Below are 57,671 nucleotides of genomic sequence, written 5' to 3'. Positions count from 1 at the left end.
GCCGGCGCGCCGGACGCCACCGCCTCGCGGACCGCGGACCGCGGCAGCGACGACGGCGGCAGCGACGACAAGGTCAGGATTCCGGCCGACATCGCGGACAAGCTCAAGGAGCACGGCATCGATGTGGGCACATGGCAGCGCGGCGGCTGGAAGGACTGGGACAAGGACAAGTGGCTCAGTGAGGCCAAGGACTTCGTCAACCCGGTGATCAAGGGCCTGTGGAAGCCCGAGCGGATGCAGTCCGCCCAGGAGGCGAACAAGACGGTCTCCACCCAGGACGCCGTCGCCGGCCAGGGCGTCAGCGACCCGGCGCCGCGTCCCGTCCGTGCGCAGGCGGAGAAGACGCCCTACCACGACAACGCGGCCCCGGTCGGCAAGGTCTTCTTCGACTCGCCCCAGGGTTCGATGGTCTGTTCGGGCACGGTCGTCAAGGACGTCAACCACCCGGGCAGGTCCAACCTGGTGTGGACGGCCGGCCACTGCGTGCACGCGGGCAAGAAGGGCGGCTGGTACCGCAACATCGCCTTCGTCCCGTCGTACAACGACCTCGGCAAGTCCGCGGCGCGGCTGAGCAGCGCGCGCGCCTCCGAGGTCGCACCGTACGGCGCCTGGTGGGCGGACTGGGCATCCACCTCCGGCCAGTGGATCCAGGGCGGTGCGGAGACGGGCGGCGCGGGCGCGGCGTACGACTACGCCGTGCTGCACGTGAAGCCGGAGTCCGGTTCCCGGTCGCTGGAGGAGACCGTCGGTGCGGCCCTGGACGTGGACTTCTCCGCGCCCCCGGCGACCCGGGTCGCCACGATGGGTGCCTGGGGCTACCCGGCCGCGCCTCCGTACAGCGGTCTGAAGATGTTCCGCTGTGTCGACCGGCCGGGCCGGCTCTCGCTGAGCCCGTCGCTCCCGACGATGTACCGCATCGGCTGCACCATGACCGGCGGCTCCTCCGGCGGCGGCTGGTTCCGTGTGGTGGGCGGAAGGACCAAGCTGGTGTCCAACACCTCGATCGGCCCGGCGGACCACACCTGGCTGGCGGGTCCGCAGCTGGGGCGGGGCGCGGAGGCGCTGTACCAGAACATGAGCAGGACGTACGGCGGCCGTTGATCGGACCCGCTGGTATGCCGAGGGCCCGCCCCCCTGTGACAGGAGGCGGGCCCTCGGGCCGTGCGGCTGGGGATCAGAGCGCCGGGGCCGGCGTGTACGGCGCCAGTTCCGCGGCGAGCTCCTCGTGCACCCGGGCCTTGAGCAGGGTGCCCTCCGCGGTGTGCTCCTCGGAGATCACCTCGCCCTCGGTGTGGGCGCGGGCGATCAGCTTGCCGTGGGTGTACGGCACCAGCGCCTCGATCTCGACGGACGGCCGCGGCAGCTCGCTGTCGATCAGCGCGAGCAGCTCGGTGATGCCCTGCCCGGTGCGGGCCGAGACGGCGATCGAGCGCTTCTCGATCCGCAGCAGCCGCTGGAGCACCAGCGGGTCGGCCGCGTCCGCCTTGTTGACCACGACGATCTCGGGTACGTCGGTGGCGCCGACGTCCCTGATCACCTCGCGCACCGCGGCGAGCTGCTCCTCCGGGTCGGGATGGGACCCGTCCACCACGTGCAGGATGAGGTCGGAGTCGCCGACCTCCTCCATGGTGGAGCGGAACGCCTCGACCAGGTGGTGCGGCAGGTGCCGGACGAAGCCGACGGTGTCCGCCAGCGTGTAGAGCCGCCCGGTCGGGGTCTCGGCCCGGCGCACGGTCGGGTCCAGGGTCGCGAACAGGGCGTTCTCGACCAGGACACCCGCGCCGGTGAGCCGGTTGAGCAGGGAGGACTTGCCGGCGTTGGTGTAGCCGGCGATGGCGACGGAGGGCACCTTGTTGCGCCGCCGCTCCTGGCGTTTGATCTCGCGGCCGGTCTTCATCTCCGCGATCTCCCGGCGCATCTTCGCCATCTTCTCGCGGATCCGCCGACGGTCCGTCTCGATCTTGGTCTCACCGGGACCACGCGTGGCGAGGCCGCCGCCGCTGCCGCCGCCCATCTGCCGGGACAGCGACTGACCCCAGCCACGCAGCCTCGGCAGCATGTACTGCATCTGGGCGAGCGCGACCTGCGCCTTGCCCTCTCGGGACTTGGCGTGCTGGGCGAAGATGTCCAGGATCAGGGCCGTACGGTCGATGACCTTGACCTTGACGACGTCCTCGAGGTGGATGAGCTGGCCCGGGCTGAGCTCACCGTCGCAGATGACGGTGTCCGCGCCCGACTCCAGGACGATGTCCCGCAGCTCGTTCGCCTTGCCGGAACCGATGTAGGTGGCCGCGTCGGGCTTGTCGCGGCGCTGGATCACGCCGTCGAGCACGACCGCGCCCGCGGTCTCCGCGAGGGCGGCGAGTTCGGCCAGGGAGTTGTCCGCGTCCCGCGCGGTCCCCGAGGTCCATACGCCGACGAGCACGACCCGCTCCAGGCGGAGCTGGCGGTACTCGACCTCGGTGACGTCCTCGAGCTCGGTGGACAGTCCCGCGACACGGCGCAGCGCCGCCCGCTCGGAACGGTCGAACTGATCGCCGTCCCGCTCTCCGTCGAACTCGTGGCTCCAGGTGACGTCCTCTTCCATCAGGGCATCGGCCCGGAGACCTTCGGGGTATGAGTGCGCGAGGCGCTTGCTGTCCTGGGACGCCTCGGACGACTGGGAAGAGGAAGAAGAGGAGGTCATTTGGTCCTTACGTGGTGGGAGAGTCCGTCACATGTCACAACGTACGGGTACCCCGGGAGATTCCCGTGGCCCGTGCCCGCGCCGGTCCGAAGATGGTCGCACGGTACGGCCCGTCTCGTCACGGCGTTATTCCTCCGCTCACTTCTTCGCCGTCTCCGGCGGCGGGGCCTGCTTCCAGTCGGGGTGACCGGGCATGGGTGGGGTCCTCTCGCCGTGGAGCCAGGCCTGGAAGAAGCCGCTCAGGTCGCGTCCGGCGATGCCCGAGGCCAGGCGCTCGAAGTCGGCGGTGGTGGCCGTGCCGTCCCGGTGGGCCTGCACCCAGGCGCGCTCCAGGCTCTCGAAGGCCGGCTTGCCGATCTCCTGGCGCAGCGCGTACAGGACGAGCGCGGAGCCGTCGTAGACGTTCGCCCGGAAGATGCCGATCTTCTGGCCGGCCTTCGGCGGCTTGGGCCGCGCGGGCGGTCCGCCGATCTCGCGCCAGCGGTCGGAGGCACCGTAGGCGGCCTTCATCCGGGTCTCCAGCGGCTTCTCCGCCTTCTCGTCGGCGTACAGGGCCTCGTACCAGGTGGCGTGGCCCTCGCTGAGCCACAGGTCGGACCAGCTGCGCGGGCTCACACTGTCGCCGAACCACTGGTGGGACAGCTCGTGCACCATGACCGACTCGACGTACCACCGGGGGTAGGCGGGCTCGGTGAACAGCTTCTTCTCGAAGAGCGACAGGGTCTGCGTCTCCAGTTCGAAGCCGGTGGCGGCGGAGGCCATGAGCAGGCCGTACGTCTCGAAGGGGTATGTCCCGACCTTGCTCTCCATCCAGGCGATCTGGTCGGGGGTCCTGGCCAGCCACGGTTCGAGGGCCTCGCGGTCCTCGGTGGGAACGACGTCGCGCAGGGGCAGGCTGTGCGGGCCGGTGCGGTGCACCACGGTGGAGCGGCCGATGGACACCTGAGCCAGCTCGGTCGCCATCGGGTGCCCGGTGCGGTACGACCACGTCGTCGTCCCGCCGGTCCGTGTGACGCCGGCCGGAAGGCCGTTGGCGACGGCCGTGTACCCCTCGGGCGCGGTGATGCGGAAGGTGAACATCGCCTTGTCGGAGGGATGGTCGTTGCACGGGAACACCAGGTGGGCGGCGTCGGCCTGGTTGGCCATCGCCAGGCCGTCCGAGGTGCGCACCCAGCCGCCGTCGCGGTCCTTCACGGGCATGGGGTCGCTGGTGTGGCGCACGGTGATGCGCATCCAGCTTCCCCGGGGCAGCTGGATCCTGGGGGTGACCACGAGATCCTCGCCCGCGATGGCGAACTCGGCCGGCAGGCCGTCGACCTCCACGGAGTTCACCGTGCCGTGCGCGAAGTCGAGGTTCACGCGCTCCAGATCCTCGGTGGTCCATGCGTCGATCGTGGTGACGGCCTGGAGCGGCTTGCCGTTGTCACCGCCATAGGTGAACGACAGGTCGTACGACAACACGTCGTAGCCGGGGTTGCCCAGGTGCGGGAAGAGCCGGTCGCCGATGCCCAGCGGCTCGGGCGGAGCACCCGCGGCGACGAGACAGACGGAGACGGCGGACGCGAGGAGAGTCGCCTTCAGGCGACGCGGAACACGTGATCCAAGGCTGAGCGGCATGCACCACCGCTACCAGCGCCCACCCACCCGACCGCGCCGACGCGCGCCCAACCCACCCGAAAGGGCCCGACGGGAGCACGCCGAGAGCCACGGAAGCGCGGGGGCGCGCCGGGGCACGGGGGTGTACCTGAAGCGCGGTGGTGCGGGGCGGCGCGCGCTTACCGAGGGCGGACGCCCCGGACACGCGGGCGGCGAGCCGGCGTGCGGGCGGCGGGCTCGACGCGCGGACGGCGGGCCGGACACATGGTCAGCAGCCCGGCGCCACGCGCGAAGAAGGACGCGCGCGGCTCACAGCCCCGGCGGTTGAGGCTGCGTCCGGCTCACGTCGTAGACGCCCGGGACGCTGCGCATGGCGCGCATCAGGGCCGGGAGCCCGGCCGCGTCGGGGAGTTGGAGGGTGTACGTGTGGCGGACGCGCTGCTGTGCCGGCGGGGCCACGGTGGCGGAGATGATCTCGACGCCCTCGAGGGCGATGGCCTCGGTGAGGTCGGCCAGCAGATGGGGGCGGCCGAACGATTCAGCGAGCAGCGTCACACGGCACGCCGTCGTCTCCCCCCAGTGCACGCCGAACTCGGCGCGCCCCGCGCTCCTCATCCGCGCGACCGCCGCGCACTCCAGGCGGTGCACCGTCACCACTCCCCCGCGCACGGCGAAGCCGGTGATCCCGTCGGGCGGCACAGGTGTGCAGCAGCCCGCGAGCCGTGCGGCCGTGTCGGGCCTGCCGGCGACCACGACACTCGCCGTGCGGGGCCCGAAGGCGGTCCTCACGGCCGGCCCGGCCGCCGGGACCGTCGCGGCGGAACTGGCGTGCGCGGAGTCGCCCGCGGCAGGTGCGGCGTCCGCGTCGGCGTCCCCGACGGCGTCCTGGGCCCGGTCCACCGCGGACTGGCGGGTGGCCAGCCTGCGCTGGATGGCGATGCGGGCGGCCGGGGTGTGGGCGTGGTCCAGCCATTCCCGGGAGGGCTCGGAGGCCGGGTCCTGGCCCATCAGGAGCTGGACGCTGTCGCCGTCCTTCAGGACGGTGCTCAGGGTCGCCAGGCGGCCGTTGACTCGGGCGCCGATGCACGCGTGCGCGTCCTCGCCGTACTGGGCGTACGCGGCGTCCACGCATGTGGCGCCCTCGGGCAGGCCCAGGGTTCCCCCGTCGGGCCGGAACACGGTGATTTCGCGGTCCTGGGCGAGGTCCTCGCGCAGGGTGGACCAGAAGGTGTCGGAGTCCGGCGCGGCCCGCTGCCATTCGAGGAGGCGGGAGAGCCAGCCGGGCCGGGTGGGGTCGGCACGCTCGCCGTCGCTCGTGGTGTGCTCCTCGGCGGGAGGGGCGTAGGGGTTGCCGAGCGCGACGACCCCGGCCTCGGCGGCCTTGTGCATCTGGTGGGTGCGGATGAGGACTTCGATGACCTGTCCGTCCTCGCGGGCGACGGCGGTGTGCAGCGACTGGTACAGGTTGAACTTGGGTACCGCGATGAAGTCCTTGAACTCCGAGACGACGGGCGTCATACAGGTGTGGAGTTCGCCGAGGACGGCGTAGCAGTCGGCGTCCTCGTTCACGAGGACCAGCAGCCGGCCGAAGTCGCAGCCGCGCAGCCGGCCGCGCTTGCGGGAGACCCGGTGCACGGAGACGAAGTGCCTCGGTCTGATGAGCACTTCGGCGGGCACGTCGGCCTCGCGCAGCACTCCGCGCACCTGCTCGGCGACCTCGGTGAGCGGGTCGCCCGGCCGGCCCGCGTTCTCCGCGATCAACTCGCGCGTGTGCGCGTACTCCTCGGGGTGCAGGATCGCGAAGACGAGGTCCTCCAGCTCGGTCTTGAGCGCCTGCACGCCGAGCCGTTCGGCGAGGGGGATGAGGACGTCCCGGGTCACCTTGGCGATGCGGGCCTGTTTGTCCGGGCGCATCACGCCGAGGGTGCGCATGTTGTGCAGCCGGTCGGCGAGTTTGATCGACATCACGCGGACGTCGCTGCCGGTGGCGACGAGCATCTTGCGGAAGGTCTCGGGCTCGGCGGCCGCGCCGTAGTCGACCTTCTCCAGCTTGGTGACGCCGTCGACGATGTAGCGGACCTCCTCGCCGAACTGCTCGCGGACCTGGTCCAGCGTCACGTCGGTGTCCTCGACGGTGTCGTGCAGCAGGGACGCGGTCAACGTCGTCGTCTCGGCGCCGAGTTCGGCGAGGATGAGGGTGACGGCGAGCGGATGCGTGATGTAGGGCTCGCCGCTCTTGCGCATCTGGCCGCGGTGCGAGGACTCGGCCAGGACGTAGGCGCGGCGCAGCGGTTCGAGGTCGGCTTCGGGGAAGTGCGCGCGGTGGGCCTCGGCCACGTGACCGATGGCGTCGGGCAGCCGGTCGCGGGCGGTGGGGCCGAGCACCGCGGCACGGCCGAGCCGGCGCAGGTCGATCCGCGGGCGGGCCCTGCGCCGGGGCCCGGCGGGAGCCACCGGGCCCGGGGCCGCAGGATTCGTGGCATCCGCACTCATGGGCACCTCCGGCTGCGTGGACCGGCGGACGGGGCGCCCCAGGGCGTACTCGGCACAGGGGTTGGCGACGGATCCCCCGTCCGGGCCGGTGATTGATGCTACCGAGCCCAGCACGCTCGACCGGCCGTCTCCCGGCGAGCGTGAAACGGATCACCCAATCGAGCGATGGCCAGGATGTTTACGGTTTTCAGTCACCGGACAGGGGACGCGCCGTGGATTCGCTGCCCGTTTCCGCCTCCGGGCATACGTATGACCTTCCCATGGGCCGCCAGGGCTACGATGCCCAGCCGACCGGCCGTCAGCCGACCGCTGTTTCCAGCCACTTCGCGTCGATCACGCCCTCCGCGACGATCACCGCGGGACCGGTCATCTCGATCTCGCCGTCCGGCCGCTCGGTGATCACCAGCGTTCCGCCGGGCAGGTCCACCGTGTACGTCGCCGGGGCCCCGGTGGCCGCCGGGTCAGCACCGTCGCGCCGGGCGGCCGCCACGGCGACGGCGCACGCGCCCGTACCGCACGAGCGGGTCTCGCCCGAGCCGCGCTCGTGCACGCGCAGGGCGACGTGGCGGGGACCGCGGTCGACGACGAACTCGACGTTCACGCCGTCCGGGTAGGCGGAGGCCGGGCTGAAGGGCGGCGGCGCGAGCAGTTCGCCGGCGTCGGCGAGGTCGTCGACGAAGGCGACCGCGTGCGGGTTGCCCATGTTCACGTTGCGCGCGGGCCAGCTGCGCTCGCCGACGGTCACGGTGACGTCGCCTTCGGGGAGGGCCGCCCTGCCCATGCCGACGGTGATGTCCCCGTCCTTGGCGATGTGCGCCGTCTTGACGCCCCCGCGCGTGGCGATGGCGAGGTCGCCCCCCGTCGTGTGTCCGGCGTGCTGGAGGTAGCGCGCGAACACCCGCACGCCGTTGCCGCACATCTCCGCTACGGAGCCGTCGGCGTTGCGGTAGTCCATGAACCACTCGGCCTCGGCCGCCATCGCGCGGGCCTCGGGATGCGCGGCGGAACGTACGACGTGCAGCACCCCGTCCCCGCCGATGCCGGCGCGGCGGTCGCACAGGGCGGCGACGGCCGCCGGGGACAGCTCGACGGCGTTCTCCGGGTCAGGGACGATCACGAAGTCGTTCTCCGTGCCGTGGCCCTTGAGGAAGGGGATGCGCGTGCTCATGGCTCGATCGTACGGGGTCGCTGAGACAGCCCCGTGATCACGTTCGTCGGCCGGCAGCCGGCGATCACGCGCGTCGGGGGCCGCGGTACGAGAGGGACCGGAGGACCAGGCCCGAACGAGAGGCTTCAGCGCAGGCGCGCGACCCGCCAGACGGCGAGCACCACGACCACGGCGACGACGACGACGTACGCGCCGATCACCCGCCAGTCCAGGCGCCGCCCGGAGCCGCGGGGCGGCAGGCCCGGCCAGGTGTAACCCACACGGCGGGCGGCCATCATGCCCCAGCCCGCCGAGCAGGAGCAGATCAGCAGCCCCAGCATGGCGATCACGGCGCCGTTGTCGCCGTCGAAGGCGAGCGGGAAGGCGAACATCAGCGAGCCGACGACGGCCAGGCCCACGATCGGGGCCAGCTGCCAGATGCGCAGCCGCCGCTGCGGGCGCAGTTCGACCTCCACCTCGGGCCCGGGGAACATCTCCTCGGGGCCGGGGCCGTCCGCGGTCACACCGCCCTGCGTCTCGTCGGGCCCGTCGGGGCTCAACGAGCCCTCCTCCGGTTCCGCGCCGCCGCGCTCCACGGTGATGCGGTCGATGTCTTGTGCGGTGTCGCGAGGGCCGGCCTCCATCGCCACGCGCCCTCCCAACTAGGACTTCACTCGGTCGATCCGAGCTTGATGATGGCACGGCGCCGGAGGCCTGGATGACGGCCTGGGCGTCCCGATGCCATGACGTGATCAGGCTGTAACCGGTCGTTCGACCAACGCCAGGGCGAGATGCGGAAGTTCCGTGAGATCCGCCGCGGCCCCGCTCAGCCAGTGCACCCGGGGGTCGCGCCGGAACCAGGAGTCCTGACGGCGCGCGAAGCGTTTCGTGGCGCGTACGGTCTCCGCGCGCGCCTCGTCGAGGGTGCACTCCCCCGCGAGCGCCGCGAGCACCTGCTGGTAGCCGAGCGCACGCGCCGCGGTACGCCCCTCGCGCAGGCCCCGCGCCTCCAGCGCGCGCACCTCGTCCACGAGCCCCGTCTCCCACATGCGGTCGACCCGGCGCGCGATGCGCTCGTCGAGTTCGGGGCGGGCCACGTCGACGCCGATCTGGACGGTGTCGTAGACCGAGTCGTGGCCCGGGAGGTTCGCGGTGAAGGGGCGGCCGGTGATCTCGATCACCTCCAGGGCCCGGACGATCCGGCGGCCGTTGCTGGGCAGGATCGCCCGCGCGGCCTCCGGGTCGGCGGCGGCGAGGCGGGCGTGCAGCGCCCCGGAGCCGCGCAGCGTGAGTTCGTCCTCCAGGCGCGCGCGCACCTCGGGGTCGGTGCCGGGGAACTCCAGGTTGTCGACGGCTCCGCGGACGTACAGGCCGGAGCCACCGACCAGGACCGGCCAGCGTCCCTCGGCGAGCAGCGCGTCGATCCGCTCCCGGGCGAGCCGCTGGTACTCGGCCACGGAGGCCGTGACCGTCACGTCCCAGATGTCGAGCAGGTGGTGGGGTACGCCTCCGCGCTCCTCGGGCGTCAGCTTCGCGGTGCCGATGTCCATCCCTCGGTAGAGCTGCATGGAGTCGGCGTTGACGACCTCCCCGCCGAGGCGCTGGGCCAGAAAGACGCCGAGATCGGACTTTCCGGCCGCGGTGGGGCCGACGACGGCGATGACGCGGGGGGCGGGGGGTGCGCTGCTCACCGCACCAGTCTCCCAAACCCCGCGGGCGGTCCCTCGCACGAGTCGTGTGACGGCAGGTGAGGGGGTAGGACGAGTAGGGTACCGAGTGAGTATGGACGCTTTTGCGCGACTCCTTCGGAGGTCGAAGGAGCGGAGGGGCCTCGACCGCCGGGGAGCAGGAATCCGCCCCGTCAGGGAAGGTGAACCATGGGTCTGCTGGACAACATGAAGGCCAGGATCGGCCCGGCGAAGGAGAAGGTGTCGGACCTCGCCCAGCGCCACGGGGGAACGATCGGGCAGAACCTCGACAAGGCCGCGAAGGTGGTCGACGAGAAGACCAAGGGCAAGTACAGCGACAGGATCCACGCGGGTACGGGCAAGGCCAAGCACGCGATGGACCGGCTCGCCCACAAGGGCGGGACGGGCCCGGAGACCCGCACCGCCCCTGAGCCGGGCACGAGCCCGGACCCGGGCACCGGCACGGCGCCGGGCGGCGCCGCCGCGCCGACGCCGCCGGAGGGACCGCCGCCCACGTCCTGAGGGGCGACGGCGGACGGCCGGGAGGCCCTGGGCCTCCCGGCCGTCCGCCGTGTGCGCCGTGTCCCGGTCATGACCAGGACGTGCGCCGCGTCCCGCTCGGAAGCAGGCTCACGACCAGGCTGCGACCAGGTACCCCACTCCGTACGGTGCGTCGTCGTGGAGCAGGGTGCCCAAGAGGCCGGCGTCCTCGGCCGCGCCGGCCAGTACCTGCCAGGTGGCCCGGCCCGACACCTTTAGTTCGTGCGCCAGAACAACGTCCAGCGCCATGAGAGCCGACGTGTCGGCCTCCCCCAGCGCTCGGGCGACGCCCGCGTCGAAGGGTTCGGCCCGTTCGTCGAGATAGCCCGGCGCCTTGAGCGTGCGCCGCGCGCTGCCGTCGCCCATCACCAGCAGCGCCACGCGGTCGGCCCGCGCGGCGAGATCCCGGCCGGCCGCCGCACACCGCTCGGGCGTCAGTGACTCCTCCACGCCCAGTCCCTCGACCGGGGCGTCGGACCAGCCGGTGCGCTCAAGGAGCCAGGAGGCGACGGCGAGCGAGGGCGGCAGCTCGCCCCCGGACCCGGTACCCGTGTCCCGGCCGAGCCGTACCTCCAGGTCCACGCCGAAGCCGCGGAACGAGCCCCTGGCGCCCTCCGGTTGGGGGCCGCTCCCGGAGGCCTCCACGGGTCCGACGACGACCAGCAGGTCGGGCCGGGCGGCGGCGAGCACGCCCAGCGCGTGCGTGCAGGCGGCCCGGGTGGAGTCCAGCTCGGGTGCGGCTCCCGCGGCCACCTCGGGCACGAGGAGGGGCGGGCAGGGGCAGACAGCGGCGGCGACAAGCATGATCCGCAGCGTAACGCCGCCGGCCGGCCGGACGTCGGCCGGCCGACCCCGGCCGGGGTCAGTCGCAGCCGCAGCCGCTGCCCGCGGCGACCGGAAGCGGCTCCGGCGCGCCCACCTTCGGGAGGCCGAGCATGACACCGGCCGGCTTGGCGGCCTCGGCGGCGTTGCGCTTCTCCCAGGCGTCGCCCGAGCGCGTACGGCGCACGTCGAGCACCGGGCCCTCGGCGAGAAGGTGGTGCGGGGCGGCGTAGGTGACCTCGACGGTGACGACGTCGCCGGGGCGTACGTCCTGCTCGGGCTTGGTGAAGTGGACCAGGCGGTTGTCGGGGGCGCGGCCGGAGAGGCGGTGGGTGGCGCCGTCCTTGCGGCCCTCGCCCTCGGCGACCATCAGCTCCAGCGTGCGGCCGACCTGCCTCTTGTTCTCCTCCCAGGAGATCTCCTCCTGAAGCGCGACCAGCCGCTCGTAGCGCGCCTGGACGACCTCCTTGGGGATCTGGTCCGCCATCTCGGCGGCCGGGGTGCCCGGGCGCTTGGAGTACTGGAAGGTGAACGCCTGCGCGAAGCGCGCCTCGCGCACCACGTGCAGCGTCTGCTCGAAGTCCTCCTCGGTCTCGCCGGGGAAGCCCACGATGATGTCGGTGGTGATCGCGGCGTGCGGGATGGCGGCGCGGACCTTCTCGATGATCCCGAGGTAGCGCTCCTGCCGGTAGGAGCGGCGCATCGCCTTCAGCACCGTGTCGGATCCGGACTGCAGCGGCATATGCAGCTGCGGCATGGCGTTCGGGGTCTCGGCCATCGCGGCGATCACGTCGTCGGTGAAGTCGCGCGGGTGCGGCGAGGTGAAGCGGACCCGCTCCAGGCCGTCGATGTTCCCGCAGGCCCGCAGCAGCTTGCTGAACGCCTCGCGGTCGCCGATGTCGGAGCCGTAGGCGTTGACGTTCTGGCCGAGCAGGGTGATCTCGGAGACGCCCTCGGCGACCAGGGCCTCCACCTCGGCGAGGATGTCGCCGGGGCGGCGGTCCTTCTCCTTGCCGCGCAGCGCCGGGACGATGCAGAAGGTGCACGTGTTGTTGCAGCCGACGGAGATCGAGACCCAGGCCGCGTACGCGCTCTCGCGCCGCGTCGGCAGCGTGGAGGGGAACGCCTCCAGGGACTCGGCGATCTCCACCTGCGCCTCCTGCTGCACGCGGGCGCGCTCCAGCAGGACGGGCAGCTTGCCGATGTTGTGCGTGCCGAAGACGACGTCCACCCAGGGCGCCCTCTTCACGATGGTGTCCCGGTCCTTCTGCGCCAGGCAGCCGCCGACCGCGATCTGCATCCCGGGCCGCTTCGCCTTCTGCGGCGCGAGGTGCCCGAGGTTGCCGTACAGCCGGTTGTCGGCGTTCTCCCGGACGGCGCAGGTGTTGAAGACGACGACGTCGGCGTCGCCGTCCGCTCCCTCCGGCGCCCGCACGTAGCCGGCATCCTCGAGCAGGCCGGCCAGCCGCTCGGAGTCGTGGACGTTCATCTGGCACCCGTAGGTGCGGATCTCGTAGCTCTTGGGTCCTTGAACGTCCACTGCGGGGCTCCGGTCGCTGCTGCTGGTCATGCAACAAGGGTAGGTGGTCCCGGACAGCCCCGGGACGGCCACCGGCCGGAGGGCTTTGCGTCCGCGTGACGGCGACACGACCGGCCACTTCCTCCCACAGGTGCACAACTCACCCAGAATGACACGCGTGACGGAGCTTCGTGACGCCCTGCGGGCACCCGTGCCGGACGTGCCCCCGACCGCGGTGCTGCGTGCGTGGCTGCTGCGGCCTGCCGGTCCCGTCCCGGTCGCCCTCCTCGCCGTCGTCCTGTTCGCCCGTGCCGCGCGCGTGGCCGTCGCGTTCACCGGGGGAGGCATGGACAACGCCTTCGTCGTCCATGCCGGGCAGGTCTGGCTGGCCGGTGGCGCCCCGTACGCCGACCGGCGTTTCCTCTACCTGCCCAGTGCCGTGCTGTTCGCCGCCGGACAGGCCGCACTGCCGGCGCCGGTGGTGCGCGTCGCCGCGCCGATCGCCTGCGTGGCGCTGATCGCGGGCGGGTGGTGGTGTGCGGTACGCCTGTTCCGGGTGCCGGCGCGCAGCCGGTTCGCGGTCCTGGGGCTGCTGGCGCTGGTGCTGTGCTGGGCGCCGGTGGGCCATCTGGTGAACCTGGGGAACTGGACGGCGGTCGGCGCGCTGGCGCTGCCGCTGGCGCTGCTGCTGGCCGACCGGGACCGCTGGGACCTGGCCGGAGTGGTCCTGGGTCTCTCGGTGGCGGTGAAGCCGCTGCTGCTGCCCGTGGCCGTCCTGCTGGTGCTGGCCCGGCGGTGGCGGGCACTGGCCTGGATGGTGGCGGTGCCGCTGGCCCTCTCCGCGGGCGCGGCCCTGATCATGCCGGACCCGGGCGGCTTCTTCACCCGCACCCTGCCCTTCCTGCTCAGGGGCGGGGACGGTCTGATGCGGCCGTTCGACGCCTCCCTGCCGGCGGTGCTGCCGCGGCTGGGACTGCCGTCCGTACCGGCCGCGGCGGTGGCCCTGGCCGCGGCGGCGGCCGGGGTGCTCTGTGCCCGGCTGCGCTGGCGGCGCGGCGTTCCCGGTCCCGCGCGGCTCGCGGACACGGCCGCGCTGCTGATGCTGGCCTCCTACCTGGTGTCCCGGCCGTCCTACGACCACTATCTGGTCGTCGTGGTGCCGCTGCTGGTCGCCGGCGCGCTGGAGGCGGACTCGGTGACGCGTTCGCCGTGGTTCTGGGTCGCGCTCGTCCCGCAGGTGCCCCAGTTCACCTTCCCGCACCTGGACGCCTCGACCCGCAGGGCCTTCAAGGACGCGGCCACCCTGTCCATGCTGGCGCTGGTACTCGCGGTGCGGTGCGCCCGCCCCTCACCGCGGCTGCCCGCCGAGTCCGGGCTTCCGTAGGGCGGTCGCGCGCTGCGGGCGCCGCTCGGCACCCCGGCACTGCCGCGGAGCGGTCACACGCCGTCGGACGCCGCCGGGCCCCAGCCCCCACCCCGCCCACCCCGCCCACTCGGCCGGCTCGGGACCGCCGTGGAACGCCGCGTGCCCTCAGGCGCCGCCGGGAATCAGCCTCGCCGGCGCAGCACGGCCGGCTCGGGGCCGCCGCAGGACGGCCGCAGGTCCTCAGCCCCCCTCGGGGGCCCAGCCCTGCCGGCGCAGTACGGCCGAGACGTCCGGGGCCACGTAGTGCTCACCCTTGAGCACCTTGCCGTCGGCGCGGCGGGCGATCCGGCCGTCCGGGCCGAGCTTGGTCATGTTGGCGCGGTGGATCTCGGCGATCACCTCGTCGAGGTCGATGCCGTGCACGAGGGCGGTGCCGTACGCCACGTACACGACGTCCGCCAGTTCGTGCGCGAGCCGGTCGAGCGGGCCGCCGACCGAGACCTCCGCGACCTCGGCCGCCTCCTCGGCGAGCAGTTCCCCGCGCTGCGCGGCCAGCTCCGGCGGCACCCGGGTCGGCGTGGGACGGGCGTCGAGCCCGAAGGCACGGTGGAACTCACGGACCAGATCGGCGGGCGAGGAACTCATACCGCGAGGGTAGCCGCCGGCCCGGACGCCACCGTCCGTCCGCCTGACCGGCCGCCAGGCCACCCGCCCCTGGTCAGCACGGCGTACCACTGGCAGGATCGCGCGCATGCCTACGCTGTTCCGCCGCATCGGACGACGCCGCGGCCTCCAGGGCACGGCCGCCGGGGTCGTGGTCCTCGGGCTGCTGCTGTGGTGGGTGCTGCCCCTGGGCGAGGCACCGCCGAGCGGGACGATCACCTTCAGCACGGGAACCCTGCGCGGGGTCTACCAGGAGTACGGCGTGCGGCTGCGCACCGCGTTCGCCAAGGACATGCCGGATCTGAAGGTGCGGCTGCTGACCAGCGACGGCTCCCAGGAGAACGTCGCGCGCGTGGCGACCGGCCGGTCCGACTTCACCATCGCCGCGGCGGACGCGGTGGAGACGTACGAGGTGAACCACGGCCCGGGTGCCTCGCGGCTGCGCGGTGTGGCCCGCCTCTACGACGACTACGTGCAGCTCGTCGTCCCGCGCGACTCGCGCATCCGCTCCGTGGCCGACCTGCGCGGCAAGCGGGTGTCGGTCGGGCCGCCGGAGTCCGGGGTCCGGCTGATCGCCGAGCGGGTGCTCAGGACGGCCGGGATCGACCCGGAGACGGACATCCGCCCGATGGGTGACGGCATCGGCACCGCCCCGGACCGGCTGCGGCAGGGCGATCTCGACGCGTTCTTCTGGTCGGGCGGGCTCCCGACGGATGGTCTGCGGCGGCTGGCCGAGCAGTTCCCGTTCCGTTTCGTGCCGATCGAGGCCGATCTGGTGGCCAGGCTGCACGCCGAGGGCGGCGCCACTCGCTACTACCGCGCAACCAACATGCCGGAGTCGGCGTACCCCTCGGTCCAGAACGGCGCGACCGTGCCGACGATCGCCGTGTCCAACGTGCTGATGACGCGCGAGGACATGGACCCGAGGCTGACGGAGTGGGTGACCCGCACCGTCATCAAGAGCCGCGACGGCATCGGTGCCCACGTCCACTCCGCCCAGCTCGTCGACCTGCGCACCGCGATCTACACCGACCCCCTGACGCTGCACGAGGGCGCGCGGCGCTACTACCGCTCGGTCAAGCCGTAGGCGCCGACCTCGGCACGGTCACGGTCACCCGCAGTCCGCGCGGCTCCTCCACCCGGTGCCGGGCGTAGGAGATCGAGCCGCCGCCCGCCGCGAGCAGGGCGCGGGAGATGGACAGACCGAGGCCGGAGCCCTGGATGTTCTGGTGGCGTCCACTGCGCCAGAAGCGGTCGCCGACGCGCGCGATTTCCTCGTCGGTGAGGCCGGGGCCATGGTCGGCCACGACGACCGTCGACGTGTCGCGGTTGAAGGAGACCGTCACCTCGACGCTCTCGCCGTCCGGCGTGAACTTCACCGCGTTGTCGATCACCGCGTCCAGCGCGGACGACAGGGCCACGGGGTCGGCCCAGGCCGTGGTGGCCGGGCAGTCGCCGGCCAGCCGCACCCCCTTGGCCTCGGCGGCCGGTGCCCAGGCCGCCACCCGCTCGGCGGTCAGCTCCCCGATGTCGATGAGCCGCAGATCCGGCTCCGCGTGCTCGGCGAGAGCCAGGTCGAGCAGGTCGTCCAGGACCTGGGCGAGGCGCTTGCCCTCGGTGCGCACCGAGGCGATCTCCTCGTTGCCCTGGGGCAGTTCGAGCGCGAGCAGCTCGATGCGCAGCAGCAGCGCGGAGAGCGGATTGCGCAACTGGTGCGAGGCGTCGGCGACGAAGGCGCGCTGCTGCTCAAGGACGTCCTCGACGTTGTCCGCCATCTCGTTGAACGACCGGGCGAGCCGCCGCAGTTCGGGCGGCCCGCCGGCGGCCGCCACCCGGGACTTCAGCCGCCCGGTGGCGATGTCGTGGGTGGTGGCGTCGAGGATCCGAACGGGCCTGAGCACCCAGCCGGTCAGCCGCAGCGCCGCGCCGACGGCGAGCAGCATCGCGGCGATCTCGCCGGTGCCGACGAGCAGCCAGCCGTGCAGGGTCCGCGAACGCATCTGCCCGGTCGGCGAGTCGGTGACGACGACCGCGACGACGTCACCGTCCCGGATGACGGGGGAGGCGACGACGAGCCGGTGGCGCTGCCAGGGCCAGACCTGCTCCGGATCGTGGCTGCGCCGGCTCAGCAGCGCCTCGTCGAAGGCGTCGCGCACCTCCCCGCGCGCGGGCAGCGACCAGTCGTCCGGTGCGTTGGCCATCGGGACCCCGGTCCGGTAGAAGACGCCCGCCCGGATCCCGTAGACCCCGTGGTAGCTGCCGAGTTCGCGACGGAGGGTCTCCAGCCGCTCGTCCGGGACCGTGCGCCGGGGGCCGCTGGTCCCGTCCGTGACGAACTGGGCCAGGGCGGCGAAGCGCGCGGAGTCGTCGATGCGGTCCACGACCGCCTTCTGCTGCTCGGCGCCCGCGACGCTGACGGCGAGCGGAACGCCCAGCGCGAGCAGGACGGCCGCCATCAGGACGATGAGCAGCGGCAGCAGACGTGAGCTCACCCGTCCCCGCTAGGCGGCCGGGGCGACGAGGCGGTAACCGACGCCGCGCACGGTCTCGATGAGCGCCGGCGTGCGCAGCTTGGAGCGCAGGGAGGCGACGTGCACCTCCAGGGTCCGCCCGGTGCCCTCCCAACTGGTCTGCCACACCTCGCTGATGATCTGCTCCCGACGGAACACGACGCCGGGGCGCTGGGCGAGCAGCGCGAGCAGGTCGAACTCCTTGCGGGTGAGCTGGACGACCGCGCCGTCCACGCTGACCTGCCGGGTGGGCAGTTCGACGAGCACCGCGCCCAGGCGCAGGATGGTCTCCCCGGCGGCGTTCGCGTCCTCGTGAGCGGTGCGGCGGCTGACGGCATGGATACGGGCGAGCAGTTCGCCGGTGTCGTAGGGCTTCACCACGTAGTCGTCGGCGCCGAGGTTGAGGCCGTGGATGCGGGAGCGGACGTCGGAGCGGGCGGTCACCATGATCACGGGGGTGCTGGTGCGCTTGCGGATCCTGGCGCAGACCTCGTAGCCGTCCTGGTCGGGCAGGCCCAGGTCGAGCAGGACCACGCCGAAGCAGGCGCTCTCGGGGACGAGGGCCTGGAGGGCCTCCTCGCCGCTGCGGGCGTGGGTGACGTCGAACCCGTGCCGCGCCAGGACCGCGGACAGGGCGGCGGCGACGTGGTTGTCGTCCTCGACGAGGAGCAGTCGCATTCCGGCCCCCTCCGGTTCATGAGTCGTACGGTCACAGCCTGTACACGTCGTGCATGCGCGCGTGTGCACCATGGCAGTGACGCTGATGGACGAGGACGGCGTCAAGAGGCTTCCGGTTGCGCACCCTGTGTCGTTATCCAGCCGGTACGCGCCCCACCCGCCGCGCTACGACATGTACACGGCCGCTACCGGATCGTGATGCTCAGATCTCCCTCAGATGTAATGACGCTGGTCGCATCGGTCATTACTGTCCCCCGAAACCGAGGAGGACGGAGCCTGAAAGCGATGACCGAAGTATCGATGGCCAAGGAAGACGTGGCCTCGACCGCCGATCTGGTCGTCCTGAAGAGCGTCAACAAGCACTTCGGCGCGTTGCACGTGCTCCAGGACATCGAGCTGACGATCGCCCGCGGCGAGGTCGTCGTGGTCATCGGGCCCTCCGGGTCCGGGAAGTCCACTCTGTGCCGCACCATCAACCGTCTGGAAACCATCGATTCGGGCAGCATCACGATCGACGGCAAGCCGCTGCCGCAGGAGGGCAAGGAGCTGGCCCGGCTGCGCGCCGACGTCGGCATGGTCTTCCAGTCCTTCAACCTCTTCGCACACAAGACTGTGCTCGAGAACGTGATGCTCGGCCAGGTCAAGGTCCGCCGCACGGAGAAGGCCAAGGCCGAGGGGCGGGCCCGCGAGCTACTCGACCGGGTCGGAGTGGGCGCGCAGGCCGACAAGTACCCCGCGCAGCTCTCCGGCGGCCAGCAGCAGCGCGTGGCGATCGCGCGGGCGCTGGCCATGGACCCGAAGGTCATGCTGTTCGACGAGCCGACCTCCGCGCTCGACCCGGAGATGATCAACGAGGTGCTGGAGGTCATGCAGCAACTCGCCCGGGACGGAATGACGATGGTCGTCGTCACCCACGAGATGGGCTTCGCCCGATCGGCCGCGAACCGGGTGGTCTTCATGGCCGACGGCCGGATCGTCGAAGAGGCCACGCCCGACCAGTTCTTCAGCAACCCGCGCAGCGACCGGGCCAGGGACTTCCTTTCGAAGATCCTGCACCACTGACGCGGCGGCCCGCCGGTGGCGCCGTGGGCCACCGGCCCCGCGATCGCGCCGTCGCCGTCCCGACCGCTTCTCACCTCCTCAACACCGAAGGAAGTTCACATGAAGCTCCGCAAGGTCACCGCCGCCTCGGCCGTCGTACTCGCCCTCGCCCTCTCGGCGACGGCGTGCGGCTCGAACGACAAGAAGGACGAGGGGTCCTCGGGCGGTGGCGGCAAGATCAAGGTCGGCATCAAGTTCGACCAGCCCGGCCTGGGCCTGAAGCAGCCCGACGGCTCCTACGCCGGATTCGACGTGGACGTGGCCACCTACGTGGCCAAGGAGCTCGGCTACAAGGCCGACCAGATCGAGTGGGTCGAGACCAAGAGCGCCGACCGTGAGAACGCGCTGGCCCGCGGCGACGTGAAGTTCATCGTGGCCACGTACTCGATCAACGACGAGCGCAAGCAGAAGGTCGACTTCGCCGGGCCGTACCTGCTGGCCCACCAGGACCTGCTGGTCAAGGCGGACTCGGACATCTCCAAGGGCACGGACCTCAACGACAAGAAGCGGAAGCTGTGTTCCGTGGTCGGCTCCACCTCGGCGCAGAACGTGCAGAAGTCGATCGCCCCGGACGCCCAACTGCGTGAGTACGGCGGCTACTCGGAGTGCGTCGCCGGCCTGCAGAGCGGCGCCGTCGACGCGCTGACCACCGACGACTCGATCCTCGCGGGCTTCGCCTCCCAGGACAAGTACAAGGGCCAGTTCAAGCTCGCCGGGCTCAAGCTGAGCAACGAGAACTACGGCATCGGTGTCAAGAAGGGCGACACCGCGACCGTGGACAAGATCAACTCCGCGCTGGAGAAGATGGTCGGCGACGGTTCGTGGGATTCCGCGATCAAGAAGAACCTCGGCCCGGCGAACTACAAGAACGAGCCCGCCCCGAAGATCGGCGACATCGTCAAGTGACCCGGTTCGTCCGGTAAGCAGGGATCCGCAGGCCTCGCAGGGTTCCACGGGCGCGCCGCCGCCCGCCGCGCTCACGGCGGCGGCGCGCCATGCCCTCCTCGTACGCCACACACCCGGAAGCGCGGGAGATCGTGTTCGACTTTCTTCAAGATTACGACGTCCTAGGGGCGTTCTGGATGACGGTGAAACTCACCGCCCTCTCCGCCCTGGGCTCGCTGGTCTGGGGCACCCTGCTGGCCGCGATGCGGGTCAGCCCGGTTCCGGTGATGCGCGGCTTCGGCACCGCATACGTCAACATCTTCCGGAACACCCCCCTGACGGTGCTCATCGTCTTCACCTCCATCGGCCTCGCCGACACCTTCGGGGTGACGATGGGCGCATCCGACGACTTCAAGGTTCAGGGCTTCCGGCTGGCGGTGCTCGGGCTCGTCGCCTACCACGCGGCCTTCGTCTGCGAGGCGCTGCGCTCCGGCATCAACACCGTGCCGGTCGGGCAGGCGGAGGCGGCACGCGCGATCGGGCTCAACTTCAGCCAGTCCCTGCGCCTCGTCGTGCTGCCGCAGGCGTACCGCGCGGTGATCGGACCGCTGGCCAACGTACTGATCGCACTGACCAAGAACACGACCGTGGCGGCCGCGATCGGCGTGGCCGAGGCCGCCTATCTGATGAAGACGATGATCGAGAACGAGGCCCAGACGCTCGCCATCGGCGCCGTCTTCGCCCTCGGGTTCGTGGTCCTGACCCTGCCCGTCGGCCTTTTCCTCGGCTGGCTCGGCAAGCGCCTGGCGGTGAAGCGATGAGCTCCGTTCTGTACGACGCCCCCGGCCCCCGGGCCAAGCGGCGCAATGTCGTCCTCTCGGTCGTCTTCGCCGGCCTGCTCGCGCTGCTCATGTGGTGGGTCTGGTCGAAGATGAACGACAAGGGCCATCTCAAGTGGGACCAGTGGCAGCCCTTCACCACCTCCGCGGCCTGGACGACGTACCTGCTGCCCGGTCTCGGCAGCACCCTGAAGGCCGCGGCGCTCGCCATGGTCATCGCCCTTCCGCTGGGCGCGGTCTTCGGCATAGCCCGGCTGTCCGACCACCGGTGGATCCGGGTTCCGGCCGGTGTGGTGGTCGAGTTCTTCCGGGCGATCCCGGTACTGCTGCTGATGCTGTTCGCCTACGAGTTCTACGTCCGCTCCACGGGCATCGCCAGCGAGGAGCGCCCCCTCTACGCAGTCGTCACCGGCCTGGTGCTCTACAACGCCTCGGTTCTCGCCGAGGTCGTACGTGCCGGCATCCTGGCCCTCCCCAAGGGGCAGACGGAGGCCGCCTACGCGATCGGTCTGCGCAAGGGCCAGACGATGAGCAGCATCCTGCTCCCGCAGGCGGTCACCGTCATGCTGCCGGCCATCGTCAGCCAGCTGGTCGTCATCGTGAAGGACACCGCGCTGGGCGGCGTGATGCTCAACTTCACCGAGCTGCTGAACACCCGCAGCACGATCGCGGCCAACTACGCCAACGTCATCCCCAGCTTCATCGTGGTGGCCGTCATCTTCATCCTGCTGAACTTCGCCCTCACCAGCTTCGCGAGCTGGCTCGAGCGCAGGCTGCGCCGCAGCAAGCGCAGCACCGGCGTCGTCCTCGCCGCGGACGAGGAGGAGGTCAACCCCGCCCAGACCGGTGGCACCTACGGAACGGGTGCGGGCGGTTCGATCTGACGGATGGTCCAGCGGTTCTTAGGCACCCGACGGGGGTACGGCGGCCTGTTGCCGCCGCACCCCCGTCGGCGTAGGGCGCCGCAATGGGGCACAGCGGCCGGCCGCGCACACGAGCCGCCGCACGGCGCACGCCACCGCGCACCTGGAGCACCGGCGTGCGTCCCGCTTGACCGGCTGGCGCCCAGTCTGTTGCATACGTTCTGTGATCGTGCACCGTACTCCGGCTTTCTGTTCACCTGTCACCTCCAGGACACCGCTGCTGGCAGGAGGCGTCGCGCCGTGGATCCGGTGATCGTTGTCGGAGCGGGGCCCGTCGGGCTCACGCTCGCCCTGGCGCTGGCGCGTCAGGAGGTGCCGTCCGTCGTGCTCGACGAGGGCTCCGGCACGGACGCGCCGCGTGCCGCGCGCACGGTCGTCCTGCGCGAGGACACCACCGCGCTCGTGGAGCGCCTGGCCGGTGTGCCGCTCGGCGGGGCCGGCCTCCGTTGGGCCGGATGGCGGTCGTTGCGGCGCAAACAGGTGATGCACGAAGTCGCCTTCGACGACGCCGAACCCGCACCGCTGCACATCGCCCAGCACGTCCTGACCGGCGCCCTGCGCGCCGCCGTCGCCCGCGAACCGCTGATCGAACTCGCCGTGGACAGCCGGCTGGACAGCATGGAGCAGGAGACCACGGGGGTCACCGCCCACACCCGCGGCGCGGGCGGCACATGGTGGCGCGGCAGTCACCTGGTCGGCTGCGACGGCCCGCGTTCGACCGTGCGCAAGCTCCAGGACATCCGCTTCCCCGGCCGCACGGCCGTCGAACGGCACGCCGTCGCCGCGGTGCGCACCGAACTGCCCCATCCCGGCGAAGCGTTCCTCCACCGGCTGCCGCCGTGGCGGACGACCGGCCCGTTCGCCGGGGAGATCGCCGCCCGTCCGCTCCCGGACGACGTGTGGCGGCTCGACTGGCTCCTGCCGCCCGGCAAGGACCTGGTCACACCCGAACTGCTGCTCGCCCGCATCCGGGAGACCCTCACCGGCTGGACCGGCGACACCTCGCCGTCGTACGAACTCCTGGACACCGGCGTCCACACCGTCCACCACCGGGTGGCGCGCCGCTGGCGCGCCGGGCGGGTCTTCCTCGCCGGGGACGCGGCGCATCTGCTGGGCGCGCTCGGCACCCAGGGTCTCGACGAGGGCCTGCGGGACGCCGACAACCTCGCCTGGAAGCTCGCGCCGGCCTGGCACCACGGGCCGCACGAGGCACTGCTGGACAGCTACCAGACCGAGCGGCGCGCCGTCGTCGCCGCCCGGCTGCGCGCCGCCGACCAACTGCTGCCGGTACTGCGCGGGGGCGGCGGGCTGCGCTCCCTCGTGCCCGGATCCGGCCGCGGAAACGACGCCCTGCTGATGGACGGCCATCTGGGGCGCGGGCCGCTGGGCGCGCCGGGCGCGTACACCGACTCGCCGCTCACGCCCCCGCCCCTGGACGGCGAGGTCCTCGTGGACACGCCGGCCGGCTCCCCGGTCGCCGACGTGGTGGTGACCGCGGAGGACGGCTCCTTCGTGCCGCTGAGGGACCGGCTGGGCCGGGGCGCGCTGCTGGTGGTGCTGATCGCACCGGGTACGGGGGTGTGGGAGCGCCGGCACTGGCTGAGCGCCGGCATCATGCCCCGGCTGGCCGCAGCAGTGACCGCGCTGCCGCACCCCGCCGAGTTGCTGGTGGCCGAGAGCTACCCGGGCGCCGCCCCCCACACCGTCCTGCTGGTACGGCCCGACGGGCATCTGGTCACCGCGCTGAGCGGGGTGCGCCCGGCCGACCTGTACACCGCCGCGGAGACGGCGCTGGGCGGCGCCGAACGCGCCGAGGACCGTGCCGAGGCGGGCGCGCGCTGACCGCGGAGCCCTGTGGACCGCACGCGGACCGTCCGTCGCGCGGTCCACAGAGTGAGGGCGAGTTGACCGGTCAGGACCGCCATGGTCTACTCCCGAACGTGACCGACACCGATGTGCGCCTGTGGCGGAGGGTCCATATGGACCTCGTCCGCTATGCGGGCTGCGTGTGTCGTCCGGCCTGTTGAACTCGCCTCCCCTCACCCGGCGCGCGCCGCCCGATCCGCACATCCCCGTACGCCATACGTCCGTACCCTGTGCCGCCGCGCGCCCTCCGCGAACGCTCTTCAGGACGGTGTACGTGTCTGTCTCGCCCCTCGGGTCCTCGGCTCCCGTGTCCCCTGCTCCCGAACTCTCCCCCGCCGACTCCTCCCCTGCCGGGCCCTCGCCCGCCGAGTCCTCTCCCAGCGGGTCTGCTCCCGCCGTCTCCGCGTCCTCGGCGTCCTCGGCGTCCTCGGCGTCCTCGGCGTCCTCGGCGTCCTCGGCGTCCTTCGAGCAGGCGCCGACTCAGGCGGAACTCCTCGACTTCGTGCGGCGCACCGCCGCCGACGCCGAGCTGATCGCCTCGCTTCCGCTCGACCCGGAGGGCCGCACCTGGGTGCGCCTGGACGGGCCCGGCGGCAGTGAGGCGTGGCTGATCGGCTGGCCGCCCGGCACCGGCACGGGCTGGCACGACCACGCCGACTCGGTCGGCGCCTTCGTCACCGCCGCGGGCGAGCTGAGGGAGAACTCGCTCGCCGCCCGGCTGCCGACCGAAGGCTGGCGGACCCTCGAACTCACCGACGGCGTCGACCGCGAACGGCGGCTTCCGGCGGGGCGGGGACGTTCCTTCGGACGCCACCACGTGCACGAGGTGTTCAACGAGTCCACCGGCCGGCACGCGGTCTCCGTGCACGCCTACCACCCGCCGCTGTCCCGCATCCGCCGCTACAGCCGTACCGAACAGACCCTGCGCCTCGAGCAGGTCGAGCGCCCGGAGGACTGGCAGTGAGCACATCTCAACCACCCGTCGGAATCGACGAGTTGCTGGAGCGGGTCCGCCGGGGCTACGAACGCGTCGAGGCGCGCGAGGCCCACACGGCCGCCCGGGCCGGAGACGCCCTCCTGGTGGACATCCGCTACGCCGCTCTGCGCACGAGGGACGGTCTGATCCCGGGCGCCCTCGTCGTGGAGCGCAACGAACTGGAGTGGCGTCTCGACCCGCTGGGCAGCCATCGTGTCCCCGAGGCCACCGGTCACGACCTGCGCGTGGTCGTCGTCTGCAACGAGGGCTACGCGTCCAGTCTGGCGGCCGCGTCCCTGCACCGGCTGGGGCTGTTCCGGGCAACCGATCTGGTGGGCGGCTTCCAGGCATGGCGCTCGGCCGGACTGCCGGTGACGCCGTGGGACGGCCGCGTGCAGCCGTCGTAGAGGGACGCAGGCGCAGGGGGAGTCGCACGCCTGGGCCTGCGGGCCCACGAGCGCTCGCACCCCGTGGTGTCGTCCGTGCCTCTCCGCGCCGGACGCCCCGGCGGGCGCCGGCTCAGTAGCCCTCGTCGGCGAGGAAGTCCGTGTCCTCGCCCTCCTCCTCCAGTGCCTGCCGGACCACGCGCAGGGCCAGGCCCTCGGGGTAGCCCTTGCGGGCGAGCATCCCGGCGAGGCGGCGCAGCCGTTTGTCGCGGTCGAGGCCGCGGGTGGAGCGCAGCTTGCGGGCGACGAGATCGCGTGCGGTGGCTTCCTCCTGCTCGGCGTCGAGCCGGCCGACCGCCTCGTCGATCAGTGCCGTGTCGACGCCCTTGGTCCGCAGCTCCCGGGCGAGGGCACGCCGGGCCAGTCCGCGTCCGTGGTGCCGGGACTCCACCCAGGCGTCCGCGAACGCGCCGTCGTCGATCAGCCCGACCTCCTCGAACCGGGAGAGGACCTCGTCCGCCGCCTCGTCCGGGATCTCCCGCTTGCGCAGGGCGTCCGCGAGCTGCTTGCGGGTGCGCGGGGTCCCGGTGAGCAGGCGCAGGCAGATGGCGCGCGCCCGCTCCACCGGGTCCCCCGGAGGCTCCCCATGCCCCGCCCTCGACAAGGAGGAGGTGCCCCCGTCCTCGGCGGACGCCTCGCCGGGGCCGCGCCGACGGCCCCCGCGTCCACCGCGCGGCCCACCGTCACGCGAGCCGCCCCGGCGCGCACCACCCACGGATGGCCCACCCGCGCGGCGCTGTCCACCGCCGTCCCCGGGCACACCACCGCCCGGCTCGGCCTCCCCGTACCCGCTGTCTCCGTACCCGCCGTCTCCGTACGCGCCGTCTTGGTCCGCGCCCGAGCCGAGGGCGTCCCCGGTGCCCCTCCCCCGTGGGGCACCGAAGGCGGCGTACTCGTCCGCGTGCTCGTACTCGGCCCAGTCGGTTCGCCGTGTCACGGGTCAGCTCTTGGCCGAGGCGGCCTTGGGCTTGGTGGCCTTGGCGGGCGCCGCCTTGGCCGTGGCGTCCGCGGCGGCGGTGACCGCGGCGTCCGTGCCCGGCTCCGTGGTCGGCTCCTCCGGCCGCACGCCGACGCCCAGCTTCTCCTTGATCTTCTTCTCGATCTCGTTGGCCAGGTCGGGGTTGTCCTTGAGGAAGTTGCGCGCGTTCTCCTTGCCCTGGCCGAGCTGGTCGCCCTCGTACGTGTACCAGGCTCCGGCCTTGCGGACGAAGCCGTGCTCCACGCCCATGTCGATCAGACCGCCCTCGCGGCTGATGCCCTGGCCGTAGAGGATGTCGAACTCGGCCTGCTTGAAGGGCGGCGCGACCTTGTTCTTGACGACCTTGCAGCGGGTCCGGTTGCCGACCGCCTCCGTGCCGTCCTTCAGGGTCTCGATACGGCGGATGTCGATGCGCACCGAGGCGTAGAACTTCAGCGCCCGGCCACCGGTCGTGGTCTCCGGCGAGCCGAACATCACGCCGATCTTCTCGCGGAGCTGGTTGATGAAGATCGCGGTGGTCTTGGACTGGTTGAGCGCGCTGGTGATCTTGCGCAGGGCCTGGCTCATCAGCCGGGCCTGGAGGCCCACGTGGCTGTCGCCCATCTCGCCCTCGATCTCCGCGCGCGGGACGAGCGCGGCGACGGAGTCGATGACGATGAGGTCGAGGGCGCCGGAGCGGACCAGCATGTCCACGATCTCCAGGGCCTGCTCGCCGTTGTCCGGCTGGGAGAGGATCAGGTTGTCGATGTCGACGCCGAGCTTCTTCGCGTACTCGGGGTCGAGGGCGTGCTCCGCGTCGACGAACGCGACCTGGCCGCCCGCCTTCTGCGCGTTCGCCACCGCGTGCAGGGTCAGGGTCGTCTTGCCGGAGGACTCCGGTCCGTAGATCTCCACGACACGGCCGCGCGGCAGGCCACCGACGCCGAGGGCCACGTCGAGCGCGGTCGACCCGGTCGGGATGACCTCGATCGGCTCCTTCGACCGCTCGCCCATGCGCATGACCGCGCCCTTGCCGAATTGTCGTTCAATCTGTGCGAGCGCGGCGTCGAGCGCCTTCTCGCGGTCGGTTCCTGCCATGGGTTCCACCCGGTTTGCTTGTGTCGATCGCTTCACGTCAAAGACGCTAACGCCTGCCACTGACAATGCGCCCCGACGCACGTCCGGCCTGTGGATAACTCAGGCACTTCTCCCCCCGAACCGGGGCGAAATCCCTTCCGTCGGGCCTTGCCGGAGCTTCCATGAGAATGGATGTTCGATTTCCATGTCAAGCGCGCCGAGCGGCAGCGGAGCGGTCAGGACGCCGCCCGGCTAGTGCTGTGACCGGAAAGGTTTGCCGGAAAGCTCGCGGCGTCCGGTGCGGTGCATCGCAAGGCGGAGCATCGCCCGTGTACTGGATGTACTCGGGTGATGCGACAACGCGGCGAAGTGCCGTGCCGGACGCCGCGAGCCGGTGAACCTTTCCGGTCGCAGCACTAGCGTGGCTCCGCATGACCCACACCGAGATCGCGATCACCGCGGAGCTGGTCCGGGATCTGCTGCACGACCAGCATCCCGACCTGGCCGATCGCCCCTTGAGGCTCGGCGCGCGCGGCTGGGACAACCAACTGTGGCGGCTCGGCGACGACCTCGCCGTCCGACTGCCCTGGGCAACGCGGTCGGCGGACGCGTTACTGCGCAAGGAGCACGCCTGGCTGCCTTCCCTCGCCCCGCGCCTTCCTCTGCCGGTCCCCGTCCCGCAGCGCCTCGGCGAGCCCTCCGCGCGATTTCCGCGGCCCTGGGTCGTCACCACCTGGGTGCCGGGCACTCCTGCCGACCTCGCCCCCGCCACGCGCCCCGCGGAGGCGGCCGACGCCCTCGCAGCCTTCCTCTCGGCCCTTCACCGACCCGCCCCCGACGAGGCGCCCACCGGCCGCTTCGGCCGCGGCAGGCCGCTGGCCGACCGCCCCGACTCGTTCGCCGAGCAGCTCGCCACGGCCACCGGGCTTGGGCTGGTCCCCGACCCGGACGCCGTCCGGGCCGTCTGGGAGGATGCCGTCCGCGCGCCCGACTGGGCGGGCCCGGCCCTGTGGCTCCACAGCGACCTGCATCCGGCCAACGTCCTCACCGCGGACGGCGCCTTCTGCGGCGTGATCGACTTCGGCGACCTCTGCGCGGGCGATCCGGCCTGCGACCCGGCCGCCTCCTGGCTGCTGCTGCCGGAGGGCGCCGTCGACCGCTTCCACGGCGCCTACCGGCCGGCCGCGGACACCGCGACACTGCGCCGCGCCCGCGGCTGGGCCGTGCTGCAAGCCCTCAGCTGCGTCCTCATCGGAGATGCCGGCACCCACGGCCGCCCCGGCGGCAAGCCGACCTGGGGCCCACCCGCGCAGGCCGCGCTGAGACGCCTCGTCGCAACAGCTCACCACTGACCGAGGAGCGAGCCGATCGCGCCGAGCGCCGCGACGCCTGCCGAGCAGGCCCTGCCGAGTAGACCCAGCCGCGCACGCCCCGCCGAGCAGGCCCTACCGGGCCCGCCACATCCGGCGCGCGCGGTCGAGCAGGCCCGGGACCGGGCCGCGTCCGCGGTGGCCCTGGACGCGGGGGTCGTCCATGACGGCGTACCGCTTCACATAGGCGCCCAGGAAGGCCTGGAGGGTGGCGACCGCGGGAATGGCGATCAGCGCGCCCACCGCGCCGAGCAGGGCGGTGCCGGCGATGACCGAGCCGAAGGCGACCGCGGGATGGATGTCCACGGTCCTCGCGGTCAGCTTGGGCTGCAGCATGTAGTTCTCGAACTGCTGGTAGACCACCACGAAGACCAGCACCCACACCGCGTACCAGGGGTCCACCGTGAAGGCGATCAGCATCGGCAGGGCGCCCGCGAGATAGGTCCCTATGGTCGGGATGAACTGCGAGACCAGGCCCACCCAGACACCGAGTACGAGCGCGTACGGCACTCCCAGGGCCTGGAGCAGGACGTAGTGGGCGATCCCCGAGACGAGCGCCATCAGGCCGCGCGAGTACAGATAGCCGCCGGTCTTGTCGACGGCGATCTCCCACGCCCGCAGAACCTCCGCCTGGCGGGCGGGCGGCAGCAGGGAGCAGATGGTCCGGCGCAGCCGCGGACCGTCTGCGGCGAAGTAGAACGAGAACAGGGCGATCGTCAGCAGCCGGAACAGGCCCCCGAGCACCTGGGCGGACACGTCGAGCACACCCGCGGCGCTGTTCTGCGCGTACGTGCGCAGCCAGTCGGAGTGGAGCAGGCCCTCCTGCACGTCCACCCGTCTCAGCTCGGTGTGGAACGTGGAGTTGACCCAGTTGATGACGGAGTCGAGGTACTCGGGGAATCCCTCGACCATCTTGATGATCTGCCCGGCGAGCATCGAGCCGAGCAGGACCACGAAACCCGCCGAGGCGATCGTCAGCCCCAGGAAGACCAGGAAGGTCGCGAGCCCCCGCCGCATCCCGCGGGCTGCCATGCGGCTGACCGCGGGCTCGATGGCGAGGGCCAGGAAGAACGCGATGAGGGCGTTGAGGAGCAGGCCGGTCAGCTGGTGGAAGGCCCAGCTGCCGAGCTGGAAGGCGGCGACGAGGCCGATCGCGAGCACCATGGCGCGCGGCAGCCAGCGGGGCATGCGGGCGCCCGCCCCGGCGGCGCCCCCGGCCGGTTCCGGAGACCGGGGAGGCGGCGTCGTAGCGGACGGGGACGCGGGCGGGGCCGCCTGGCCGGTCTCGTCAGTGGGTGCCACGGTGCAAGTCTCGCCGACGCCACTGACGGCCCGGCACCGGACCATGCCTCTCGTGGCCGGTCAGTGCCTCTCCTGCGGAACGTTCATGACCCGGCACACGACGCGCCACACGTCCTTCGCGTCCCAGCCGGCCGCCAGCGCCTCGTGCACCGTGCGCCCGCCGAGTTCCGACATCACGTGATCGCGCGCGAAGGTGTCGGCGTACCCCGCGCCGAAGTGCTCCGCCATCCGCTCCCAGAAGACCGTCAACCGCATGATCCCAGTATCCCGCCCCTGCGGGTGACCTCGTTCCGGGGCCACCTGGGGAGAACGCTTTCCGCCCTACGGTCTGACGCATGGCCGAGACCGGAGCTCCCCCTTCTCCCCCGCCGCCCCCGGCGTCCTCCCCGCTGTTCCGCGCCGAGCACTTCGTGTGGCTCACCGCGCGCGTGCTGGAGCAGCGGCTGTTCGCGTACCACTTCCTGAACGGCGCCGCGGATCCGGTGGAGACCGCGCTGGACGCCTACCGCAACGAGGACGGCGGGTACGGTCACGCGCTGGAGCCCGATCTGCGGGGCCCGGTCAGCCAGCCGCTGCACACCGCGCACGCGCTGCGCGTGCTGGACACCGTCGGCCGCTGCGGCGGCCAGCGGGTGGAGCGCGTGTGCCGCTATCTGACCTCCGTCTCCACCTCCGACGGCGCGCTGCCCGCGGTCCATCCCGGTCAGCGCGGCTATCCGGCGGCACCCTTCGTGCCGATCGTGGACGATCCGCCGAGCGACCTGCTGGCCACCGGGCCGGTGGTGGGCCTGCTGCACCGCAACGAGGTGTGGCACGCCTGGCTCTTCCGGGCCACCGACTTCTGCTGGCGGCGGGCCGAGTCCCTGGAGACCTCCCACCCCTACGAGATCGAGGCGGCCGTCGCCTTCCTGGACTCGGTGCCCGACCGCACACGCGCGCGTGCGGCCGCCGACCGGCTCGGCCGTCTGGTGCGCGACCGGCGGCTGGCGCTGCTGGACCCGGAGCATCCCGAGGCCTTTCCGGTCGCGCTCCCCGGCCACGCGCCCGGGGAGCACCACTTCCCGCACGACTACGCGCGGACGCCCGGCTCCCTCGCGCGCGCGTGGTTCACGGACGAGGAGATGAAGCGGTCCCTGGACTTCCTGGCCGGCCGCCAGGAGGAGGACGGCGGCTGGCCGGTCACATGGCGCCAGTGGGCTCCGGGCCCCGTCCTGGAGGCACGCCCCATGGTCACGATCGAGGCGCTGCGCACCCTCAGGGCCCACGGCCGGACCATCGGCTGAACCACCACCGGTACACGCCCCGGCTCCTCGGCCGGGCTCCGCCGATACACGCCACGACGCCACGACTCGTCGGCCGAGCCGCCACCGGCGGGCGCCCGCCCCACGAGCGGGCAGCACCCCACACCCACCGGCTGGGCCCCACCCCACGGGCAGGTGCCCACCCCACCGACGAACCCCCGGCTCACCCCGTCAGGGCCCGTACCCCGGCCGTCACCACCACCGCTGCCCCGACCACGACCAGGAACGGCGCCCGCAGCAGCAGCGCCACGGCGGCGGCCGCGACCCCGGCCGCCCGCGCGTCCAGCACGAGCGTGTGCCCGTCGGCGAACGTCTGCTGGGCGGTGAGCGCGGCCAGCAGGGCCACGGGCAGCAGCGCGGCGAGCCGCTTCACCAGCGGCCGTTCCAGGGCGCCCGCCGGAACGAGCAGCCCGGCCAGCTTGACGGCGTAGCAGCCGACAGCGGTCACCGCCACCGCGATCCAGATGTTCAACGATCTCCCTCTCGTACGTCGTCACGGGCGCCGCTTCCGCGACGGCCCCGCAGGTACAGCACGGCCGGCGCGGCGAACGCGGCCGCCAGGACCGGCACACCTGCCGGCAGCACGGGCAGCAGACCTAGCCCGAGCAGCACGGCCAGAGCGGCGACGGCCCGCTCGGTGGCGGTCTTCAGCATCGGCGCCAGCAGCGCCAGGAAGACGGCCGGCCCGGCCGCGTCCAGGCCCCAGGCGTCGGTGTCGCCGAGGGCCTTGGCGCCCAGCGCGCCCAGCAGCGTGGTGAGGTTCCACAGCACGTACAGGGTGATCCCGGTGACGGTGAAACCGATCCGCGCGCTGCGCCGCGTGGGCTGGGCCAGCGTCACCGCGGTGGTCTCGTCGATGACCCACTGGGCCGCGAACGGCCGTACCGCGCGCGGGAGGGCCAGCAGCTGCGACAGGCGCAGCCCGTAGAAGGCGTTGCGCACGCCCAGGAAGAAGGCGCCCGCGGCCGCCGTGTACGGGTTGCCTCCGGCTGCCAGCGCCCCCACCAGCGCGAACTGGGAGGCCCCGGTGAACACCAGCAGGCTGAGCGCGCACGTCTGCCAGAGCGTGAGCCCGCCGCCCGCCGAGGTCACCCCGAAGGCGAACCCGGACAGTCCTACGGCGACCCCGACCCCGAGGGCGTCCCGTACGACGGCGGCGTCGGGCTTTCCTCCGTCGTCGGCGCGTATGTCTGCGAGAGCTGTCTGTTCTGCCACAACGCAGAGGGTAGGAACAGCCGGGACCTGGAGTCTTGTACGTTCTTGCGCTCGCGCTGGTAGGCGCCCGGGGGCACGCCCACGATCCGGGTGAAGTGCCGGCTCAGGTGCGACTGGTCGGTGAAACCGACGGCGACGGCGGCCTCGGAGGGCGCGGTGCCCGCGTCCAGCAGCCGCCTGGCCCGGCGCACCCGGGCGTCGGTCAGCCAGGTGTGCGGCGGCATTCCGTAAGCGTTGCGGAAGGCCCGCAGCAGCGCGAACGGGCTGCTGCCCAGGTCGGCCGCCAGCCTCTCCAGGCTCGGCGGCTCGGCCATCCGCTCCTCCAGGACGGCACGCGCGCGTGCCGCGTTCCGCGCACCCGCCGTCCGTATCTCCCGCTGCGGCAACGCCCCGCCGTTGAGTCGCAGCAGCCGCGTCACGGCGACCCGCAGCAAAGTGTCGGCGGCCAGCGCGTTGCCCTCGTCCGTGGCCCGCAGCACCTGATGCACCACCCCGACGGCGTACGGATCGTCGAGCACGGGACGGACGAAACCCGGCGTCCCGCGGATGCCCGTCGTCTCCCCGGCGATCTCGGCGACCAGCTCCGGCGACGGATACACCGCTCCGTACCGCCACCCCTCCGGCACCGCCGCCCGCCCGGTGTGCGGGGTGTCGGGATTGACCAGCGCCAGCGTCCCCGGCCCCGCGTACTGGTCGGACCCGCCGTGGTGGAACACCTCCACGCCCTCGACGATGGCGGCGATCACGAAGTGCTCGTGGGTGTGCCGCACGAACTCCTTGCGCACATAGCGGGCCCGCAGCAGATCGACACCGGGCAGTTCCTCGTACCGCCAGTGCCGCGCCCGCTCCTCACCCGCTGCCGCCACGCTCCCGATTCTCCGTCGTCGGCCCGGCTGCGCGAGTGCGGGGGGCGCCCCCGGCGTTCCCGGGCACCCGCCCGGGCCAGAGGGCGTTGTCAGTGGCCGGGTGCACGATGGACTCATGGTCAGCGACGCACACCGGGCCCTCGACGGCTTCTCCCCCGCGACCCGCGGCTGGTTCACGGGGGCCTTCTCCGCGCCCACCGCGGCCCAGGCGGGGGCGTGGCGGGCCATCGGCGAGGGCTCGGACGTGCTGGTGGTCGCCCCGACCGGCTCCGGCAAGACCCTCGCCGCCTTCCTCGCCGCGCTCGACCAGCTCGCCTCCGCCCCGCCCCCGGCCGATCCGAAGAAGCGCTGCCGGGTGCTGTACGTCTCCCCGCTCAAGGCCCTCGCCGTGGACGTGGAGCGCAATCTGCGCAGCCCGCTGACCGGTATCCGCCATGAGTCCGTCCGCCTCGGCCTGCCCGAGCCGGAGGTGAGGGTCGGCATCCGCTCCGGCGACACCCCGGCGGCCGAGCGCCGCGCCCTGTCCACCCGCCCGCCGGACATCCTGATCACCACGCCCGAGTCGCTGTTCCTGATGCTGACCTCGGCCACCCGGGACGCGCTCACCGGCGTGGAGACGGTGATCCTTGACGAGGTGCACGCGGTGGCCGGCACCAAGCGGGGCGCGCACCTCGCGCTGTCCCTGGAGCGCCTGGACGAGCTGCTGCCCAGGCCCGCCCGCCGCATCGGCCTGTCCGCGACGGTCCGCCCGGTCGACGAGATCGCCCGCTATCTGTCGCCCCGCCGCAAGGTGGAGATCGTCCAGCCGGAGTCCGGCAAGGAGTTCGACCTGTCGGTGGTCGTCCCCGTCGAGGACCTGGGGGAGCTGGGCGGTTCCCCTGTCACCGAGGACGGCGACAAGGCGGAGCGGCCCTCGATCTGGCCGCATGTCGAGGAGCGGATCACCGACCTGGTCCAGGCTCACCGCTCGACGATCGTGTTCGCCAACTCCCGCCGGCTCGCCGAGCGCCTGTGCAACCGGCTCAACGAGATCGCCTACGAGCGGGCGACCGGCGAGCCCCTGGACGAACACCACTCCCCCGCGGAGCTGATGGGCGGCTCCGGCGCGGCGCAGGGCGCGCCGCCGGTCATCGCCCGCGCGCACCACGGCTCGGTGTCCAAGGAGCAGCGCGCCCTGGTCGAGGAGGACCTCAAGGCGGGCCGGCTCCCCGCGGTGGTCGCCACCTCCAGCCTGGAGCTGGGCATCGACATGGGCGCCGTGGACCTCGTCGTCCAGGTCGAGTCCCCGCCGTCCGTGGCCTCCGGACTGCAACGGGTCGGCCGCGCGGGCCACCAGGTCGGCGCGGTCTCCACCGGCGTGGTCTTCCCGAAGTACCGCGGCGACCTGGTCCAGGCCGCGGTGGTCACCGAGCGGATGCGTTCCGGCTCCATCGAGTCCCTGAAGGTGCCCGCCAACCCGCTGGACGTCCTCGCCCAGCAGCTCGTGGCGATGACGGCGATGGACACCTGGCAGCTGGACGACCTGCTCGCCCTGGTCCGCCGGGCGGCGCCGTTCGCCTCACTGCCGGAGTCGGCGTTCACCGCCGTCCTGGACATGCTCGCCGGCCGTTACCCGTCCGACGCGTTCGCGGAGCTGCGCCCGCGCGTGGTGTGGGACCGCGTCGCGGGCACCATCACCGGCCGCCCGGGCGCGCAGCGCCTCGCCGTCACCTCCGGGGGCACGATCCCCGACCGCGGGCTGTTCGGCGTGTTCCTCGCCGGCTCGGACCCCAAGAAGGGCGGCGGCCGGGTCGGCGAGCTGGACGAGGAGATGGTCTACGAGTCCCGGGTCGGCGACGTCTTCACGCTCGGCACCAGCTCCTGGCGCATCGAGGACATCACGCGCGACCGGGTCCTGGTCTCGCCCGCGCCGGGCGTGCCGGGCCGGCTGCCGTTCTGGAAGGGCGACCAGCTCGGCCGACCGCTGGAGCTGGGCCGCGCGGTGGGCGCGTTCCTGCGCGAGGTGGGCTCCCTGCCCCAGGACGACGCCCGGCTGCGTCTGCTGGCCGCCGGCCTCGACGCGTGGGCCGCCGACAACGTCCTGTCGTACCTGGAGGAGCAGCGCGCGGCCTGCGGGCACGTGCCCGACGACCGGACGATCGTCGTGGAGCGCTTCCGCGACGAGCTGGGCGACTGGCGGGTCGTGGTGCACTCCCCCTTCGGCGCCCAGGTGCACGCCCCCTGGGCACTGGCGCTCGGCGCCCGCCTGTCCGAGCGGTACGGCATGGACGCGCAGGTCATGCACGCCGACGACGGCATCGTGCTGCGCCTGCCCGACGCCGACCTGATGGGTCTTGACCTGCTCGACCAGGAACCGATGAGGGCCGGCCTGGAGTACGACGCGGAGCAGGCGCCCGTCGGGGCCGCGGACGTCACCTTCGACAAGGGCGAGGTCGACCAGATCGTCACGGACCAGGTCGGCGGCTCGGCCCTGTTCGCCTCCCGTTTCCGCGAGTGCGCCGCCCGCGCGCTGCTGCTGCCGCGCCGCAATCCGGGCAAGCGCACCCCGTTGTGGCAGCAGCGCCAACGCGCCGCTCAACTGCTCCAGGTGGCGAGCGAGTTCGGCTCGTTCCCCATCGTCCTTGAGGCGGTCCGCGAATGTCTCCAGGACGTCTTCGACGTGCCGGGCCTGGTCGAGCTGATGGGCGACGTCGAGTCGCGCAGGGTGCGCCTGGTCGAGGTCACCACCCCCGAGCCGTCCCCCTTCGCCCGTTCGCTGCTGTTCGGGTACGTCGCCCAGTTCTTGTACGAGGGGGACTCGCCGCTCGCCGAGCGCCGCGCCGCCGCGCTGTCGCTGGACTCGCGGCTGCTGGCCGAGCTGCTGGGCCAGGCGGAGCTGCGTGAACTGCTCGACGCCGAGGTGCTGGTGGAGCTGGAGCGCGAGCTGCAGTGGCTGACCGAGGACCGTCGTGTGAAGGACGTCGAGGGCGTCGCCGACGTCCTGCGGCTGCTCGGACCGCTCTCCGAGGCCGAGTTGGCCGAGCGGGGCGCCGAGTCCGGCTGGGCGGCGGAGCTGGCCGGGGCTCGCCGGGCCATCCGGGTCCGGATCGCCGGAGCAGACCACTGGGCCGCGATCGAGGACGCGGGCCGGCTGCGCGACGCGCTCGGCACCGCGCTGCCCGTGGGCGTCCCGGAGGCGTTCACCGAGCCGGTGAAGGACCCGTTGGGCGACCTGCTGGCGCGCTATGCCCGCACCCACGGCCCGTTCACGTCGGCGGCGGCCGCGGCCCGCTTCGGCCTGGGCGTGGCGGTCACCGAGGGCGCGCTCCAGCGGCTCGCCGCGGGCGGCCGTGTCGTACAGGGCGAGTTCCATCCGGCGGGCATCGGCCAGGAGTGGTGCGACGCGGCCGTGCTGCGGCGGCTGCGCCGCCGTTCGCTGGCCGCGCTGCGGCACGAGCTGGAGCCGGTGCCGCCGGCCGCGCTCGCCCAGTTCCTGCCCCAGTGGCAGCATCTCGGCAAGGGGCACGGCCTGCGCGGCATCGACGGACTGGTGCGCGCCGTCGAGCAGTTGCAGGGCGCGTCCGTGCCCGCCTCCGCGCTGGAGAAGCTGGTCCTGCCGTCCCGCGTGGCGCACTACACCGCCTCGATGCTGGACGAACTCACGTCGGCCGGCGAGGTGGTGTGGGCGGGCGCGGGCGCGCTGCCCGGAAAGGACGGCTGGGTCTCCCTGTACCTGGCGGACGCGGCCCCGCTGCTCCTGCCGCCCCCGCACCCGCTGGAGCTGACCGCGCTGCACCAGTCGGTGCTGGACGCCCTCTCCGGCGGTTACGGCCTGTTCTTCCGTCAGATCGCCGACCAGGTCCGCGCGACCACCCACCCCGAGGCCACGGATCCCCAACTGGCCGACGCGCTGTGGGATCTGGCGTGGTCCGGGCGGCTCACCAACGACACGCTCGCCCCGATGCGCTCCCTGCTGGGCTCGGGCCGCACCGCGGGTTCCACCGCGCACCGGGCCAAGCGCACTGTCCCGCGCGGGCGTTACGGATCGCTGACGGCCGCCGCCCGCACCGCGTCCCGCAGTGGCCCGCCGACCGTCGCCGGCCGCTGGTCGCTGCTCCCGGTCCGCGACCCCGACCCCACCGTGCGCGCCCACGCCCTGGCCCGTACGCTCCTCGACCGGCACGGCGTGGTCACGCGGGGCGCGGTGGCGGCGGAGGGCGTGGAGGGCGGCTTCTCGGCGGTGTACCGCGTGCTGTCCGCCTTCGAGGACAGCGGCCAGGCCCGGCGGGGCTACGTGGTGGAGGGCCTGGGTGCCGCGCAGTTCGCGATGGACGGCGCGGTGGACCGGCTGCGCGCGGTGGCGAACGCCCGCGACCGGGGCGAGGGCCTGCCCGGCGCGGTCTCCGGGGACGGCGGCCCCGGCGGCTTCGGCTCCCCGGACGGCTCCTGGGTCCCCGGCGGCAGCATCGACTCCGGCTTCCCCGCCGCCGAACTCGGCGGAAGCCTTGGCGGCGACTTCGGCGGTGACGTCGACTGGCTGGACTCCGGCCGCCCGGCGACCGGTGACTACGTCTCACCCCGCGACCTCGCCTCACCGGGACTCGGCGGCCCGAGGGGCGGCGGGACGGCGGGAGGCGGGACGGGCTTTTCGCACGGAGGCGGCTTCGGCGACCGCCGTGCCCGTACCGCCGACGCCGGTGCCCGCGGGGTCGTCCTCGCCGCCGCCGACCCCGCGAACGCCTACGGCGCCGCCCTGCCCTGGCCGGAGCCGCCGACCGGCGCGGGACACAAGCCGGGCCGCAAGGCCGGCTCGCTGGTGGTGCTCGTCGACGGCGAACTGACGCTGTACATGGAGCGCGGCGGCAAGACGCTGCTGGCCTGGCCGGCCGACCCGGACGGCGCGGCCGGTGACGACCCGCGCCTGCGGGAGGCCGCCGAGGCACTGGCCGCGGCCGCCCGAGCGGGCTCGCTGGGCACGGTGACGGTGGAGCGGGTCAACGGCGCCTCCGCGTTGACCTCCCCCATCGGCGCCCTCCTGGAAGGAGCGGGCTTCGTGGCGACCCCGCGCGGACTGCGCCTGCGCGCATGAACCGGGTGAGGCCCGCATGACCCGTTGATCCGGGCAGTGCCCCCGAACAGCGGGGGCCGGCCCACGCGCACCCGTACGTGGCCGCCCACCCGCACGTGTCACCCTTGACCCATGCCCGAAGGCGACACGGTCTGGCAGACCGCGAGGCGGTTGCGCGACGCCCTCGCGGGCGAGGTGCTGACCCGGAGCGACTTCCGGGTGCCGAAGTACGCCACGGTCGACCTCACCGGCAGGACGGTCCTGGACACCGTCTCCCGCGGCAAGCACCTGCTCACCCGTTTCGAGGGCGGCCTGACGCTGCACTCGCATCTGCTGATGGAGGGCGCCTGGAAGGTGTACGGCGCCGGTGAGCGCTGGAAGGGCGGCCCCGGCCACCAGATCCGCGCCGTCCTCGGCACCGCCGACCGCGCTGCCGTCGGCTATCGCCTCCAGGTGCTGGAGTTGCTGCGCACCTCGGAGGACGAACGCACCGTCGCCCACCTCGGCCCCGACCTCCTCGGCCCCGACTGGGACCCCGACCTGGCCCTGGCAAACCTCCTGGCCGACCCGGGCCGCCCGCTCGGCGAGGCCCTGCTCGACCAGCGCAATCTCGCCGGCATCGGCAACGTCTACAAGAGCGAGCTGTGCTTCCTGCTCGGCGTGACCCCGTGGCTGCCGGTCGGCGCCGTGCCCGCCGACCGCACCGCGAAGCTGCCCGCCCTGGCCAAGAACCTTCTGGAGGCCAACCGCGACCGTGTGGTCCGCCGGACCACGGGCCTTCGGGGACATGACCTGTTCGTGTACGGCCGGGCACCGCGCCCCTGTCTGCGCTGCGGCACCTCCGTCCGGGTGGCCGACCAGGGCGACGGCTCCCAGGAGCGGCCCACGTACTGGTGTCCGAGCTGCCAGGCAGGCCCCGCACCGGCGCCGGGCAGCGCGCAGAAGTGGCGGGACCGCTATCACCGCACCACCGGTTGACCGTCCGCCCGGTCGTTGACCGTCCGCCCGGTCCTTCAGGACGGGCCGGATTCCTCGTCCGAGCGAGGGGGCGGCGATGCCTTCGCGGTGCCGAACGGCCATCTCCCGCCGGCGGCGGGTGACGCTCCGAAGACGCCGTACGGCCACCCCTCGGAGGCGGGAAACGACGCTTCATCGCCGTCCGCGGGCGCCGGCGCCCCGAGCCCCCCGTCCTCCCCCTCGTCCTGTTGTCCCCGCGCCCCTTCCCTATGGCCCCCCTTGCCCCGCTCCGCGGACCCCTCCTTGGGCACGCAGTGCACGGGCAGCAGGCTCAGCCCCCATCCCCCGGCCGCGACGGCCCCCTCCAGCGCTCCCGCATCGCCCGACAGCAGCAGCCGCAGCACCGCCCACCACCACGCGGCACCCAGCCCCAGAGCGGCCCCCCAGCGCACTATCGGCCCCGCCATCGCACCCACCATCACCTCCAGCCGACGACGGACCGCCGCACTGGCCTCCACGATGGCGGCCCCGCCCGGCACCGGCAAACGGGCCGCGGTGAAACCCGCCGTAAACCCCCGGACAAGGTGAAAGCCCCGGCCGGGCCCCTCCAGGTCTCCCCGGAGAGGCCCGGCCGGGGCCTCATCCACGTGTGCGTGAGGTCACGCGCGCGTGCGACAGGTCACGCGGCGACCACGTCCACCGCCTCGGCGGCGGGCGCCTTGATGGTCACCCGTTCCGGTGGCACACCGGTCACCGACACGGAACCCAGCATCGGGCGAACCGGCGTGGGCACGGGCTCGGTGGCCGCAGCAGACTGGGCCAGCTCGGCGAGGGCGAGTTCGTCGCTCACTTCCCGCATGAGTTCGGACATCCGTACGTCCAGCGCGTCGCAGATGGCGGCGAGCAGCTCGGAGGAAGCCTCCTTCTGCCCCCGCTCCACCTCGGAAAGATAGCCGAGCGAGACTCGGGCGGACGAGGAGACTTCGCGCAGAGTACGGCCCTGGCGCTGGCGCTGCCGACGCAGCACGTCACCCAGCAGGCGACGGAGCAGAATCATCGGTGGCTCCCTCCTCGGACCGCGTAGCCGCATCCTTCACGCCCCACCGTACCGCCTTGCGCCGCGGCCGTGCGGGGAGCGATGTCGTGTTCACTCAGGGCTGCAAACATCAAAACCCCCCGTTCCGTTCCGTATCCTGTGCCCGCTCATTTCCGGTCTGTTCGCCCGCGATCTGCTCCAAAAGCAGTGCGAGTACCCTCCGTACACTCTCCATACGAATGTCCGCCCGGCTGCCGTTCAACCGCAGCGCGGCCGTTTTCCCGCCGCGGTCGGCACCGGTTTCCGTCGTGCGGGGCCCGTCAACGGCCACGAAGACCGTGCCGACGGGCTGTCCGTCCTGGGGGTCGGGGCCGGCGACTCCGGTGGTCGCGATGCCCCAGTCGGCTTCCATGACCTTCCGCGCCCCGGCCGCCATCTGGGCCGCGACCTGCGGATCCACCGCTCCCCGCTCGGCCAGCAGGGTGGCGTCGACGTCCAGCAGCCGGTGCTTGAGCTCGGTGGCGTAGGCGGTGACCGAGCCCCGGAACACCTTCGACGCCCCCGGCACCGCGGTGATCTCCGCCGCGACCAGGCCACCGGTCAGCGACTCGGCCACGGCGACCGTCTCGCCTCTCACCGTGAGCAGCCTCACTACGTCGGCGGCCGGCGAACTCACGCTTGCGACTCCTCCAACGCGGCACGCTGCTCGGCGATTCCCCGACGGCGCAGCACGATGGCCTGTCTCACATAGTCCAGACCCGTCACCACGGTCAGCACGACCGCCGCGGCCATCACCCAGAACCTCAGCGTGGCCAGCCAGCCCGTCAGCGCCAGTACGTACATGCCGACGGCCACGCCCTGCGTGAGCGTCTTCAGCTTGCCGCCGCGGCTCGCGGGGATCACGCCGTAGCGGATGACCAGGAAGCGCAGGAGCGTGATCCCCAGTTCCCGGCCGAGGATGACCCCGGTCACCCACCAGGGCAGGTCGCCGAGCCCGGAGAGGCAGATGAGCGCCGCCCCCATGATGGCCTTGTCGGCGATGGGGTCGGCGATCTTCCCGAAGTCGGTGACGAGGTTGTACGTCCGCGCCAGGTGGCCGTCGAACAGGTCGGTGATCATGGCGACGGCGAAGGCCGCCCAGGCCAGCGACCGCCACGCGGGGTCGTACCCGCCGTCGGTCAGCATCAGGGCCACGAAACAGGGCACGAGCAGCAGCCGGAGCATGGTCAGCAGATTGGCGACGTTCCACACGCTCGCCTGGTTCACGGCGGCGGCCGCGATCTTCCCGCCGCGCGGAGACCTGCCCGCGCCCTGCGCCCGCTCGGCCTCGCCCGCCGCGTCCGTCGCACCGGAACCGGCGGCAGCGGCAGGACGGGAAACCTGGGAGGCACGGGAGGCACCCGTGGCCCCGTCGGCGCCGGCGCGGCGCGGGGCCGCTCCCGCGGCCCTGCCCTGCGCGCCGGAGGAGCCGCCCGCAGCGGATGCCGGGACTCCCGTCATCTGCCCGCCTCCTCGCTCCACGAGAGCGTGCCCGCCAGCGGCTCGGCCACCAGGTCGACGCCTTCCGTACCGACCACCTTCGCCTCGACCATACGACCGACGTCCAGGCCCTCGCCGCCCACCAGCAGCACCTGGCCGTCCGTCTCCGGCGCCTGGTGCGCCGCCCGGCCGCGGACGCCGTCCTCGGCGTCCACGGACTCGACCAGCACGTGGACCGTCTGGCCGACGCGCTCCTCGGCCCGCTGGGAGACGAGTTCCTCGGCCAGCCGGGAGACCCGCGCCAGCCGCTCGGCGACGACGTCCTCGTCGAGCTTGTCGTCGTACGTCGCCGCCTCGGTGCCCTCCTCGTCGGAGTAGCCGAAAACGCCGATGGCGTCCAGCCGGGCACCGTTCAGGAACCGCTCCAGCTCGGCCAGGTCGGCGTCGCTCTCGCCGGGGAAGCCGACGATGAAGTTGGACCGCACGCCGGCCTCGGGGGCCTTGGTGCGGATGGTGTCGAGCAGTTCCAGGAAGCGGTCGGTGTCGCCGAAGCGGCGCATGGCGCGCAGCACGCCGGGCGCGGAGTGCTGGAACGACAGGTCGAAGTAGGGGACCACCTTCGGGGTGGAGGTCAGGACGTCGATCAGTCCGGGACGCATCTCGGCCGGCTGGAGGTAGCTCACCCGCACCCGCTCGATGCCGTCGACCTCGGCGAGCTCGGGCAGCAGGGACTCCAGGAGGCGGATGTCGCCGAGGTCCTTGCCGTAGGAGGTGTTGTTCTCGGAGACCAGCATGATCTCCTTGACGCCCTGCTCAGCCAGCCACCGCGTCTCGTTCAGCACATCGCTCGGGCGGCGGGAGATGAACGAGCCGCGGAAGGACGGAATGGCGCAGAAGGAGCAGCGCCGGTCGCAGCCGGAGGCGAGCTTGACCGAGGCGACCGGGGCGCCGTCCAGCCGGCGGCGCAGCGGCGCACGCGGCCCGGAGGCCGGGGCGACACCTTCCGGGAGATCCGTGGGGCCGTGCCCGGGAATGGCCACCTCCGTGCCGGCGCCCTGACGCTCGGCAGGGCTGATCGGCAGCAGCCTGCGGCGGTCGCGCGGGGTGTGCGAGGCGTGGATGCCGCCGCTCAGGATCGTCTGGAGGCGGTCGGAGATGTCGGCGTAGTCGTCGAAGCCGAGCACGCCGTCGGCCTCCGGGAGGGCCTCGGCGAGTTCCTTGCCGTACCGCTCGGCCATGCAGCCGACCGCGACCACCGCCTGCGTTCTGCCGTGGTCCTTGAGGTCGTTGGCCTCCAGGAGGGCGTCGACGGAGTCCTTCTTGGCGGCCTCCACGAAGCCGCAGGTGTTGACCACGGCGACGTCCGCTTGCGCGGCGTCCTCCACGAGCTGCCAGCCGTCCGCCTCCAAACGGCCTGCGAGCTCCTCCGAGTCCACCTCGTTGCGGGCGCAGCCGAGAGTGACGAGTGCGACGGTACGGCGTTCAGGCATGGGCTCAAGACTACTTTGTCTCCACGACCGCCCAAGTCGACGGGGTTGGCCGAGCTTGGCCAACCCCGTGCTCGCCTGTCTCTTCGGCCCTTTGTGTACGGACCGCGCGCCGTCAGCTACCCGACCTGCGGGTCGCCCTTGGTGTACGTGAGGCGCTCCACGGCGCCGGGCTGGAACTGGTCCTCGATCTTCTTGCCGTTGACGTAGAGCTGGATCGCGCCGGCGTCGCCGAGGATCAGGTTGATCTTGGAGCTGTCCTGGAAGGTCTTGGACTCGCCCTTCTGCAGCAGCCCGTCGAAGAGCATCCGGCCGTTGTGGTCCTTGGCCGAGATCCAGCTGCGCCCGTTGTCGGCACTGACCTGCACGGTCACCTTGTCCTGCGGCGCGGCCGCGATGGCGCTGTCGGACGGCGCGGGCGTCGGGTCGGCGGGCTTGCTGCTCTTGGGCGTGGGCGGGGCCGAGGTGCCGGCCGTGGGCGTGGAGCCCTCGCCGATCTTCCCCTGGGCGCCGGTGTCGTCGCTGCCGCCCTTGAAGGCCGTGAAGCCGACGAAGCCGATCACGACGACGATCGCCGCGACCATGGCAGCGGTCCAGTTGGGCCCGCGCCGCTCCGGGCGGATGCGTTCCGCCTCGAACAGGGGGGCGGCCGGGGTCGGGGCGGGGCGGCCGCCGCGCTCGGCGTCGAAGCGCGCGAGCAGCGGGGCCGGGTCGAGACGCACGGCCTTCGCCAGGTTCCGGATGTGGCCACGGGCGTAGACGTCGCCGCCGCAGGGCGCGAAGTCGTCGGCCTCGATGGCGTGCACGATGGCGAGGCGGACCCGGGTGGCGCTGCTGACGTCGTTGACGGTCAGCCCGGCGGCGATCCGCGCCTCCTTCAGGGCACGGCCGACGGAGGGGCGGGCTTCCTCGGAAACGTCTTCGAAGGGACGCTCGTCTTCAGGGGAGTTGCCGATGGACACGGGGGCGCCTTTCGAGCGTGTAGCCGCCTGTGCTGGAGGTTCAGTCTAGGGAGGTGCCAAAGGGTGAAGCGACCCGGCTGCAGGACTTTGTACGCCATCGGAATGGCCGGACAAACCGATGGTGGGACAGATGTGGCGCCCAGGGTTGGACGCGCACCGGTCCTCTCGCTCAACTTGACGTACGCCCAGGCGAAACGGTTGCCCGCCGCTCGCTAACGGGTGGATCACGGTGCACGCCCACCCGCGGCCGGCGCATCCGCCGGACGCGTCTTCCTGCTACCCCTCAGACTCCCCGCGAATCACGGCGAGCACTCCGTCCAGGTCCTCGGGTTTCACAAGAACGTCACGCGCCTTGGACCCCTCGCTGGGCCCGACGATGTTCCGGGACTCCATGAGGTCCATCAGCCGCCCCGCCTTGGCGAAGCCGACGCGCAGCTTGCGCTGGAGCATGGACGTCGAGCCGAACTGCGTGGAGACGACCAGCTCGGCCGCCTGGCACAGCAGGTCGAGGTCGTCGCCGATGTCCTCGTCGATCTCCTTCTTCTGCTTGGTGCCGACGACGACGTCGTCCCGGAAGACCGGCGCCATCTGGTCCTTGCAGTGCTGGACGACCTCCTGGACCTCCGCCTCGGTCACGAACGCGCCCTGAAGACGTGTCGGCTTGCTCGCCCCCATCGGAAGGAACAGCCCATCGCCCTTGCCGATCAGCTTCTCCGCGCCCGGCTGGTCGAGGATGACGCGCGAGTCGGCCAGCGAGGAGGTGGCGAACGCCAGCCGGGAGGGCACGTTCGCCTTGATCAGACCGGTGACCACGTCGACCGACGGGCGCTGGGTGGCGAGCACCAGGTGGATACCGGCGGCACGCGCGAGCTGGGTGATGCGCACGATGGCGTCCTCGACGTCCCGTGGGGCGACCATCATCAGGTCGGCCAGCTCGTCGACGATGACCAGCAGATAGGGGTAGGGCTGGAGCTCGCGCTCGCTGCCCTCGGGCGGTTTCACCTTGCCCTCGCGCACGGCGCGGTTGAAGTCGTCGATGTGCCGGAACCCGTACGCCGCCAGGTCGTCGTAGCGCAGATCCATCTCGCGTACCACCCACTGCAGCGCCTCGGCGGCCCGCTTGGGGTTGGTGATGATCGGCGTGATCAGGTGCGGGATGCCCTCGTACGCGGTCAGCTCGACGCGCTTGGGGTCGACCAGGATCATCCGGACGTCCTCGGGGGTCGCCCGCATCATGATGGACGTGATCAGGCAGTTGATGCAGGACGACTTGCCTGAGCCGGTGGCGCCGGCGACCAGCATGTGCGGCATCTTCGCCAGCGAGTGCGTGACGTAACCGCCCTCGACGTCCTTGCCGAAGGCGACCAGCATGGGATCGTCGTCCTCGGCGGACTCGGCGAGCCGCAGCACGTCCCCGAGGTTCACCATCTCCCGGTCGGTGTTGGGGATCTCGATGCCGACCGCGGACTTGCCGGGGATCGGGCTGATGATCCGCACGTCCGGACTGGCGACGGCGTACGCGATGTTCTTGGTCAGCGCGGTGATGCGCTCGACCTTCACGGCGGGCCCGAGTTCGACCTCGTAGCGGGTGACCGTCGGGCCGCGGGTGAACCCGGTGACACTGGCGTCGACCTTGAACTCGGTGAAGACGTTGGTGAGCGAGTCGACGACCGCGTCGTTGGCCGCGCTGCGCGCCTTGCCGGGCCCGCCCCGCTCCAGCAGGTCCAGGGAGGGCAGCGAGTAGGTGATGTCGCCGGAGAGCTGGAGCTGCTCGGCGCGCGCCGGCAGGTCGCGGGGCTGGGCCGGCGGGGTCTTCGTGAGGTCGGGGACCCCGGACTGCCTGTGGCCGGCGGGCCGCTGGGCCGGCGGCTCCTGCGAGGACCGCCCGGTCCGGCCGTCCTGGCCGGGGCGTGCGGCTGGCACGGGCGTCGGGGTGGTGCTCTCCCCGCGGTCGCCCACGCCGACGCCCTGGGTGAGGTCCGCGACGACCGGCGAGGGCGGCATGCCGTGCAGCACCGCGCCGTCGAGCGCGGCGGCGGCAGCGGCGGCGACGTCCACGGCGTCCATCTGCCGTTGCATGTCCGGCTGCGGCACCGCCGAGCGACGGGGACGCGAGCGCCGCCTGGACAGGGCCTCCTGCTCGACGGCGTCCGGGTCGTAGTCCTGCTGGGCGGCGCCCGGGCGCTTGCGGGAGCGCGCGGGCAGCACCTCGCGCCACTGCTCCTCGTAGCGCTCGTCGTCGCCGTACTCCTCGGCCTCCGGGTCGTGCACGATGCCCAGCCGCACCCCGAGCAGCCGCAGCCGCTGCGGGATCGCGTTGACCGGGGTCGCGGTGACGACCAGCAGGCCGAACACCGTGAGCAGCACCAGCAGCGGCACGGCGAGGACCTCGCCCACCGCGTAGGTCAGCGGAGTCGCGGCGCCCCAGCCGATGAGCCCGCCGGCGTCCCTTATCTCCTGCATGCCGTCGCTGCGGGCGGGCGAGCCGCAGGCGATGTGGACCTGTCCAAGGACGCCGATCACCAGGGCGGACAGGCCGATGACGATCCGTCCGTTGGCCTCGGGCTTCTCGGGATGCCGGATGAAGCGGACGGCGATGACCGCGATCAGGATCGGCACCAACAGGTCCAGCCGGCCGAAGGCGCCGGTCACCAGGATCTCGACCAGGTCGCCGACGGGTCCGCGCAGATCGGCCCAGGTGCCCGCGGCGACGATCAGGGCGACGGCGAGCAGCAGCAGCGCGATGCCGTCCTTGCGGTGCGCGGGGTGGAGGTTCTTGGCGCCCTGTCCCACTCCGCGGAAGACGGCGCCGACGGCGTGCGCGAGCCCGAGCCAGAGGGCGCGCACGACCCGGTACACGCCCCCCGTGGGGCTGGGCGCGGGCCTGGGTGCCGCCTTGCCCGCGGGCTTCTTGGCCGGCGCCTTCCTGGCGGGGGCCTTCTTCGCGGCGGCCTTCTTCGCCGGAGCCGCCCCCGAAGCGGCGGCCTTCTTCGCGGGCTGCTTCTTGGCTGCGGAGGGACGTGAGGCCATGGGTGTGAGGTTACCGGGGGAGACGACGGCGGACACGTGCGCCCGCTGCTTCACCCGTTCGTGTCGTGTGCGGAGAGGCGCCGGGCTGACACGCCCTCAGGAGCCGTACATCGCGGGGAGCGTGGCCCGATCCCGCCGCTCGCCGAGCGGGCCGGGCCCCGCGCCCCGGATGCGGACTCAGCCCTGCGAAGGCAGCGACGACGGACTCCCCGTGCCCGGCTCCAGCGCGTCCAAGGCACGTCGCAGGCCCGTCAGTTTGCGCTCCAGATGGGCTGCCGTGGCGACCGCCGCCGCGTCGGCGGACTCGTCGTCCAGCTGCTTGGACAGGGCTTCCGCCTGCTCCTCGACCGCGGCGAGACGGGCGGAGAGTTCCGCGAGCAGACCGGCCGATTCCTTGCCGTCGCCCACCGCTCCTTGGCCGCCGCCCTCCAACTGGAGCCGCAGCAGGGCCGCCTGCTCCTTCAGCTGGCAGTTCTTCATGTACAGGTCCACAAAGACCGAGACCTTCGCGCGCAGCACCCACGGGTCGAACGGCTTGGAGATGTAGTCCACCGCGCCCGCCGCATAGCCGCGGAAGGTGTGATGAGGGCCGTGGTTGATCGCGGTGAGGAAGATGATCGGGATGTCCCGGGTCCTCTCCCGCCGCTTGATGTGCGCGGCCGTCTCGAAGCCGTCCATGCCCGGCATCTGGACGTCCAGCAGAATGACCGCGAAGTCGTCCGTGAGCAGTGCTTTGAGCGCTTCCTCCCCGGACGATGCCCGCACCAGCGTCTGATCGAGCGCAGAGAGGATGGCCTCCAGCGCCAGCAGATTCTCCGGCCGGTCATCGACCAGGAGGATCTTGGCCTTCTGCACCATGGCCCGCCCTCCTCGCCCCGGCTTGGGGCCGCCCCTGTCCGCAGGAAACGGGGAGGCACCGGCGGGTGCCGCCCCAGGGGACGGCTCCCTTGCGCCGCCCGTCCTTGTGCCGGTCATCGTAGCCGCACCCCGCCCGTCGCCACACCCTGTCACCGTGATGTCACTGTGCACCTGGCAGAAACGCCGCGGGAGACCAGAAGGTTCCCCGGATCCCGCACTTCTACACGGCTCCGGGGCCTCCGAGTCGACAACGTACCGCGCCCCGCGAACGTTCCGGGCACCGCCTCCCCGTCACTCCCCGCTCATCCAGTGCGCCATCACGGTCAGCAGGTGATCGGGGTCGACGGGCTTGGTCACATAGTCGGAGGCGCCCGACTCGATCGCCTTCTCCCGGTCGCCCTTCATCGCCTTCGCGGTCAGCGCGATGATCGGCAGCCCGGCGAACTGCGGCATCCGCCGGATCGCCGTGGTCGTCGCATAGCCGTCCATCTCCGGCATCATGATGTCCATCAGGACGACCGCGACGTCGTCGTGCTGCTCCAGAACCTCGATGCCCTCCCGGCCGTTCTCGGCGTACAGCACGGACAGGCCGTGCTGCTCCAGGACGCTGGTCAGGGCGAAGACGTTGCGGATGTCGTCGTCGACGATGAGCACCTTCTCGCCGCCGAACCGGATGTCCCGGTGCCCCTGCGGGACGGACTCCGGCTCCGCCGGGCCCGTCGACGCCACCACCCACTGCTCCTGGAGCGGCTGCCCGTGCTGCGCCGGCCTGTGGTCGGCGGTCGGCAGGGCCCTGCGGCGGCGCCGGAACAGCGCGGCGGGACCACTCTGCGTCTCCTGGTACGACTTCACCTCGGCCGGCGTCTCGGCCCGGGCGGCCTCCTGCCCGGACGGCTCCGGCTCGGGGGCGGCGACCAGATGGCCGGCGTCCAGCACGGAGCCGGGCTGCTGGTAGCCCTGCGGCGGCAGCTCCCCCGGGTGCAGCGGCAGGTACAGGGTGAACGTCGAACCGCGGCCCGGCTCGCTCTGCGCGTGGATCTCGCCGCCGAGCAATTGGGCGATCTCCCGCGAGATGGACAACCCGAGGCCGGTACCGCCGTACTTGCGACTGGTGGTGCCGTCGGCCTGCTTGAACGCCTCGAAGATCACCCGCATCTTGCTGGCCGCGATGCCGATGCCGGTGTCGGTGACGGAGAAGGCGATGATGGGCGCGTCCGGGTCGGCCAGCGAGCCGGCCTCCAGCAACTGCTCGCGGATCGGCTGCGGAACGTCGTCCCGGGCGGGACGGATGACCAGCTCCACCGACCCGGAGTCGGTGAACTTCACCGCGTTGGACAGCAGGTTGCGCAGCACCTGGAGCAGCCGCTGCTCGTCGGTGTGCAGGGTCGCGGGCAGCTCCGGCGACACCCGTACGGACAGGTCGAGGCCCTTCTCCGCGGTCAGCGGCCGGAAGGTGGCCTCCACGTAGTCGATGAGCTGGACGAGCGCGATACGCGTCGGGGAGACGTCCATCTTGCCCGCCTCGACCTTCGACAGGTCCAGGATGTCGTTGATCAGCTGGAGCAGGTCGGAGCCCGCGCCGTGGATCGTCTCGGCGAACTCGACCTGCTTCGGGGACAGATTGCCCTCGGCGTTGTCCGCGAGCAGTTTGGCCAGAATCAGCAGGGAGTTGAGCGGCGTACGCAGCTCGTGCGACATGTTGGCCAGGAACTCGCTGCGGTAGCGCATGGAGACCGCGAGCTGCTCGGCACGCTCCTCGAGGACCTGCCGGGCCTCCTCGATCTCGGAGTTCTTCGCCTCGATGTCGCGGTTCTGCTGGGCCAGCAGCTCGGCCTTCTCCTCCAGCTCGGCGTTGGACGCCTGAAGGGCCTTCTGCCGCTGCTCCAACTCCTCCGACCTCAGACGCAGTTGCTCGGTCAGCTCCTGGGACTGCTTCAGCAGCTGCTCGGTCTTGGTGTTGACGGAGATGGTGTTGACGCTGGTGGCGATCATCTCCGCGATCTGGTTGAGGAAGTCCTTCTGGATGTGCGTGAACGGCGTGAACGAGGCCAGCTCGATGACACCGAGCACCGTCCCCTCGAACAGCACCGGCAGCACGATCACCTGCGCGGGCGGCGCCTCGCCGAGCCCGGAGGAGATCTTCAGATAGCCGCTGGGCGCGTTGTCGACGAGGATGGTGCGCCTCTCCTGCGCGGCGGTCCCGATCAGCGCCTCGCCCGGCCGGAACGACGTCGGCATGGAACCCAGCGAGTAACCGTACGAACCCAGCATCCGCAGCTCGTAGGAGTCGTCGCCCTCGCTCCCGGGGTCCGTCTCGTCGGCGAGCGGCATGGCGACGAAGAAGGCACCGTGCTGCGCCGAGACCACCGGCGTCAGCTCGCTCATGATCAGCGAGGCCACGTCCTGGAGGTCGCGGCGGCCCTGCATCAGCGCCGAGATACGGGCGAGATTGCCCTTGAGCCAGTCCTGCTCCTTGTTGGCGATCGTGGTGTCGCGCAGGTTGGCGATCATCTTGTTGATGTAGTCCTGGAGCTCCTGGATCTCGCCGGAGGCGTCGACGTCGATCTTCAGGTTCAGGTCGCCGCGGGTGACCGCGGTCGCCACGCGCGCGATGGCACGCACCTGCCGGGTGAGGTTCCCGGCCATCTCGTTCACGGACTCGGTCAGGTCCCGCCAGGTGCCGTCGACGTCGCGCACGCGTGCCTGGCCGCCGAGCTGGCCCTCGGTGCCCACCTCGCGGGCGACCCTGGTGACCTCCTCGGCGAAGGACGACAGCTGGTCGACCATCGTGTTGATGGTCGTCTTCAGCTCCAGGATCTCCCCGCGCGCGTCGATGTCGATCTTCTTGGTCAGATCGCCCTTGGCGATGGCGGTGGTGACCATGGCGATGTTGCGCACCTGACCGGTCAGGTTGGACGCCATCTGGTTCACCGACTCGGTGAGGTCCTTCCAGGTGCCGGCCACCCCGGGGACGTACGCCTGACCGCCGAGGATGCCGTCCGTGCCCACCTCACGGGCCACCTTGGTGACCTGGTCGGCGAACGAACTCAGCGTCTTCACCATGGTGTTGAACGTGTCCGCGAGCTGCGCGACCTCACCGCGCGCCTCGATGGTCACCGTCCGCGTCAGATCGCCGTTGGCGACCGCGGCCGCGACCTGGGAGATGTTGCGCACCTGCATGGTCAGGTTGTTGGCCATCAGGTTGACGTTGTCGCTGAGGTCCTTCCAGATGCCCACGACACCGGGCACGTGCGCCTGGCCGCCGAGGATGCCCTCCGTGCCCACCTCACGGGCCACCCGCGTGACCTGCTCGGCGAACGACGACAGCTGGTCGACCATCGTGTTGACGGTGGTGACCAGCTCGAGGATCTCGCCCTTGGCGTCGACGGTGATCTTCTTCGACAGGTCGCCCTTGGCGACCGCGGTCGTGACCTCGGCGATGTTGCGCACCTGAATGGTCAGGTTGTTCGCCATGAAGTTCACGGACTGGGTGAGGTCCTTCCAGGTGCCGGAGACGCCCTGGACCTCGGCCTGGCCGCCGAGGATGCCCTCCGTGCCCACCTCACGGGCCACCCGCGTGACCTCCTGGGCGAACGAGGAGAGCTGGTCCACCATCGTGTTCAGGGTGTTCTTCAGCTCGAGGATCTCCCCGCGCGCGTCCACGGTGATCTTCTGCGAGAGATCACCGCGGGCCACCGCGGTGGCGACCTGGGCGATGTTGCGCACCTGGGCGGTGAGGTTGCCGGCCATGCCGTTCACGGAGTCCGTGAGGTCCCGCCACACACCGGCGACGCCGGGCACCTGCGCCTGCCCGCCCAGCCGGCCCTCCGTGCCCACCTCGCGGGCGACCCGGGTCACCTGGTCCGCGAAGGCGGAGAGCTGGTCCACCATCGTGTTGATGGTGTTCTTCAGCTCCAGGATCTCCCCGCGCGCGTCGACGTCGATCTTCTGCGAGAGGTCGCCGCGCGCCACGGCCGTCGTCACCTGGGCGATCTGCCGCACCTGGGAGGTGAGGTTGCCGGCCATGAAGTTGACGGAGTCGGTGAGCTCCTTCCAGGTGCCGGACACCCCGTCCACGCGGGCCTGCCCGCCCAGCCGGCCCTCCGTGCCCACGTCCCGGGCCATCCGGGTCACCTGATCCGCGAACGACGACAGCTGGTCCACCATCGTGTTCACGGTGTTCTTCAGCTGGAGCATCTCGCCGGAGACGTCCACGGTGACCTTCTGCGACAGATCACCGTTGGCCACGGCCGTCGTCACCTGGGCGATGTTCCTCACCTGCCCGGTGAGGTTGCGGAACGCGGTGTTGACGGAGTCGGTGAGGTCCTTCCAGGTCCCCGCCGCGCCCGCCACCTGCGCCTGGCCGCCCAGCTCGCCCTCGACCCCGATCTCCCGCGCCACCCGCGTGACCTCGGCACCGAAGGACGACAGCTGGTCCACCATGCCGTTGACGGTGTTCTTCAGCTCCAGCATCTCGCCGGCCACGTCGACGGTGACCTTCTGCGACAGATCACCGCTCGCCACGGCCGTCGTCACCGTGGCGATGTCCCTCACCTGCGTGGTGAGGTTCCGGAACACCGTGTTGACGGAGTCGGTGAGGTCCTTCCAGGTGCCGGCCACCCCCGGCACGTTCGCCTGACCGCCCAGGCGGCCCTCGGCGCCGACCTCGTTGGCCACCCGCGTGACCTCGTCCGCGAAGATGCGCAGCGTCTCGGTCATCTGGTTGATCGTGTCCGCGAGCTGCGCGACCTCGCCACGCGCCGGAACAGTCACCTTCTGCGACAGATCGCCGTTGGCCACGGCGGTGGTGACCTGGGCGATCCCGCGCACCTGCGCCGTCAGATTGCCGGCCATCAGGTTCACCGAGTCGGTGAGTTCCTTCCACGTGCCGTCGACCCCCGGCACATGCGCCTGACCACCGAGGATGCCGTCCGTGCCCACCTCACGGGCCACCCGCGTCACCTCGGAGGAGAACGCGGAGAGCTGGTCCACCATCGTGTTGACGGTGTTCTTCAGCTCCAGCATCTCGCCGGCGACATGGACGGTCACCTTCCGCGACAGATCGCCCTTGGCCACCGCCGTGGTGACCAGTGCGATGTCCCGCACCTGCGCCGTCAGCCGGGACGCCATGGTGTTGACGGAGTCCGTCAGGTCCTTCCACGACCCGGACAGACCGCGCACCCTGGCCTGACCGCCCAGCTTGCCCTCCGTGCCCACCTCGCTGGCCACCCGCGTGACCTCGTCGGTGAACGTCGACAACTGGTCGACCAGGTTGTTGACGGTCCGCCCGACCTTCAGGAACTCACCGCGCAGCGGATGCCCGGCCCCCTCCGGCGCCTGCGAGCGCAGCTCCATGCGCGGCGACAGATCGCCCTCGGCGACCGCGGTGAGGACCCGGCCGACCTCCGAGACCGGCCGTACGAGATCGTCGACGAGCGCGTTGGAGTGCTCGATCGCGGTCGCCCAGGAGCCTTCGCAGGCGCCCGTCTCCAGCCGCTCGGTGAGCTTTCCCTCACGCCCCACCATGCGCCGCACCCGCGACAACTCGCCCGTCAGATGCAGATTGCGTTCGGCGACCTCGTTGAAGACGGCGGCGATCTCGGACATCACGCCGTCCCCGGACACCGTGAGCCGCCTGCGGAAATTGCCGTCGCGCATCGACACCAGAGCGGCCAGCAGTCGGTTCAGGGAAGCCGTGTCCACCTCGGTGGTCCCGTTGTGCGCCGCGCGCCGGTTCTTCGGGGACTGTCCGCCTTTCGCGCGCGGCTTCGTGTCCCGCGTCGCTGCGCCAGACTCCACTGTGTCCCTCCCGCAGGGGTCGACCGTTACCGCTGTGCTGCGGTACGCCGGCTCGGCGTACCGGTTACTACTGCGTATTCGTGTCCGATGTAATCAGCCCGCAGGTAGAGCCGCCGCTCTGGGTGCAGAGAGCACACTCCGCCCGCCCGGACCTTCACCAGAAGCCTGCCCAGTGTTTCACCATGCCGCACCGGGTGCGTCGGCCCATGACCGTAACTCAGGACGGACATCCCGCGTTGTGCAGCCGGGCAGGGCTTGTCCTTTGCCGGGCTCCGGTCCAGCGAGAAGCGGGTCTTCGGGCCAAGCGGAGTCACAACAGTTCGGCAGCTTCGTCGAAGCTCATGGGCCGACCTGTGACGCGAGATGCGTCACCTCGGTGTTCAGGGATGTCCCTCGTGGGGATACCCCTGAACACCGAGCCAACGACCCTACTACCCTGTAACGGTCGAACAGGGGAATCGGGCCTGGGAGGCAGGGGACGCCGACACATGGGGAGTTCTGTGATCACCGCGCGCGCGGCCGCCAGTTTCGATCCTCTGGGCCGATCGGTCGCGACCGCCCGGTCCTTCGTCCGCGACACCCTTCAGGGGTGGGGCTTCGGCGACATCGTCGACGACGCGGTGGTCCTCACGAGCGAACTGGTCACCAACGCCGTCGTCCACGCGGGAACAGCCGCCGACGTGCTGTGCCTGCGCAGCGACGACGGAGTGCGCATCGAGGTGTCCGACCGCTACCCCGAGCGCGAGCTCCCGGTGCAGAGCTCGGCGGTCAACATGGGCAGTCCCGACCGCGAGGGCGGCCGCGGCTTGCAACTGTGCGCGGCCCTGGCCGGCCGCTGGGGCGTGGAGTACACGCCGACGCACAAGAAGGTCTGGTTCCAACTCGACATGCCCGAGCGCCCGGTCGGCACCCGCACCGCCGGCCCCTGCCTGCCCGCCGACCTCCTCCCGCTCGCCGACGGCCGGGTCCGCGTGGCCGTCGTCCAGATCGAACGCGGCGGCTCCGTCACCGCCTGGAACGAGGACGCCGAGGAACTGTTCGGCTACGCCGCCAAGCAGGTCGTCGGCAAGCCGCTCACCGACCTCGCCGCCTGGCCCCACACCCCCGGCACCAGCACCGGCGTCGCCGAGGCGCTCCAACTCTCCCGCTGGGAAGGCAGCTACGGCATCCGCGGCGCCCACGGCCGCGTCATCCCCGTCTACGCCTCCCACCTCCGCGTCCGCGACACCGACGGCGAGCCCTCCACGGTCTGCCTCCTCGTGCGCGACCACGAACGGGCCGTGCTCCAGACCCCGTTGCGCCTCCCGGCGACCTCCGACACGGGCAGCGCCCCCGAGGGCTCCGGCGCCGACCCCTTCGAGGTCTTCATCGGCTCCCCCGCCCCCGACGACCTCGACGGCCTGCTGCAGCGCACCGTGGAACGCGCCCGCGACATGCTCGACGGTGACGCCGCCTTCCTCCTGCTGGCCACCGACGACGAAACGGAGCTGGAGGTCCGCGCCTCCACCGGCCTGCCCTCCGCGCGTCAGCGTTTCGCCCGCGTCCCCGTCGAGGCGGGCCCCGGCCGCTACGGCTCCGCCCGGATGCCCGCCGTCCACGACGACCTCGCCGCCGTCCCGGGCGCCGTCCCCCTCCTCAACAGCACCGGCATGCGCTCGGTCGTCACCGTCCCGCTGAAGGTCGAGGGCCGCCTCACCGGCTCCCTCGGCGTCGCCGCGGAGGCACCCGGCCGGTACTCCAACGAGGAGGCGCTGCGCCTGCAGTTCGCCGCCGACCGCATCGCCCTGGCCGTCGAGTCGGCCCGCCTCGGCGAGCTGGAGCGGCTGCGCCGCGGCTCCCTCAGCTTCCTCGTCGAGGCCTCCGACCTGCTGGCCGGCACCCTGGACCGCGACCAGACGCTCGCCCTGATGGCCCAGATGACGGTCCCGACCCTGGCCACCTGGTGCGCCGTCTACACGATCGCCGACCAGGCCTCCGATCCCTACCTGTCCTACGTCCTGCACGAGGACGAGGAGCTGATCGACGGCATCAAGTCCCTGCTGTCCAAGATCGCTCCACCGGACCCGGTGCCCACCCCCGGAGCACGCGTGTGGTCCGCCCCCGGCGAGGCCGCCCACCAGGCGGCCCTGCGCAGCTCCATGCGCAGCCTCAGCCTGGGCGACAACTCGCACCACCAGATCGGTACGATCATCGGACCGACCCTCGCCACGGCCTCCGCGGTCGGCGGCGAGACGGTCGTCCTGCCACTGGTCGCCCGCAACCGCGTCATCGGCATGCTCACCCTCGGCAAGCCCACCGACGAGCACTTCCGCCAGGAGATCCTGGAACTGGCCGAGGACCTCAGCCGCAGGGCCGCCCTCGCTCTGGACAACGCCCGCCTGTACTCGGAGCGCACGGCCATCAGCCAGTCCCTCCAGCGCAGCCTCCTGCCGCCGGGGCTCCCCGACGTCGAGGGCGTGGAGGTCGACGTCATCTACCGCGCGGCCGGCGAGGGCAACGAGGTCGGCGGCGACTTCTACGACCTCTTCCCCATCCGTGACGGCGCCTACGGCTTCGCCATCGGCGACGTCTGCGGCACGGGCCCGGAGGCGGCCGCGGTGACCGGCCTGGCCCGGCACGCGCTCAGGCTGCTGGCCCGCGAGGGCTTCGGCGGTCCGGCGGTACTGGAGCGCCTGAACTCCGCGATCCTCGACGAGGGCGCCCGCAGCCGCTTCCTCACGCTCCTGTACGGCGAGCTGTGGCCGCAGGAGGACGGCAGCGCCCGGCTGAAGGTGGTCTGCGCCGGCCACCCGCTGCCGCTGCGCCTGCGCCAGGACGGCACGGTGGAGCCGGCCGCCGACCCGCAGCCGCTGCTCGGTGTGATGGAGGACCTGGAGCTGTACGAGCAGACGATCACGCTGGACCCGGGCGACGTGCTGCTGTGCGTCACGGACGGCGTCACCGAGCGCCGTGAGGGCTCCCGGATGCTGGGCGACGACGGTCTGGCGGACGTTCTCACCACCTGTACGGGCCTGACGGCCGGTGCGGTGGCGGCCCGCATCATGCGCGCCGTGGAGCGCTTCGCCTCGGACGCCCCGTCCGACGACATGGCGATCCTGGCGATGCGGGTGCCGGACCCCCAGCAGTAGGGAACCGCAGGGCATGAAAAAGGGCCTCACCCGAAGGGTGAGGCCCTTTCTGCCGGAGCCCCCAAACGGAATCGAACCGTTGACCTTCTCCTTACCATGGAGACGCTCTGCCGACTGAGCTATAGGGGCCGGTCGCCTTCTCGGAGTTTCCCCCGCGGCAACGGAATAGATCATACCCCGAACAGGGCCGTGCTCCCAACCGCGATCGGGCCGCCGAGCGCGTTGCAGACCGAGACGATCCGCTGCATCTCCCGGCGCGTCAACGAGGCGTCAACGGGCAGCGCCAGCGTCTCCTCGGCGGCCCGTTCGGTCTCCGGCAGGGACACGCACCGACGGTACTCCGGCAGCCGGTGCACGGGGGTCTTCACGGGCACCCGGCAGTCAACTCCCCGGGCGCGTATGGCGCGTGCGAAGGCGTCACGGTCGGGCCGGCCGTTCCCCGGCACCCGCACCACGTACTGCTGGTAGGTGTGCCCGTCCCCGCCGTCGGGCGTCCGCACACCCCGGAGCCTGGTGTCGAGATAGGCGGCACGCTCCCTGCGCTGCGCCGTCTCGTCGTACGGCACCTCGGACTCGCCCTGCTCAAGCACCAGCAGCCCGTGCCGCCGGCCCAGCGCGTGCAGTCGTTCCATGTCGGCGGACCGGCCGAAGCGGTGTACGACGACAACGGCCACCGTGCGCGCGGTCAGGGCCGGTTCGACGACGGAGGCGTCGAGGCAGTACGTCACCGGGTCTATGTCGGCGAACACCGGCAGGGCGCCCACCTGTGTCACGGCCTCGGCGACCTCCACGTTGCCGAACGCCGGCACGACGACCTCGTCACCGACTCCGACGCCGGCGGCCCTGAGCAGAGCAGCAATACCCATGAGGCGGATGCTGCTTGTGCAACATGAACTTCAAGTGACGGCAAACAAAAAAGGGTTGGACCCTGAACCGAAGTTCGGGGTCCAACCCTTTCAAAATTTGTTCGGCGGCGTCCTACTCTCCCACAGGGTCCCCCCTGCAGTACCATCGGCGCTGTGAGGCTTAGCTTCCGGGTTCGGAATGTAACCGGG

The 57,671-nt window shown here is 72.1% G+C and carries 45 protein-coding genes, 1 tRNA gene and 1 rRNA gene (1 of these 47 running past the window's edge); 17 read left to right on the top strand and 30 right to left on the bottom strand.

Going from position 1 to position 57,671, the window contains the following annotated elements; genetic code table 11:
* Nucleotides 1-1,101 carry the 3' portion of a trypsin-like serine peptidase gene (locus ACIOWN_RS17645; RefSeq protein ID WP_401982669.1) on the top strand. Its footprint begins 132 nt before the window's first position, so the window shows 1,101 of its 1,233 coding nt (coding positions 133-1,233); its start codon lies off the left edge, out of view; its stop codon occupies nt 1,099-1,101.
* A 73-nt stretch (nt 1,102-1,174) separates the two neighbouring features.
* Here ACIOWN_RS17645 and hflX read toward each other — a convergent pair whose 3' ends face one another.
* From hflX to miaA, 6 genes are all read right to left on the bottom strand, one after another.
* Complete coding sequence (gene hflX, locus ACIOWN_RS17640) at nt 1,175-2,686, bottom strand: GTPase HflX (protein ID WP_362357041.1); 1,512 nt, start codon at nt 2,684-2,686, stop codon at nt 1,175-1,177.
* A gap of 138 nt (nt 2,687-2,824) precedes the next feature.
* Nucleotides 2,825-4,303, bottom strand: a complete 1,479-nt coding sequence (locus ACIOWN_RS17635; protein WP_401982667.1) for a M1 family metallopeptidase — start codon at nt 4,301-4,303, stop codon at nt 2,825-2,827.
* Between the two features lie 288 nt (nt 4,304-4,591).
* A complete protein-coding gene (locus ACIOWN_RS17630) occupies nt 4,592-6,775 on the bottom strand; it encodes a RelA/SpoT family protein (RefSeq protein WP_401982666.1) in 2,184 nt (727 codons plus the stop codon).
* 298 nt (nt 6,776-7,073) lie between these two features.
* Nucleotides 7,074-7,943, bottom strand: a complete 870-nt coding sequence (gene dapF, locus ACIOWN_RS17625; RefSeq protein ID WP_362357035.1) for a diaminopimelate epimerase — start codon at nt 7,941-7,943, stop codon at nt 7,074-7,076.
* Between the two features lie 125 nt (nt 7,944-8,068).
* The gene (locus ACIOWN_RS17620; RefSeq protein ID WP_362357061.1) at nt 8,069-8,566 is read right to left on the bottom strand and encodes a hypothetical protein; all 498 of its coding nucleotides are present in this window, start codon (nt 8,564-8,566) and stop codon (nt 8,069-8,071) included.
* Nucleotides 8,567-8,674: 108 nt separating this feature from the next.
* Nucleotides 8,675-9,613: a tRNA (adenosine(37)-N6)-dimethylallyltransferase MiaA gene (gene miaA / locus ACIOWN_RS17615; RefSeq protein WP_362357033.1), complete on the bottom strand. Its 939-nt coding sequence runs from the start codon at nt 9,611-9,613 to the stop codon at nt 8,675-8,677.
* Nucleotides 9,614-9,799: 186 nt separating this feature from the next.
* Here miaA and ACIOWN_RS17610 point away from each other — a divergent pair, with 186 nt between their 5' ends.
* Nucleotides 9,800-10,132 carry an antitoxin gene (locus ACIOWN_RS17610; protein ID WP_362357031.1) on the top strand — a complete coding sequence of 111 codons (333 nt, stop codon included), beginning with the start codon at nt 9,800-9,802 and terminating at the stop codon, nt 10,130-10,132.
* A 108-nt stretch (nt 10,133-10,240) separates the two neighbouring features.
* Here ACIOWN_RS17610 and ACIOWN_RS17605 read toward each other — a convergent pair whose 3' ends face one another.
* Together ACIOWN_RS17605 and miaB are read right to left on the bottom strand one after the other, a co-directional pair.
* Nucleotides 10,241-10,954 (bottom strand): class III extradiol dioxygenase subunit B-like domain-containing protein, encoded by a 714-nt coding sequence (locus ACIOWN_RS17605; protein WP_362357029.1) that lies wholly within the window; start codon nt 10,952-10,954, stop codon nt 10,241-10,243.
* 58 nt (nt 10,955-11,012) lie between these two features.
* Nucleotides 11,013-12,542: a tRNA (N6-isopentenyl adenosine(37)-C2)-methylthiotransferase MiaB gene (gene miaB / locus ACIOWN_RS17600; RefSeq protein WP_362357027.1), complete on the bottom strand. Its 1,530-nt coding sequence runs from the start codon at nt 12,540-12,542 to the stop codon at nt 11,013-11,015.
* Nucleotides 12,543-12,669: 127 nt separating this feature from the next.
* Here miaB and ACIOWN_RS17595 point away from each other — a divergent pair, with 127 nt between their 5' ends.
* Complete coding sequence (locus tag ACIOWN_RS17595; protein WP_362357025.1) at nt 12,670-13,875, top strand: glycosyltransferase family 87 protein; 1,206 nt, start codon at nt 12,670-12,672, stop codon at nt 13,873-13,875.
* A 222-nt stretch (nt 13,876-14,097) separates the two neighbouring features.
* Here the strand turns inward: ACIOWN_RS17595 and ACIOWN_RS17590 are convergent, their stop codons facing one another.
* Complete coding sequence (locus ACIOWN_RS17590) at nt 14,098-14,502, bottom strand: MazG nucleotide pyrophosphohydrolase domain-containing protein (RefSeq protein WP_362357023.1); 405 nt, start codon at nt 14,500-14,502, stop codon at nt 14,098-14,100.
* 106 nt (nt 14,503-14,608) lie between these two features.
* Between ACIOWN_RS17590 and ACIOWN_RS17585 the strand changes: the two genes are divergently transcribed.
* Complete coding sequence (locus ACIOWN_RS17585) at nt 14,609-15,607, top strand: TAXI family TRAP transporter solute-binding subunit (protein WP_362357021.1); 999 nt, start codon at nt 14,609-14,611, stop codon at nt 15,605-15,607.
* Here ACIOWN_RS17585 and ACIOWN_RS17580 read toward each other — a convergent pair.
* Together ACIOWN_RS17580 and ACIOWN_RS17575 are read right to left on the bottom strand one after the other, a co-directional pair.
* Entirely contained in the window at nt 15,597-17,012 is a 1,416-nt protein-coding gene (locus ACIOWN_RS17580; protein WP_362357019.1) for a HAMP domain-containing sensor histidine kinase, read from the bottom strand. The two genes, ACIOWN_RS17585 and ACIOWN_RS17580, sit on opposite strands and share 11 nt — an antisense overlap.
* Before the next feature lie 9 nt (nt 17,013-17,021).
* Nucleotides 17,022-17,708 (bottom strand): response regulator transcription factor, encoded by a 687-nt coding sequence (locus ACIOWN_RS17575; RefSeq protein ID WP_362357017.1) that lies wholly within the window; start codon nt 17,706-17,708, stop codon nt 17,022-17,024.
* Between the two features lie 285 nt (nt 17,709-17,993).
* On the opposite strand from ACIOWN_RS17575, the gene ACIOWN_RS17570 reads away from it, so the two are divergent.
* The 8 genes from ACIOWN_RS17570 to ACIOWN_RS17535 all read left to right on the top strand — a co-directional run bounded on the left by ACIOWN_RS17570 (nt 17,994) and on the right by ACIOWN_RS17535 (nt 24,705).
* Nucleotides 17,994-18,770, top strand: coding sequence for an amino acid ABC transporter ATP-binding protein (locus ACIOWN_RS17570; RefSeq protein WP_362357015.1), 777 nt, complete (start codon nt 17,994-17,996; stop codon nt 18,768-18,770).
* Between the two features lie 99 nt (nt 18,771-18,869).
* Nucleotides 18,870-19,715 carry a glutamate ABC transporter substrate-binding protein gene (locus tag ACIOWN_RS17565; protein ID WP_362357013.1) on the top strand — a complete coding sequence of 282 codons (846 nt, stop codon included), beginning with the start codon at nt 18,870-18,872 and terminating at the stop codon, nt 19,713-19,715.
* 131 nt (nt 19,716-19,846) lie between these two features.
* On the top strand, nt 19,847-20,515 hold the full coding sequence (locus tag ACIOWN_RS17560; protein WP_362357011.1) for an amino acid ABC transporter permease: 669 nt from the start codon (nt 19,847-19,849) through the stop codon (nt 20,513-20,515).
* A complete protein-coding gene (locus tag ACIOWN_RS17555; RefSeq protein ID WP_362357009.1) occupies nt 20,512-21,417 on the top strand; it encodes an amino acid ABC transporter permease in 906 nt (301 codons plus the stop codon). The genes ACIOWN_RS17560 and ACIOWN_RS17555 overlap by 4 nt, the downstream gene beginning before the upstream one ends.
* Before the next feature lie 279 nt (nt 21,418-21,696).
* On the top strand, nt 21,697-23,298 hold the full coding sequence (locus tag ACIOWN_RS17550) for an FAD-dependent monooxygenase (protein WP_401982663.1): 1,602 nt from the start codon (nt 21,697-21,699) through the stop codon (nt 23,296-23,298).
* Between the two features lie 98 nt (nt 23,299-23,396).
* Nucleotides 23,397-23,483 (top strand): putative leader peptide, encoded by an 87-nt coding sequence (locus ACIOWN_RS17545; RefSeq protein ID WP_348638505.1) that lies wholly within the window; start codon nt 23,397-23,399, stop codon nt 23,481-23,483.
* A 146-nt stretch (nt 23,484-23,629) separates the two neighbouring features.
* Nucleotides 23,630-24,286, top strand: coding sequence for a cysteine dioxygenase (locus ACIOWN_RS17540; protein ID WP_362357059.1), 657 nt, complete (start codon nt 23,630-23,632; stop codon nt 24,284-24,286).
* Nucleotides 24,283-24,705 (top strand): rhodanese-like domain-containing protein, encoded by a 423-nt coding sequence (locus tag ACIOWN_RS17535; RefSeq protein ID WP_362357005.1) that lies wholly within the window; start codon nt 24,283-24,285, stop codon nt 24,703-24,705. Before ACIOWN_RS17540 ends, ACIOWN_RS17535 begins: the two co-directional genes overlap by 4 nt.
* Nucleotides 24,706-24,817: 112 nt before the next feature.
* On the opposite strand, the gene recX is transcribed toward ACIOWN_RS17535, so the two are convergent.
* A complete protein-coding gene (gene recX, locus ACIOWN_RS17530; protein WP_362357003.1) occupies nt 24,818-25,681 on the bottom strand; it encodes a recombination regulator RecX in 864 nt (287 codons plus the stop codon).
* Nucleotides 25,682-25,684: 3 nt separating this feature from the next.
* A complete protein-coding gene (gene recA, locus ACIOWN_RS17525; RefSeq protein ID WP_362357001.1) occupies nt 25,685-26,800 on the bottom strand; it encodes a recombinase RecA in 1,116 nt (371 codons plus the stop codon).
* A 410-nt stretch (nt 26,801-27,210) separates the two neighbouring features.
* On the opposite strand from recA, the gene ACIOWN_RS17520 reads away from it, so the two are divergent.
* The gene (locus tag ACIOWN_RS17520) at nt 27,211-28,131 is read left to right on the top strand and encodes an aminoglycoside phosphotransferase family protein (protein WP_362356999.1); all 921 of its coding nucleotides are present in this window, start codon (nt 27,211-27,213) and stop codon (nt 28,129-28,131) included.
* A 93-nt stretch (nt 28,132-28,224) separates the two neighbouring features.
* Here the strand turns inward: ACIOWN_RS17520 and ACIOWN_RS17515 are convergent, their stop codons facing one another.
* Together ACIOWN_RS17515 and ACIOWN_RS17510 are read right to left on the bottom strand one after the other, a co-directional pair.
* Nucleotides 28,225-29,451, bottom strand: coding sequence for an AI-2E family transporter (locus ACIOWN_RS17515; RefSeq protein WP_362356997.1), 1,227 nt, complete (start codon nt 29,449-29,451; stop codon nt 28,225-28,227).
* A gap of 60 nt (nt 29,452-29,511) precedes the next feature.
* Nucleotides 29,512-29,706 carry a DUF3046 domain-containing protein gene (locus ACIOWN_RS17510; RefSeq protein ID WP_362356995.1) on the bottom strand — a complete coding sequence of 65 codons (195 nt, stop codon included), beginning with the start codon at nt 29,704-29,706 and terminating at the stop codon, nt 29,512-29,514.
* Nucleotides 29,707-29,786: 80 nt separating this feature from the next.
* Here ACIOWN_RS17510 and ACIOWN_RS17505 point away from each other — a divergent pair, with 80 nt between their 5' ends.
* Entirely contained in the window at nt 29,787-30,734 is a 948-nt protein-coding gene (locus tag ACIOWN_RS17505) for a hypothetical protein (RefSeq protein WP_362356993.1), read from the top strand.
* A gap of 181 nt (nt 30,735-30,915) precedes the next feature.
* Here ACIOWN_RS17505 and ACIOWN_RS17500 read toward each other — a convergent pair whose 3' ends face one another.
* From ACIOWN_RS17500 to ACIOWN_RS17490, 3 genes are read right to left on the bottom strand one after another with little or no spacing between them, the layout of a single operon-like run.
* Nucleotides 30,916-31,224 carry an AzlD domain-containing protein gene (locus ACIOWN_RS17500; RefSeq protein ID WP_358735248.1) on the bottom strand — a complete coding sequence of 103 codons (309 nt, stop codon included), beginning with the start codon at nt 31,222-31,224 and terminating at the stop codon, nt 30,916-30,918.
* Nucleotides 31,221-31,967 (bottom strand): AzlC family ABC transporter permease, encoded by a 747-nt coding sequence (locus ACIOWN_RS17495; protein WP_362356991.1) that lies wholly within the window; start codon nt 31,965-31,967, stop codon nt 31,221-31,223. The genes ACIOWN_RS17500 and ACIOWN_RS17495 overlap by 4 nt, the downstream gene beginning before the upstream one ends.
* Nucleotides 31,868-32,833 (bottom strand): AraC family transcriptional regulator, encoded by a 966-nt coding sequence (locus tag ACIOWN_RS17490; RefSeq protein ID WP_362356989.1) that lies wholly within the window; start codon nt 32,831-32,833, stop codon nt 31,868-31,870. The genes ACIOWN_RS17495 and ACIOWN_RS17490 overlap by 100 nt, the downstream gene beginning before the upstream one ends.
* Before the next feature lie 115 nt (nt 32,834-32,948).
* On the opposite strand from ACIOWN_RS17490, the gene ACIOWN_RS17485 reads away from it, so the two are divergent.
* Nucleotides 32,949-37,901: an ATP-dependent helicase gene (locus ACIOWN_RS17485; protein ID WP_362356987.1), complete on the top strand. Its 4,953-nt coding sequence runs from the start codon at nt 32,949-32,951 to the stop codon at nt 37,899-37,901.
* Nucleotides 37,902-38,012: 111 nt separating this feature from the next.
* Complete coding sequence (locus ACIOWN_RS17480; protein WP_362356985.1) at nt 38,013-38,858, top strand: DNA-formamidopyrimidine glycosylase family protein; 846 nt, start codon at nt 38,013-38,015, stop codon at nt 38,856-38,858.
* 35 nt (nt 38,859-38,893) lie between these two features.
* Here the strand turns inward: ACIOWN_RS17480 and ACIOWN_RS17475 are convergent, their stop codons facing one another.
* The 9 genes from ACIOWN_RS17475 to ACIOWN_RS17435 form a co-directional block, all read right to left on the bottom strand.
* Entirely contained in the window at nt 38,894-39,304 is a 411-nt protein-coding gene (locus ACIOWN_RS17475; RefSeq protein ID WP_401982659.1) for a hypothetical protein, read from the bottom strand.
* A 212-nt stretch (nt 39,305-39,516) separates the two neighbouring features.
* Nucleotides 39,517-39,894, bottom strand: a complete 378-nt coding sequence (locus ACIOWN_RS17470; protein WP_100570760.1) for a helix-turn-helix domain-containing protein — start codon at nt 39,892-39,894, stop codon at nt 39,517-39,519.
* A 109-nt stretch (nt 39,895-40,003) separates the two neighbouring features.
* A complete protein-coding gene (locus tag ACIOWN_RS17465) occupies nt 40,004-40,549 on the bottom strand; it encodes a CinA family protein (protein ID WP_100570761.1) in 546 nt (181 codons plus the stop codon).
* Nucleotides 40,546-41,373, bottom strand: a complete 828-nt coding sequence (gene pgsA, locus ACIOWN_RS17460) for a CDP-diacylglycerol--glycerol-3-phosphate 3-phosphatidyltransferase (RefSeq protein WP_362356983.1) — start codon at nt 41,371-41,373, stop codon at nt 40,546-40,548. Before pgsA ends, ACIOWN_RS17465 begins: the two co-directional genes overlap by 4 nt.
* Entirely contained in the window at nt 41,370-42,842 is a 1,473-nt protein-coding gene (gene rimO / locus ACIOWN_RS17455; RefSeq protein ID WP_362356981.1) for a 30S ribosomal protein S12 methylthiotransferase RimO, read from the bottom strand. Before rimO ends, pgsA begins: the two co-directional genes overlap by 4 nt.
* A 116-nt stretch (nt 42,843-42,958) precedes the next feature.
* Nucleotides 42,959-43,801, bottom strand: a complete 843-nt coding sequence (locus tag ACIOWN_RS17450) for a RodZ domain-containing protein (protein ID WP_362356979.1) — start codon at nt 43,799-43,801, stop codon at nt 42,959-42,961.
* 276 nt (nt 43,802-44,077) lie between these two features.
* Nucleotides 44,078-46,831 carry a DNA translocase FtsK gene (locus ACIOWN_RS17445; protein ID WP_362356977.1) on the bottom strand — a complete coding sequence of 918 codons (2,754 nt, stop codon included), beginning with the start codon at nt 46,829-46,831 and terminating at the stop codon, nt 44,078-44,080.
* Nucleotides 46,832-47,008: 177 nt separating this feature from the next.
* Nucleotides 47,009-47,689 carry a response regulator gene (locus tag ACIOWN_RS17440; RefSeq protein WP_362356975.1) on the bottom strand — a complete coding sequence of 227 codons (681 nt, stop codon included), beginning with the start codon at nt 47,687-47,689 and terminating at the stop codon, nt 47,009-47,011.
* 291 nt (nt 47,690-47,980) lie between these two features.
* Entirely contained in the window at nt 47,981-53,488 is a 5,508-nt protein-coding gene (locus ACIOWN_RS17435; protein ID WP_362356973.1) for a HAMP domain-containing protein, read from the bottom strand.
* Between the two features lie 488 nt (nt 53,489-53,976).
* Here ACIOWN_RS17435 and ACIOWN_RS17430 point away from each other — a divergent pair, with 488 nt between their 5' ends.
* On the top strand, nt 53,977-56,616 hold the full coding sequence (locus tag ACIOWN_RS17430; protein WP_362356971.1) for a SpoIIE family protein phosphatase: 2,640 nt from the start codon (nt 53,977-53,979) through the stop codon (nt 56,614-56,616).
* 56 nt (nt 56,617-56,672) lie between these two features.
* On the opposite strand, the gene ACIOWN_RS17425 is transcribed toward ACIOWN_RS17430, so the two are convergent.
* The 3 genes from ACIOWN_RS17425 to rrf form a co-directional block, all read right to left on the bottom strand.
* Nucleotides 56,673-56,745: transfer RNA gene (locus ACIOWN_RS17425), tRNA-Thr, on the bottom strand.
* Between the two features lie 41 nt (nt 56,746-56,786).
* Nucleotides 56,787-57,467: a DegT/DnrJ/EryC1/StrS family aminotransferase gene (locus tag ACIOWN_RS17420; protein WP_362357057.1), complete on the bottom strand. Its 681-nt coding sequence runs from the start codon at nt 57,465-57,467 to the stop codon at nt 56,787-56,789.
* A gap of 114 nt (nt 57,468-57,581) precedes the next feature.
* Nucleotides 57,582-57,671: ribosomal RNA gene (rrf, locus tag ACIOWN_RS17415) — 5S ribosomal RNA — on the bottom strand; the annotation flags it as partial.

It is taken from the genome of Streptomyces sp. NPDC087787, from assembly GCF_044743035.1.
Lineage (GTDB): Bacteria > Actinomycetota > Actinomycetes > Streptomycetales > Streptomycetaceae > Streptomyces.
This window is presented reverse-complemented; position numbering and strand designations above follow the sequence as displayed.

Excerpts from the sequence above, each read along its gene's own strand:
- hflX (WP_362357041.1), bottom strand. The coding sequence starts at position 2,686 with ATGACCTCCTCTTCTTCCTCTTCCCAGTCGTCCGAGGCGTCCCAGGAC.
- ACIOWN_RS17635 (WP_401982667.1), bottom strand. The coding sequence starts at position 4,303 with ATGCCGCTCAGCCTTGGATCACGTGTTCCGCGTCGCCTGAAGGCGACT.
- ACIOWN_RS17630 (WP_401982666.1), bottom strand. The coding sequence starts at position 6,775 with ATGAGTGCGGATGCCACGAATCCTGCGGCCCCGGGCCCGGTGGCTCCC.
- dapF (WP_362357035.1), bottom strand. The coding sequence starts at position 7,943 with ATGAGCACGCGCATCCCCTTCCTCAAGGGCCACGGCACGGAGAACGAC.
- ACIOWN_RS17620 (WP_362357061.1), bottom strand. The coding sequence starts at position 8,566 with ATGGAGGCCGGCCCTCGCGACACCGCACAAGACATCGACCGCATCACC.
- ACIOWN_RS17610 (WP_362357031.1), top strand. The coding sequence starts at position 9,800 with ATGGGTCTGCTGGACAACATGAAGGCCAGGATCGGCCCGGCGAAGGAG.
- ACIOWN_RS17605 (WP_362357029.1), bottom strand. The coding sequence starts at position 10,954 with ATGCTTGTCGCCGCCGCTGTCTGCCCCTGCCCGCCCCTCCTCGTGCCC.
- miaB (WP_362357027.1), bottom strand. The coding sequence starts at position 12,542 with ATGACCAGCAGCAGCGACCGGAGCCCCGCAGTGGACGTTCAAGGACCC.
- ACIOWN_RS17590 (WP_362357023.1), bottom strand. The coding sequence starts at position 14,502 with ATGAGTTCCTCGCCCGCCGATCTGGTCCGTGAGTTCCACCGTGCCTTC.
- ACIOWN_RS17585 (WP_362357021.1), top strand. The coding sequence starts at position 14,609 with ATGCCTACGCTGTTCCGCCGCATCGGACGACGCCGCGGCCTCCAGGGC.
- ACIOWN_RS17575 (WP_362357017.1), bottom strand. The coding sequence starts at position 17,708 with ATGCGACTGCTCCTCGTCGAGGACGACAACCACGTCGCCGCCGCCCTG.
- ACIOWN_RS17570 (WP_362357015.1), top strand. The coding sequence starts at position 17,994 with ATGACCGAAGTATCGATGGCCAAGGAAGACGTGGCCTCGACCGCCGAT.
- ACIOWN_RS17565 (WP_362357013.1), top strand. The coding sequence starts at position 18,870 with ATGAAGCTCCGCAAGGTCACCGCCGCCTCGGCCGTCGTACTCGCCCTC.
- ACIOWN_RS17555 (WP_362357009.1), top strand. The coding sequence starts at position 20,512 with ATGAGCTCCGTTCTGTACGACGCCCCCGGCCCCCGGGCCAAGCGGCGC.
- recA (WP_362357001.1), bottom strand. The coding sequence starts at position 26,800 with ATGGCAGGAACCGACCGCGAGAAGGCGCTCGACGCCGCGCTCGCACAG.
- ACIOWN_RS17520 (WP_362356999.1), top strand. The coding sequence starts at position 27,211 with ATGACCCACACCGAGATCGCGATCACCGCGGAGCTGGTCCGGGATCTG.
- ACIOWN_RS17510 (WP_362356995.1), bottom strand. The coding sequence starts at position 29,706 with ATGCGGTTGACGGTCTTCTGGGAGCGGATGGCGGAGCACTTCGGCGCG.
- ACIOWN_RS17505 (WP_362356993.1), top strand. The coding sequence starts at position 29,787 with ATGGCCGAGACCGGAGCTCCCCCTTCTCCCCCGCCGCCCCCGGCGTCC.
- ACIOWN_RS17485 (WP_362356987.1), top strand. The coding sequence starts at position 32,949 with ATGGTCAGCGACGCACACCGGGCCCTCGACGGCTTCTCCCCCGCGACC.
- ACIOWN_RS17480 (WP_362356985.1), top strand. The coding sequence starts at position 38,013 with ATGCCCGAAGGCGACACGGTCTGGCAGACCGCGAGGCGGTTGCGCGAC.
- ACIOWN_RS17475 (WP_401982659.1), bottom strand. The coding sequence starts at position 39,304 with ATGGCGGGGCCGATAGTGCGCTGGGGGGCCGCTCTGGGGCTGGGTGCC.
- ACIOWN_RS17470 (WP_100570760.1), bottom strand. The coding sequence starts at position 39,894 with ATGATTCTGCTCCGTCGCCTGCTGGGTGACGTGCTGCGTCGGCAGCGC.
- pgsA (WP_362356983.1), bottom strand. The coding sequence starts at position 41,373 with ATGACGGGAGTCCCGGCATCCGCTGCGGGCGGCTCCTCCGGCGCGCAG.
- rimO (WP_362356981.1), bottom strand. The coding sequence starts at position 42,842 with ATGCCTGAACGCCGTACCGTCGCACTCGTCACTCTCGGCTGCGCCCGC.
- ACIOWN_RS17445 (WP_362356977.1), bottom strand. The coding sequence starts at position 46,831 with ATGGCCTCACGTCCCTCCGCAGCCAAGAAGCAGCCCGCGAAGAAGGCC.
- ACIOWN_RS17440 (WP_362356975.1), bottom strand. The coding sequence starts at position 47,689 with ATGGTGCAGAAGGCCAAGATCCTCCTGGTCGATGACCGGCCGGAGAAT.
- ACIOWN_RS17430 (WP_362356971.1), top strand. The coding sequence starts at position 53,977 with ATGGGGAGTTCTGTGATCACCGCGCGCGCGGCCGCCAGTTTCGATCCT.